Origin of the sequence: Pseudoalteromonas lipolytica (genome assembly GCF_001306915.1) — a bacterium.
Lineage (GTDB): Bacteria > Pseudomonadota > Gammaproteobacteria > Enterobacterales > Alteromonadaceae > Pseudoalteromonas > Pseudoalteromonas simplex.
This window is the reverse complement of sequence record NZ_LJTC01000005.1, coordinates 287593-345263: the sequence shown is the minus strand read 5'-3', so window position 1 is coordinate 345263 and position 57671 is coordinate 287593. Positions and strand designations below refer to the sequence as shown.

53 protein-coding genes (2 of these 53 only partly in view) are annotated in these 57671 nt (G+C 41.1%); 30 read left to right on the top strand and 23 right to left on the bottom strand.

What is annotated here, in order from left to right:
- The 5 genes from AOG27_RS09785 to AOG27_RS09765 form a co-directional block, all read right to left on the bottom strand.
- Window positions 1–211, bottom strand: partial view of a Dam family site-specific DNA-(adenine-N6)-methyltransferase gene (locus tag AOG27_RS09785; protein WP_200909090.1) — the beginning only. 1673 nt of this gene lie to the left of the window's left edge; only the first 211 of its 1884 coding nucleotides appear in the window; it begins with the start codon at window positions 209–211; the stop codon falls past the left edge of the window.
- 140 nt (window positions 212–351) lie between these two features.
- Entirely contained in the window at window positions 352–1620 is a 1269-nt protein-coding gene (locus tag AOG27_RS09780; protein ID WP_054552835.1) for an MAG4270 family putative restriction endonuclease, read from the bottom strand.
- A 243-nt stretch (window positions 1621–1863) separates the two neighbouring features.
- The gene (locus AOG27_RS09775; protein ID WP_082389244.1) at window positions 1864–4221 is read right to left on the bottom strand and encodes a TOTE conflict system archaeo-eukaryotic primase domain-containing protein; all 2358 of its coding nucleotides are present in this window, start codon (window positions 4219–4221) and stop codon (window positions 1864–1866) included.
- Window positions 4222–4226: 5 nt separating this feature from the next.
- Entirely contained in the window at window positions 4227–4517 is a 291-nt protein-coding gene (locus AOG27_RS09770) for a type II toxin-antitoxin system RelE/ParE family toxin (protein ID WP_054552833.1), read from the bottom strand.
- The gene (locus AOG27_RS09765) at window positions 4504–4761 is read right to left on the bottom strand and encodes a ribbon-helix-helix domain-containing protein (RefSeq protein ID WP_054552832.1); all 258 of its coding nucleotides are present in this window, start codon (window positions 4759–4761) and stop codon (window positions 4504–4506) included. The genes AOG27_RS09770 and AOG27_RS09765 overlap by 14 nt, the downstream gene beginning before the upstream one ends.
- A 493-nt stretch (window positions 4762–5254) precedes the next feature.
- Here AOG27_RS09765 and AOG27_RS09760 point away from each other — a divergent pair, with 493 nt between their 5' ends.
- The 3 genes from AOG27_RS09760 to AOG27_RS09750 are packed head-to-tail and all read left to right on the top strand — an operon-like array spanning window position 5255 to window position 7062.
- Entirely contained in the window at window positions 5255–5962 is a 708-nt protein-coding gene (locus AOG27_RS09760) for a hypothetical protein (RefSeq protein WP_054552831.1), read from the top strand.
- A 21-nt stretch (window positions 5963–5983) separates the two neighbouring features.
- Window positions 5984–6487: an RNA polymerase sigma factor gene (locus tag AOG27_RS09755; protein ID WP_054552830.1), complete on the top strand. Its 504-nt coding sequence runs from the start codon at window positions 5984–5986 to the stop codon at window positions 6485–6487.
- A 5-nt stretch (window positions 6488–6492) separates the two neighbouring features.
- Window positions 6493–7062, top strand: a complete 570-nt coding sequence (locus AOG27_RS09750; protein WP_054552829.1) for a hypothetical protein — start codon at window positions 6493–6495, stop codon at window positions 7060–7062.
- On the opposite strand, the gene AOG27_RS09745 is transcribed toward AOG27_RS09750, so the two are convergent.
- On the bottom strand, window positions 7047–7952 hold the full coding sequence (locus AOG27_RS09745; protein ID WP_054552828.1) for a LysR family transcriptional regulator: 906 nt from the start codon (window positions 7950–7952) through the stop codon (window positions 7047–7049). The genes AOG27_RS09750 and AOG27_RS09745 overlap by 16 nt on opposite strands.
- Before the next feature lie 108 nt (window positions 7953–8060).
- Between AOG27_RS09745 and AOG27_RS09740 the strand changes: the two genes are divergently transcribed.
- Window positions 8061–9080, top strand: a complete 1020-nt coding sequence (locus AOG27_RS09740) for an NADP-dependent oxidoreductase (RefSeq protein ID WP_054552827.1) — start codon at window positions 8061–8063, stop codon at window positions 9078–9080.
- Between the two features lie 13 nt (window positions 9081–9093).
- Window positions 9094–9795, top strand: a complete 702-nt coding sequence (locus AOG27_RS09735; protein WP_054552826.1) for a hypothetical protein — start codon at window positions 9094–9096, stop codon at window positions 9793–9795.
- Between the two features lie 45 nt (window positions 9796–9840).
- Here AOG27_RS09735 and galE read toward each other — a convergent pair whose 3' ends face one another.
- Window positions 9841–10854: a UDP-glucose 4-epimerase GalE gene (gene galE, locus AOG27_RS09730; protein WP_054552825.1), complete on the bottom strand. Its 1014-nt coding sequence runs from the start codon at window positions 10852–10854 to the stop codon at window positions 9841–9843.
- 229 nt (window positions 10855–11083) lie between these two features.
- Here galE and AOG27_RS09725 point away from each other — a divergent pair, with 229 nt between their 5' ends.
- The gene (locus tag AOG27_RS09725) at window positions 11084–11587 is read left to right on the top strand and encodes a DUF3016 domain-containing protein (RefSeq protein ID WP_054552824.1); all 504 of its coding nucleotides are present in this window, start codon (window positions 11084–11086) and stop codon (window positions 11585–11587) included.
- A 73-nt stretch (window positions 11588–11660) separates the two neighbouring features.
- On the opposite strand, the gene AOG27_RS09720 is transcribed toward AOG27_RS09725, so the two are convergent.
- Window positions 11661–12710 (bottom strand): formimidoylglutamase, encoded by a 1050-nt coding sequence (locus tag AOG27_RS09720; RefSeq protein ID WP_054552823.1) that lies wholly within the window; start codon window positions 12708–12710, stop codon window positions 11661–11663.
- Window positions 12711–12715: 5 nt separating this feature from the next.
- Window positions 12716–13213, bottom strand: a complete 498-nt coding sequence (rraA, locus tag AOG27_RS09715; protein WP_054552822.1) for a ribonuclease E activity regulator RraA — start codon at window positions 13211–13213, stop codon at window positions 12716–12718.
- Window positions 13214–13425: 212 nt separating this feature from the next.
- Between rraA and AOG27_RS09710 the strand changes: the two genes are divergently transcribed.
- From AOG27_RS09710 to AOG27_RS09700, 3 genes are all read left to right on the top strand, one after another.
- Window positions 13426–13962 (top strand): phosphatase PAP2 family protein, encoded by a 537-nt coding sequence (locus tag AOG27_RS09710; RefSeq protein WP_054552821.1) that lies wholly within the window; start codon window positions 13426–13428, stop codon window positions 13960–13962.
- Window positions 13959–15008, top strand: a complete 1050-nt coding sequence (locus AOG27_RS09705) for an MJ1255/VC2487 family glycosyltransferase (protein WP_054552820.1) — start codon at window positions 13959–13961, stop codon at window positions 15006–15008. Before AOG27_RS09710 ends, AOG27_RS09705 begins: the two co-directional genes overlap by 4 nt.
- 106 nt (window positions 15009–15114) lie before the next feature.
- Window positions 15115–16995 carry a methyl-accepting chemotaxis protein gene (locus tag AOG27_RS09700; RefSeq protein WP_054552819.1) on the top strand — a complete coding sequence of 627 codons (1881 nt, stop codon included), beginning with the start codon at window positions 15115–15117 and terminating at the stop codon, window positions 16993–16995.
- 101 nt (window positions 16996–17096) lie between these two features.
- On the opposite strand, the gene AOG27_RS09695 is transcribed toward AOG27_RS09700, so the two are convergent.
- The 5 genes from AOG27_RS09695 to priA all read right to left on the bottom strand — a co-directional run bounded on the left by AOG27_RS09695 (window position 17097) and on the right by priA (window position 22211).
- Window positions 17097–17471, bottom strand: a complete 375-nt coding sequence (locus AOG27_RS09695; RefSeq protein WP_054552818.1) for a gamma-butyrobetaine hydroxylase-like domain-containing protein — start codon at window positions 17469–17471, stop codon at window positions 17097–17099.
- A 76-nt stretch (window positions 17472–17547) separates the two neighbouring features.
- Window positions 17548–18876, bottom strand: a complete 1329-nt coding sequence (hslU, locus tag AOG27_RS09690) for an HslU--HslV peptidase ATPase subunit (RefSeq protein ID WP_054552817.1) — start codon at window positions 18874–18876, stop codon at window positions 17548–17550.
- An 11-nt stretch (window positions 18877–18887) separates the two neighbouring features.
- Window positions 18888–19406 carry an ATP-dependent protease subunit HslV gene (gene hslV / locus AOG27_RS09685; protein ID WP_054552816.1) on the bottom strand — a complete coding sequence of 173 codons (519 nt, stop codon included), beginning with the start codon at window positions 19404–19406 and terminating at the stop codon, window positions 18888–18890.
- An 80-nt stretch (window positions 19407–19486) separates the two neighbouring features.
- Complete coding sequence (locus AOG27_RS09680; RefSeq protein ID WP_054552815.1) at window positions 19487–20014, bottom strand: SPOR domain-containing protein; 528 nt, start codon at window positions 20012–20014, stop codon at window positions 19487–19489.
- A 16-nt stretch (window positions 20015–20030) separates the two neighbouring features.
- Entirely contained in the window at window positions 20031–22211 is a 2181-nt protein-coding gene (priA, locus tag AOG27_RS09675) for a primosomal protein N' (RefSeq protein ID WP_054552814.1), read from the bottom strand.
- A gap of 233 nt (window positions 22212–22444) precedes the next feature.
- Between priA and rpmE the strand changes: the two genes are divergently transcribed.
- Window positions 22445–22660, top strand: coding sequence for a 50S ribosomal protein L31 (gene rpmE / locus AOG27_RS09670; RefSeq protein ID WP_036973208.1), 216 nt, complete (start codon window positions 22445–22447; stop codon window positions 22658–22660).
- 699 nt (window positions 22661–23359) lie between these two features.
- Window positions 23360–24601 carry a malic enzyme-like NAD(P)-binding protein gene (locus AOG27_RS09665; RefSeq protein ID WP_054552813.1) on the top strand — a complete coding sequence of 414 codons (1242 nt, stop codon included), beginning with the start codon at window positions 23360–23362 and terminating at the stop codon, window positions 24599–24601.
- Between the two features lie 100 nt (window positions 24602–24701).
- Here the strand turns inward: AOG27_RS09665 and metJ are convergent, their stop codons facing one another.
- Window positions 24702–25022: a met regulon transcriptional regulator MetJ gene (metJ, locus tag AOG27_RS09660; RefSeq protein ID WP_036973203.1), complete on the bottom strand. Its 321-nt coding sequence runs from the start codon at window positions 25020–25022 to the stop codon at window positions 24702–24704.
- Between the two features lie 224 nt (window positions 25023–25246).
- Here metJ and metB point away from each other — a divergent pair, with 224 nt between their 5' ends.
- Both metB and metL read left to right on the top strand, forming a co-directional pair.
- Window positions 25247–26506 (top strand): cystathionine gamma-synthase, encoded by a 1260-nt coding sequence (metB, locus tag AOG27_RS09655; RefSeq protein ID WP_054552812.1) that lies wholly within the window; start codon window positions 25247–25249, stop codon window positions 26504–26506.
- Window positions 26507–26510: 4 nt separating this feature from the next.
- The gene (gene metL / locus AOG27_RS09650) at window positions 26511–28856 is read left to right on the top strand and encodes a bifunctional aspartate kinase/homoserine dehydrogenase II (RefSeq protein WP_054552811.1); all 2346 of its coding nucleotides are present in this window, start codon (window positions 26511–26513) and stop codon (window positions 28854–28856) included.
- 79 nt (window positions 28857–28935) lie between these two features.
- Here the strand turns inward: metL and AOG27_RS09645 are convergent, their stop codons facing one another.
- Window positions 28936–31446, bottom strand: coding sequence for a penicillin-binding protein 1A (locus AOG27_RS09645; RefSeq protein ID WP_054552810.1), 2511 nt, complete (start codon window positions 31444–31446; stop codon window positions 28936–28938).
- A gap of 132 nt (window positions 31447–31578) precedes the next feature.
- Here AOG27_RS09645 and AOG27_RS09640 point away from each other — a divergent pair, with 132 nt between their 5' ends.
- The 9 genes from AOG27_RS09640 to AOG27_RS09600 all read left to right on the top strand — a co-directional run bounded on the left by AOG27_RS09640 (window position 31579) and on the right by AOG27_RS09600 (window position 40517).
- Window positions 31579–32658 (top strand): pilus assembly protein PilM, encoded by a 1080-nt coding sequence (locus AOG27_RS09640; protein ID WP_054552809.1) that lies wholly within the window; start codon window positions 31579–31581, stop codon window positions 32656–32658.
- Window positions 32646–33218 carry a PilN domain-containing protein gene (locus tag AOG27_RS09635; protein ID WP_054552808.1) on the top strand — a complete coding sequence of 191 codons (573 nt, stop codon included), beginning with the start codon at window positions 32646–32648 and terminating at the stop codon, window positions 33216–33218. The genes AOG27_RS09640 and AOG27_RS09635 overlap by 13 nt, the downstream gene beginning before the upstream one ends.
- On the top strand, window positions 33208–33813 hold the full coding sequence (locus AOG27_RS09630; RefSeq protein WP_054552807.1) for a type 4a pilus biogenesis protein PilO: 606 nt from the start codon (window positions 33208–33210) through the stop codon (window positions 33811–33813). The genes AOG27_RS09635 and AOG27_RS09630 overlap by 11 nt, the downstream gene beginning before the upstream one ends.
- Entirely contained in the window at window positions 33810–34346 is a 537-nt protein-coding gene (locus AOG27_RS09625) for a pilus assembly protein PilP (RefSeq protein ID WP_054552806.1), read from the top strand. Before AOG27_RS09630 ends, AOG27_RS09625 begins: the two co-directional genes overlap by 4 nt.
- Before the next feature lie 22 nt (window positions 34347–34368).
- Window positions 34369–36426 carry a type IV pilus secretin PilQ gene (locus tag AOG27_RS09620; protein ID WP_419177728.1) on the top strand — a complete coding sequence of 686 codons (2058 nt, stop codon included), beginning with the start codon at window positions 34369–34371 and terminating at the stop codon, window positions 36424–36426.
- A 178-nt stretch (window positions 36427–36604) separates the two neighbouring features.
- Window positions 36605–37123: a shikimate kinase AroK gene (gene aroK / locus AOG27_RS09615; RefSeq protein WP_036973192.1), complete on the top strand. Its 519-nt coding sequence runs from the start codon at window positions 36605–36607 to the stop codon at window positions 37121–37123.
- A 27-nt stretch (window positions 37124–37150) separates the two neighbouring features.
- Entirely contained in the window at window positions 37151–38221 is a 1071-nt protein-coding gene (gene aroB / locus AOG27_RS09610) for a 3-dehydroquinate synthase (RefSeq protein WP_054552805.1), read from the top strand.
- The gene (locus tag AOG27_RS09605) at window positions 38221–39621 is read left to right on the top strand and encodes an AAA family ATPase (protein ID WP_054552804.1); all 1401 of its coding nucleotides are present in this window, start codon (window positions 38221–38223) and stop codon (window positions 39619–39621) included. The genes aroB and AOG27_RS09605 overlap by 1 nt, the downstream gene beginning before the upstream one ends.
- A gap of 53 nt (window positions 39622–39674) precedes the next feature.
- Window positions 39675–40517 carry a Dam family site-specific DNA-(adenine-N6)-methyltransferase gene (locus AOG27_RS09600; RefSeq protein ID WP_054552803.1) on the top strand — a complete coding sequence of 281 codons (843 nt, stop codon included), beginning with the start codon at window positions 39675–39677 and terminating at the stop codon, window positions 40515–40517.
- Here AOG27_RS09600 and AOG27_RS09595 read toward each other — a convergent pair.
- Window positions 40489–40674, bottom strand: coding sequence for a DUF2970 domain-containing protein (locus tag AOG27_RS09595; RefSeq protein WP_054552802.1), 186 nt, complete (start codon window positions 40672–40674; stop codon window positions 40489–40491). The genes AOG27_RS09600 and AOG27_RS09595 overlap by 29 nt on opposite strands.
- Before the next feature lie 5 nt (window positions 40675–40679).
- Entirely contained in the window at window positions 40680–40976 is a 297-nt protein-coding gene (locus tag AOG27_RS09590; RefSeq protein WP_054552801.1) for a hypothetical protein, read from the bottom strand.
- A gap of 333 nt (window positions 40977–41309) precedes the next feature.
- Between AOG27_RS09590 and rpe the strand changes: the two genes are divergently transcribed.
- Genes rpe through trpS form a run of 3 tightly spaced genes read left to right on the top strand, consistent with a single transcriptional unit; the run spans window position 41310 to window position 43713 of the window.
- Entirely contained in the window at window positions 41310–41996 is a 687-nt protein-coding gene (rpe, locus tag AOG27_RS09585; RefSeq protein ID WP_054552800.1) for a ribulose-phosphate 3-epimerase, read from the top strand.
- The gene (locus AOG27_RS09580) at window positions 41993–42658 is read left to right on the top strand and encodes a phosphoglycolate phosphatase (RefSeq protein WP_054552799.1); all 666 of its coding nucleotides are present in this window, start codon (window positions 41993–41995) and stop codon (window positions 42656–42658) included. Before rpe ends, AOG27_RS09580 begins: the two co-directional genes overlap by 4 nt.
- A gap of 50 nt (window positions 42659–42708) precedes the next feature.
- Window positions 42709–43713: a tryptophan--tRNA ligase gene (trpS, locus tag AOG27_RS09575; RefSeq protein ID WP_054552798.1), complete on the top strand. Its 1005-nt coding sequence runs from the start codon at window positions 42709–42711 to the stop codon at window positions 43711–43713.
- Window positions 43714–43845: 132 nt separating this feature from the next.
- Here the strand turns inward: trpS and AOG27_RS09570 are convergent, their stop codons facing one another.
- The 4 genes from AOG27_RS09570 to uvrA form a co-directional block, all read right to left on the bottom strand.
- Window positions 43846–44739: a TraB/GumN family protein gene (locus AOG27_RS09570; RefSeq protein ID WP_054552797.1), complete on the bottom strand. Its 894-nt coding sequence runs from the start codon at window positions 44737–44739 to the stop codon at window positions 43846–43848.
- A 55-nt stretch (window positions 44740–44794) separates the two neighbouring features.
- Window positions 44795–44986 (bottom strand): hypothetical protein, encoded by a 192-nt coding sequence (locus tag AOG27_RS09565; RefSeq protein ID WP_054552796.1) that lies wholly within the window; start codon window positions 44984–44986, stop codon window positions 44795–44797.
- 700 nt (window positions 44987–45686) lie between these two features.
- Complete coding sequence (locus tag AOG27_RS09555) at window positions 45687–46742, bottom strand: hypothetical protein (protein WP_054552794.1); 1056 nt, start codon at window positions 46740–46742, stop codon at window positions 45687–45689.
- A gap of 12 nt (window positions 46743–46754) precedes the next feature.
- On the bottom strand, window positions 46755–49574 hold the full coding sequence (uvrA, locus tag AOG27_RS09550) for an excinuclease ABC subunit UvrA (protein WP_054552793.1): 2820 nt from the start codon (window positions 49572–49574) through the stop codon (window positions 46755–46757).
- 162 nt (window positions 49575–49736) lie between these two features.
- Between uvrA and AOG27_RS09545 the strand changes: the two genes are divergently transcribed.
- The 3 genes from AOG27_RS09545 (at window position 49737) to AOG27_RS09535 (ending at window position 53796) form a co-directional block, all read left to right on the top strand.
- Window positions 49737–51104, top strand: coding sequence for an MFS transporter (locus AOG27_RS09545; RefSeq protein WP_054552792.1), 1368 nt, complete (start codon window positions 49737–49739; stop codon window positions 51102–51104).
- A 20-nt stretch (window positions 51105–51124) separates the two neighbouring features.
- Window positions 51125–51817 (top strand): single-stranded DNA-binding protein, encoded by a 693-nt coding sequence (gene ssb / locus AOG27_RS09540; protein WP_054552791.1) that lies wholly within the window; start codon window positions 51125–51127, stop codon window positions 51815–51817.
- A 326-nt stretch (window positions 51818–52143) separates the two neighbouring features.
- On the top strand, window positions 52144–53796 hold the full coding sequence (locus AOG27_RS09535) for an EAL domain-containing protein (RefSeq protein WP_161804348.1): 1653 nt from the start codon (window positions 52144–52146) through the stop codon (window positions 53794–53796).
- Here AOG27_RS09535 and AOG27_RS09530 read toward each other — a convergent pair.
- Window positions 53793–54659 carry a 1-aminocyclopropane-1-carboxylate deaminase/D-cysteine desulfhydrase gene (locus tag AOG27_RS09530; protein ID WP_419177730.1) on the bottom strand — a complete coding sequence of 289 codons (867 nt, stop codon included), beginning with the start codon at window positions 54657–54659 and terminating at the stop codon, window positions 53793–53795. The two genes, AOG27_RS09535 and AOG27_RS09530, sit on opposite strands and share 4 nt — an antisense overlap.
- A gap of 271 nt (window positions 54660–54930) precedes the next feature.
- Here AOG27_RS09530 and AOG27_RS09525 point away from each other — a divergent pair, with 271 nt between their 5' ends.
- Complete coding sequence (locus tag AOG27_RS09525) at window positions 54931–56958, top strand: SUMF1/EgtB/PvdO family nonheme iron enzyme (RefSeq protein ID WP_054552788.1); 2028 nt, start codon at window positions 54931–54933, stop codon at window positions 56956–56958.
- A gap of 132 nt (window positions 56959–57090) precedes the next feature.
- A protein-coding gene (locus AOG27_RS09520; protein ID WP_054552787.1) for a rod shape-determining protein crosses the window boundary here: on the top strand, window positions 57091–57671 show its 5' portion. It continues 463 nt past the right edge of the window; only the first 581 of its 1044 coding nucleotides appear in the window; its start codon is at window positions 57091–57093; its stop codon lies beyond the right edge, outside the window.

Sequence of the window (57671 nt, the reverse complement as noted above, 5' to 3'; positions counted from 1 at the left end):
AACTGCAAGACTCAGAAACTAAACGCCCCCGAGTATACTCAACACTCCAAGACAAATTGTCGTTTGCGATAATATTAAAAGCACCTTTCAAGGCGTCAGATACGGCTCCCGTGCCACAAAACGCATCAAAAAGCCTTAAATTTTTGTTTACTAATTTTTTTTTATCTAAAAGATTGTATATCTCAGATACGATTAAATCTTTACTGCCCAAGTACCGCATTAGTGTATTTTCTTGTCATGAAGTTAAAAAACGCTTCATATGATACCTCGTACTTAGCTGCTACTCTACCGTCACAACTAAGTACAAGCAAAAAAAAACCTAAGCCATTGATTTAATTTAACCAAAATCAACTATAGATGTCTATAGAGAGTAAGGTCTACATACTCGTATCGTTTTTGAAGGTAGAACCTAAATTCATCGGTCAATATTTCAGCATCAATTTGTCGTTTTGTGATCGTCGCCCTTAACTCATCAATGATTTTTCTACTAATCATTGTGTTATAAATTATGTAACCATTTTCATCGATGAGTAAGGTGTTACTGTCGAAAGGACGGTGGTGTTCCGTACACAACCACAAACCATTGTGCCCGTCTGAAGCAAAATCCCACAAAACTCTATTGTCATCATTCTCAATAGATAATTGCCGCAGTTTGTGAACATCCCAAACATGGGCAGCTTGAATGTCTCGAGGATCGTCATTATCACAGAATGCGCATATTTCTTGACCACAACGTTTTCTTACATTCACTCTATAACGCGGGGTGCGTAAACTAGGAGGAAACATGATAACAGGGGCACGATGTTCATCCATTCCCTTCTCAAGAGAGTAACATTGGACTCTACCTAAACTACATTGCTCTATATGATTTTGTGCCCAAACAGGAAGCCCTGTGAGCTCTCCCTCTTCAAGCTCTCTGATTCTTATTTCTTTATTTTTTTCAATATTTATTGCTGCGAGTGCTAAGAAAAATGACTCATATTTACTAGCTCCGTATGTTTTCAAAAACAAGTAGAACGCATCTTCATTGGAGTCAAAATAAACATATGATGCGTTATTGTTATTCTTAGACAACCTATTTCTTGCTGCAATTAATTGTTCGATATTTTGAAAACGTCTAGGCTCATTTCTTAGTAACTCTTGCCAGTTTCCACCTATGCCTGCAGCATGAAGAACCGAGTACATGAAGTGATGATACAGAGTGAAAACCTTTCCGTAATTTTCCGGTCTCTCGATAGGCAAAGCATAAAACATGAAACTTTTATTATGTGAACTATCTTCCAAAAAACGTCTGTAAGCTGGGCCTACTTGCTGAAAGTACGAGTTTCTACCATCGTTATAGGGGTTAGCAAATGTAATATAGGTAATTTTTCCCTTATACGCTATGGTTACTATATTACCGACATTGTACTTATAACTGTTACCTCCTACGAAAATTGGCTGATCTTCTTCTAACCAAATTAAGGTATATTCTGATTCACCTGTAGCTAAAGTACACATTTCTACGAGGTCTTGCTGTGATATGAAATCAGGCCAAAAAATTCCGTTTTGCCCTATATTAGCAGCTCTTGACTTCTGACTATGGGGGTGGATTGTTATTATTGGCTTGGTGTGTTCCATCTTGCACCTATACTGAATGTGGTTGTAAAGTATAAGTATGCCTTGCTTGGAAAGCCCTGTAAATCCAAAGGGGTAGTTTAGGTCATTAGGTAGGTATTAGGGATTCTGTTAGCTGTTTCGAACACGTTTGCGTAATTTCAATGAAAATACTGCACATACTTGAGTATTTTTTAGTTTATAGCCAAAGCTTGAGCAATTAATTAAAAATTGAGTTGCTGGTTAAATACTCAAGTACGGTTAACGTTAACGGTATGTAATTTCATAACCCAATGCTTTGTATCCCTTTTCTCGTTTTGAAAACATTCGCTTAAGTGTTGGGAAGGTATCGAGGTAATCATAAACCTGAACTGAATTTTTGTTACTCCACTCTCGTCCAATTCGACCTGCATATTGAGCTAATATTCCCTTCCATGCTATGGGTAGGGTGATGAACAGCGTATCTAAGTATGGTAAATCAAATCCTTCGCCAACATATTTACCCGTTGCAAGAATGACCTGTTTATCGTTACTTAGATCTTTGTTTTCTTCAAGCATAGCGATGCGCTCTTGCCGCTGCTTAGCAGATATTCCACCATGTAGCTCTACGACCAGTAGACCTTTTTGCGTTAATAAAGCTGACAGATGTTCGATGTGCTCTTTTCTTTCGGTTAACACCATTACTGCACGTTTGTCATCAATACAACTGAGAATATCGTCGACAATCTTTTGATTTCTACAATCACTATTTACTAAATGCTTATAAATTTGTGAGATATGAGGCTTAGTATCAGGCTCTAGCCACTCTTTAGGAAACGTTGTATCTGTTTCATGTGCTATCACTTGCTGATTAAGCATTGAACCAGATTTAACGCCTTTATAAACAATATCTCCTAGTTGAAACTTCATCAACTTTTCTAAGCCATCTTGGCGTTTTGGTGTTGCAGTAAACCCATGTATGAATTTGGCATGGCTGGACTTGATTAAGCTTTCATAGTTTGATGCTGGTAAATGATGGCATTCATCGACAATAATTTGCCCATATCTTTCAATATACGGCTTTATATCCATACCATTTCGACTGACTAAACTTTGATATGTGGCCACATCTACCTGATACGACAGCTTTTCCTTACCACCAAGTAATGAGCCAACTTCAGTATCTTTTAGAAAAACATTTATACGCTCTAACCACTGCTCAGCCAGTTGCCGACTGTGAACTAATATTAGTGTATTCACCTTGCGTTTAGCAATCAGCGCTAAAGCCGTGACTGTTTTACCAAAGCCAGTAGAAGCTTCAAGTATCCCAACAGATGATTCTAATAGCGCATTAACCGCCTTATTCTGCTGACTTTTCAGCTTTCCTGTAAAGTTCACCTTTGCAAGCTTGTCACCTGAAAAGCGCTTATCATCGAGGTTTATTTCAATTTTTTGTTCGATTAATTGAGCTTCTACAGATGATAAACAACCTCTAGGCAGAATTAAGAAGTGGCCTTCTATATGAGCTGCACAGATATATCTTGGAATCCCAATAGTAGATAACCGAAGGCCTTGCCGTTTATAAAACTCTGGATTAGAAAATACTGCTAACTGTTTTAGTATTGATGTTAATTTGCCGGGAAACTTCTCGATAGGAATATAAATTTGATCGGCAATAACTAAGGTTACTTCTTCAGGGCAATTGGCAATCACATCATTATCAATGGTAGACAGTTTCTTCCAAGGCTTATCTGCCAAGTCATTATTAGCTTTTTCATCGATTAACGTTATTTCGGACAGCAACCCTTCAAGTGCTGTATTATCAACTTTTTGAATGGAAGCCAGCTTAGACCACTGGTCTTTATAAGCTATCCCTGACGAATCTATGAATACACTATTGCCTTGTTTTCTTGGCTCTAGTTGAAGAGGTAATGCTATCAAGTTACCAAAGCCACCTTCTGGCATAACATCTTGATTCGGAAACAAACGATCAAAGCAAGTAAATGAGAGCGCAGGGTACATTTCCATCGCTTTCGTTAATAGCCCATTACCCAACTTTCTAGCTTTGACTGCTTCAATAGCTTGCGAAAAGAAGATCCATATATGTCCACCATTGCCGCTTCTAGAGCGTTCGATAATATGAGGTACTTTATAAAAATCACAGGCTTCAGAAAAAGCTTTAACGGAGTGAATCCAATCGTCTTTATCAAAATCAGCAGCAAGAATGTGGGTTGTATTGTTCTCTAGAAGTGGGTAAATCCCAATCGTTTGATTCCCTTTTAGGTGATCAAATATCGCTTGACCATCATAATGCTTGAATTGTTGATTTGAGCATTCCGTGCAACTAATCCGTGGTTTATTACAAACTTTAGGTTTCCATTCATTCCAACACGCTGGCGAATAACCACTTCGCCCATTTTGCGATTCCCAACGAAACGGGTAAACGTCATTTCGACCTTTAAAATAAGAAATGAATAAATCGACTTTAGCTTCAGGTGAAACGTGTTGGTTAAAGTGTTTGGCTAGCTCGACTTCTTGTTGTGCAAGAATACTATTACGTTCATTTAACAATGACTCTTTTTCTTCAGCGAGTTGCTGAAGTCGATTATCAATTTCTAAGAGCCTATCTGATAACGAACTGGACACATTAATTACTCAAAAGCAGTGTTAAGGTTTTCTGCTCTTAGTATTCGCATGACATCAACGCTGTCATTAGAAACGGCATAGTAAATAGCATGTTTTCCATACACGCTTCGTCTATATCCCTTACGAATGTGATCTACAGCCTGATAATGCAACGGGTTTTCCGCAATGCTTTGAAACTGAACAATCAACCCATCAACGTATGATTTAGCCTGAGCTAACCCAAAGTTATCAATGCCATATTCAAATAGCTGCTCGAAATCCTGATCGGCAGCACTACTTAATCTATACTTCGCCATTAGTTTGTTTTCTAGCAATCACCGCATTAACAATATCTTCAGGAGAACGAGAACTAAAACCGCTTTGCTCAGCTTTGATCAGCTCTTGTCGAATAACTTCAACTTGGCTAGTACGCATTTGCTCTTTTCTGATCAAATCTCGTAATAACTCGCTGTCACTAGCATAATTACCGGTTGCAAGTTGAGCTTGCATCCATTGTTCTTGTTGATCAGTTACTGTGATACTTTTCTTTACCATTGCCATAATTCACCTCCAATGAAAGATATCTCGTAAGGATATAATCCTACTTTATACTACCACAATAAAGTTTAGTTCAGAACTGGTAAGAGTCAATTTGAGTTACACCATACAATTCATAGGTGGTAACAATATCGGTAAGATGGTGGTCATGACCACGTTAAAACACGCACTTATAAAGGGATTACAAACTAGCCAACGGGGCCTCATAATCGTTAGGTCCCCAGTTCAAGTCTGGGAGGGGCCACCATTTTCTTGCTGTAAAAAACCAAAAACCAAAGCTTAAATCTATCTCAAGCAGCTGCGTTCCACTATTGTTCCACCTCTTTTTTATCTTTAAAGTTCAACGAAATAAAATTATTTTTTAATTTTTTAAAAATATTTTGTCAGGTTTTCTGTGTTTGTCTCGTCTATAGCTGCAAATGACACGAAGTTGTTCTATTTGGTGGTAGCGATAGGCAGTGTCTTATGTATCTATTTTTACGAAAAGGACAAACTCATGACGACTACAACATCAACTGTGAATACGCTAAAACTTGATTCAACAAATGCACCATTTAGTGATGCTGCTCTTTGGTTAAAAGAAGGGTGGGGGCTATTTAAAAAAGCACCGTTTAAACTTTTTTCACTTATGACGCTGTTCGCTATTGTGCCAGGTTTAGTGCAGCTATTACCTGCACCTACGGGTTTAACCGTATCAAAGTGGTTAGCGCCTATGTTAATGGCAACGGTGTGGCCACTGTTGTTTAACCTGAATAATCAGCAAGGCTTTTCATTTAAGCACAATGCAACATGGATGAAGTGGGGGCGAGTTGCCGTGTGGTCAGTTGTTGGTATTTTACTGGCGCTGGTGCAATTTGCTGTTGGGAGTACTTTGATTGGTAGTGAGCAGTTATCGGCTTTATTGTCAGGTCAGTTTGTTGATGTTGAGCGCTGGCGCGTAGGGGTCATGTTTGTATCAATTGTTCCTGTAAATATGTTGCTTATGTTTGTGGTACCTCTGTTACTTTTAAACAATGCTTCGCTTAGTGCAGCTGTTAAAGAAGGCATTACAACGGCACTAAAGGTGATTAAACCATTAAGCATGCTTTGTTTGATTAATATGCTCGTTACCTTTGCTGCCCCTTATAGTCTTTTACCTATGTTGTTGGTAGGGCCGGTATTAGCATGTACCTACTTTTGTGCCTATAATCGTTTGTTCAAATAATAATAAAAACATGGAAGTACAGTGAAAGCTGATGTTCAAATAAACACATTGCTGAATGAATACGCGCCGCTGTTGGCGCGTGTTGCTGCAACCTACGAGATCAATCAAGCGCTACAAGATGAGCTAATTCAAGAGATGTCGCTGGCTGTTTGGCGCGCTTTTGAAAGTAATGACTCATCACCCGATGTTGCCTTTCGGGGCGATGCCAGCATAAAAACCTATATTGCCCGAATAGCTCACAATAAAGCGGTTGATCATGTGATAAAAGAGCAAAACCGCAAAGAGGTGGCAAGCTCTGAAAGTATTGATTACACCCAAGCCTTAAGTGCGCATAAGTCACCAGACGACAGTTTAGATTTAATGGCTGCCCTTCGTAAATTAACGCTGAAATATCGGCAGGTGCTTGCTTTACAGCTTGAAGGGTTTAATCAAAGTGAGATAGCTCAAACGCTGGGTCTGTCTGAAGATGCTGTTGCTAAACGTGCCAGTAGAGCAAGACAGCAAATTGCGAGCCTAATGGAGTAAATAAAGTGGATAAATTCGAAGCAGATGATCAATTAGCTAAGTGGCAGCAGGCATTCGTGCAGGCAACGCCGAAAGTGGATAGTGCAGCGTTAATAGCACAAACGCAAAAGTCGCGAACTAAGTTAAAGCTAAAAGGGTTAATCGACTCATTTTTAGGTGTTGTGGTAACCGTATTTTGTATTTACGCCATGTTGTTTGAAGCAAAAAATACCTATGAAACCATTATGTTTGCGCTATTAGTGCCTATTCCTCTAGGTTTTGGAATTTGGTCATACCGTTTAAGGCGAAAGCTGTGGCGAGCAGAAACACTAGACGTTAATGCAATGCTTAATTTTAAAGAGAATCAGCTGAAGCACCAAGTTCATTACTGGCATGTGAGTTTTATTGGCTGCGTTGTGCTTTGGTGCGCTTTGTTAATCGCTGCCTTGTTTAATATGGTTATGTTTAAAACATACAGCCTATGGCTTATCCAGCTTGGTATTAATGGTATTATCGTGCTGGCTGTTTATATACGCTATAAAAAATTAAAAACACAGCTAGCTGTAGCACTTGAGAGCATTCAAGCAATGCGCTGATGTGCCGCTCTCACTTTTGCTGCGAATTTATTTAACCAGCCAGTAGCTAAACTTGGTTTGTAAACCAGCTCGAGGCGCTCTTGGCAAGTGTAGTTACAGTCTAAGACATCGATGACTTTGAGGGCTGGATCGTTTGCAATAAAATCAGGGACGTATGCTAATGCAATCCCTTGTTTGACGAGTGACAGTAAGGTGCTGAAATCGTTGCAACGATAACTTATGGTTCTAGGTACTTTGTCATCTCGCCAACCATCTGAGCCGATCCCCCTAGTTACGCCACAAAAGGGTGAAATACTCGGACAAGCAAAACTAAATTGAAAAAGCTCTCTGTTGGTGAGTGAACCCTTACTAAACTGTTCGAATAATGGATGCGAGTGCGCAGCTACAACCTTAAATGTTGTTGTGCCTAAATATATACGTTCAAAGTCACTTTGCAGTGTGCTTTCATTTAATGCCACTTCGGTAACTAAAGCTAAATGGGCATGGCCGCTGGCAACCTGTTCAATGGCTTGACCTTCCCAACTTGTATCAATATTAAATTGAAAACCTTGCTCATTAAATTGCGATAATAATAAAGGCAGGTAATGCTGTAACAGCAAAGAGGGGCCAGATAAGTTAACAACCGTATTTTTCGTGCTTCCATTAAACTCGCTGATAGCTTGATCAGCCTCATGAACCAAATTAAGCGCATAATGGCGAAATTTTTCACCTTGCTGATTTAGTTTTATATTTCGACCAATTCGCTTAAATAGTTGTGTATTTAGCTTAATTTCGAGCCGTTTTATGACCTTCGAAAGCGCACCAGGTGTGACATTTAATGTTGCAGATGCTTGCTGTAAGTTATTGTGCTTTGCGATGACCAAAAACTTTCGTAAATCTTCTGTATCCAAGTTTGCCTCTAATTCCAATATGGAAACGTATAGATAGTTTTAATAGCTTAATGGTTAATTGTTTAAGTGCAATAATTTCGTTATTAAATTTCATTAAATGAGAGAGCGATGACGTCTTACAATCTTAAGCAGTGGTTTTATGTTAAGCGCCCTGATGGACGTGTCAGTGAGCAGCATTATGCATTGCGAGAATCTGTAATTTCGCCGACATTGGCTAAAAACGAAGTGCTGCTAGAGGCAAAGTATATTTCTGTCGATCCATATATGCGTATTCAACAGGCTGCTAAGCCGAACTGGGAGCAACCTCATGCATTAAATACAGTGCAAGGAGCAGCGGTTGTTGCTCAGGTTTTAAAGTCAAATAGCGAACGATTTAAGCAAGGTGATTGGGTAAGCGCTTATTCAGGTTGGCAAACTCATGCAGTTGTCCATGCCAATGAAATACAAGCCTTAAACCCTAATGATGCCGATGTAAAAACGGCACTAGGTGTTTTAGGTATGCCTGGGCGAACAGCTTGGTTTGGTTTAATGGAAGCAGGTAAACCAAAAGCCGGCGAGACGGTTGTCGTTTCAGGTGCTGCAGGAGCTGTGGGTTCGTTAGTTACTCAGTTTGCGATAAAAAATGGTTGTCGTGTTATTGCCCTAGCTGGATCTGAAGAAAAATGTACTTGGTTAGAAAAGCTCGGGGTCGCTTATGCGCTTAACTATAAGCAATTTGACTCAGCCCAACAGTTGCACGAAAGGTTGATGGAGCTTGGTGGTGTTGATGTTTATTTTGATAATGTTGGCGGGATGAACACTGATGCGGTGTTGAGCAGCTTAAACTTGCGTGCTCGCGTAGTGATTTGCGGGCAAATCTCGCAGTACGATGGCTCGCTTGACAACCCCGAATTAGGCCCTCGCTTTCTCCATCAATTACTTTATAAACGAGCGACAATTCAAGGGATTTTAGCAAGAGACTTTACTCACCGTATGCCTGAAATGATTAATCATATTTTGCCGTGGTTAAAAGCAGGAGAGATCCAATTTAAAACAACCGAAATTAATGGCTTTGAAAATTTACCAAGCGCGCTTGAGGGATTGTTCGAAGGGAAGAATATCGGTAAAGCGATTGTTCGTGTTAAATAAAAGGTATTAAAAAATGAAAGCAAATTTCGCTTTTCTGTTGTTACTTTACTGTTTAATTGTCAGTTTTAAAAGCATAGCAAAAGAGGTTAAGCATTTTCATGCGCATAGCCGAGTTGGCATGCATGGCATGGTGTTGTTCACCGATGGCGTTGAGCTCTATGCCAGCCACCTTCCTTTGTACCACGCCCCGCATGATTATCAATTAATTTATCGTGTAGAAACTCGCTATGAGAAAGAACTAATTCGTTGGCTTACTGTGCAAGAAAGTGATTCAATTCCTCAGTATTTAAATTCGATGATCACTCTATTGCCTGCTAAGTTTGACTTGAATAAGTTAATTGCAGGGCAGACACTGAGTGTGCCCAGCCAGTTATTCTTTGGTCACTTCGAACGAGGCGGTAAAAAATGGCTAAAGGATGAAAACTTTAAGTTTGTTTCTCTTGTATATAAACGAGCACTGTCATCGACTCAGCACGTGTCGCAACCGCGCTGGCGAAGAATAAATAAAGCGACAAATGAACAAGGAATACAAATATTGGTACATCAAATACAGGCCAGCCCGTCATTTGACGCCATTGTTTTAGTAAGAGGGTGTGAAGCTGAGCGTTTGCAGGTAGAAGTAAACGTGCCAACATTTACGCAATTGTCTAATAGTTTTCAAGACTGTGAGTACAGCCAAATAGCCTATTTTGAAACGCAGGATTTTATAAAGTAGCCAGTAAAAAGGCACTTATTTGTAAGTGCCTTTTAATTCTTCTGACTATTTGTAACCGTTCGGGTTATTGCTTTGCCAGCGCCATGTATCTTGCATCATCTCATCGATGCCACGCTCTGCTTGCCAGCCAAGTTCTTTTAATGCTTTTTCTGGTGCTGCGTAACAAGCTGCAATATCACCTGCTCGGCGCGGCGAAATTTGGTATGGGACTGCTTGACCGCTGGCTTTCTCAAAAGCGGTAACCATCTGCAGTACTGAATAACCATTACCTGTGCCTAGGTTAAATACGTGCGCACCTGTATCACTTGCAATTCGGTTCAGTGCTTTTAAGTGACCTAATGCTAAATCGACAACGTGGATATAGTCACGAACACCTGTACCATCTACAGTATCGTAGTCATCTCCAAACACACCAAGCTTTTCTAGTTTACCCACAGCAACTTGCGAAATATAAGGTAATAAGTTGTTAGGAATACCATTAGGGTCTTCACCAATAAGGCCAGACTCATGTGCGCCTACAGGATTAAAGTAACGTAAGATAACAAAGGCAAAGCGTTCATCTGATTTCGCGATATCTTGCAGCATCATCTCTACCATAAGCTTTGATGTGCCATACGGGTTAGTCGTGCCGCCAACTGGGAAGTCTTCGCGAATTGGTAAGCTTGCTGGGTCACCGTATACGGTTGCTGATGAGCTAAATACTAACTTAAACACGCCAGCATCACGCATAGCATCAACCAGAGTCAGTGTACCTTGTACGTTGTTTTGATAATACTCGATAGGTTTTACAACCGATTCACCAACCGCTTTTAAACCAGCGAAGTGAATAACACTATCAATCGTGTGTTCACTGAAGATTTTGTCTAAACAGGCTCTATCTAAAATATCACCTTGATAAAACGTGACGTCTTTGCCGGTGATTTGTTTTACCCGAGCCAATGACTCATTTGATGAATTGCTTAAATTATCAAGTACAACAACGTCTGTGCCTTGTTGTAGTAACTCTAAAACGGTGTGAGAACCGATGTACCCGGCTCCGCCGGTGACTAAAATGGTCATAAAATATCCATGAACTATACCTGGTTGAATTAGCCTTATTTCATCACATTTCGCGTTAAATTACATGAATAAAATGTGATTAATCTTCTTTAATAGAAATATCAGTGTCTTGTTTTTGATTACATTTTGCACCATATTGGTTACATCCAAGCGTTGAGTTATTAAGCTATAGTTAATTGTCAGCTGCTAAATTTTAATCAAAAGCTATTCCTGTTAAGTGGAGATAAAGATGAAAATTGTAAAGAAAATGGCCTTAGCAATGGTTATTGCACTACCTGCTTTTGCTCACGCAGGGGAGGCTAAGGTTAAATGGCATGACTTTAACGATTACCGTGATGTGCGCCCCGGAAATAACTCACCAAAAGGTGCATTTCATAAAAACGTGGCAAAGAGCTTTGAGAAGCACTTTAACAAGCTTGCTGAACAGTTACCTGATGGCTACACCTTCAATGTGGAAGTAACAGAGCTTGACCTTGCTGGTGATGTGCGTTTTGGAACGATGAATGAACTGCGCATTATCAAGCCAATTTATTTCCCACGTATTGACCTTAATTATTCAATTACGGATAAAGACGGTAAAGTGATTAGTGAAGCAAAAGACGTAAAGCTTAAAGATATGGGCTTTATGGACCGCATGAAAATGGGGCGCGATGAAGCTTATTACTACGACAAGCGTTTAATCAGCGATTGGTTTGAAGATGAGCTGTTACCATCGTTAAATCTTGGCGAATAAATCACCTTGTTTGCAGTAAATGTGAATTTATTCGCAAAGTAGACGTTTCAGTAAGAATAGCGCCTAATGCAAGTTAAGAAGACTCTCTGGCTTGCAGGTAGGCGTTTACTAAAGCTGTGATTATTTGGCCTGCATCGTTCATACCTGCTTCTAAACTAACCGGGTGTTGTGATGGTGCGCCTTCACATAAATGTAAGTAGCGGGCTGTTGCTTGGCTGGCAGCTAAATGCACAAAGTGTTCTGCATCACTCACATTAAAACCACAGTTGGTGTATGCGCTAACTGGCATTAACGAAATACTGTCTAAGTCTACTTCTACGCCAAGCGAGGCATTATCAAACTGAGCTAGTGCGTGTTGACATGCTGAAGATAAATCAACTTTACGACGTACTTGAATGTCTTGGTAACTATCAAACGTGAAGTTTGCGTTTGTCAGGGCATCAATAATCGCTTGGTTATTTTTAAATTCGTGTAACCCCATCACGTGATAATCAGCGAGGTGGTTTTCGCTGTAAGCATATCTAAAGCCATTGCCACTATGGCGGCCTTCACACTCTCTGAAATCAGCATGAGGGTCTAAGTTAATAGCATTTACTGGTTTACCATCTTGCTTACTAAGGGCACGTAAAATACCTAAGCAGTTGTTGTGGCCGCCACCGATTACAATTGGCTCAAGACCAGCTGCAAAAATCATCGCAATCACTTGCTCAACGCGGGTGTCTATATCAGCGCATAATTCACGTAGTTTGGCTAAGTCGGCGTCGTTTTTATTATCAAGGTCAGCAGCTTGTTGGTTTAAGTCATCAAGGGCCACTTCGCCGAGTAGCAACACACGCTCGTGGTTTAAAAACTGGTTATGCGTTTGGTTTAAAAAGCGCTTTAAAAATGCTTGCCACGCTTGTCCTGAGCCACCGTTACCTAAGTTAGCGCGAGGGCCAATATCCTCACATACGCCAACTAAAACATAGCGAATACCGAAATGTTTTGCATCGATGAGTGCTTGTGGGGCGTTAACTTGAGTGTCGAGAAGGGCAAGGGCTTGCCAAGCTTTGAGTTCGTTAGCGCGGCGAGCACATAAGTGCTTTACCGCCGCTTCATCATAAATTTTAAGGTAGTTTGTCACCGAGATTAGTCTTCTATTATTTCTAACTCTAATTCTTCAGCAGATAATATAATACCGGTGCTATCAGCGTAAACAAAGTCGTCATCAAAGAAAGAAACGCCTGCGAAGTTAACGCCTATGCCGTCTTCACCTGCACCTTCACTATCGGCAGCAACAGGAATAGAGGCAATTGCTTGAATGCCTAAGTCTAGCTCTTCAAGTTCATCAACATGACGAATAGCACCGTAAACGATAATGCCTTGCCAGTTGTTTTCTAATGCGATTTCAGCCAGCTCAATATCAATTAGGGCACGTCGGGTTGAACCACCACCGTCAATCAATAACACGCTGTCGGTGCCATCGGTTGATAAAATTTCGCGGATCAGCTCGTTATTTTCAAAGCATTTAACGGTTTTTACTCGACCACTAAAGCTTGGGCGTCCACCAAAATTGATAAACATTGGTTCGAGCACATCAACCACATCTGCAAAGTGGTCGCATAAATCAGAAGTGCTGTAATCCATTTTTTCATCCTCTAAAGAGACTGTCTGTTTAGTACTCAGTATACCCTGATACAACTCAATAACAACGACTTAATAGCGGATTATTGGTTTAAATCAAAGGAATTTTGTCACCGCAACATTAGTGTCTCAAAAGCGTCACTTAATTGTTATTTTTAGCGCCTAAGCTGAGGTGAGTATAAAAATTAGACGCAAAGTATGACAAGGAGCTCACCATGGCAAACAACATACTTACAAAATTGGCAAAGGTGGACGAACAGCTGTTCTTAAGTGTGTTTAATGATGCTTCGCCAGTGTGGTTAAGGCGATCAGCCATTGGCTTTTCAAAAAGTGGTGATGGCGGTCTTTATGTTGCACTATTTTTGAGCTTTTGGTGGTTTACGGAGCAAGCGCATTTTCAACAACTTGCAATGAGTCTACTGGTAGGTTTTGTCATTGAGCGACCCATTTATTTTTTAGTTAAAAAGCGAATTGCTCGGGTAAGACCTTGTGATTGCTTAGTACAAGGCGCTTATTTAGTGCCGAGTGATAGGTTTAGTTTGCCATCGGGGCATAGTGCGGGAGCATTTGTAGTGGCGACAATTTTAACTATGTATTTACCTGAATTTGCCGGTTTGTGGTTGGTTTGGGCATCAGGGGTCGCTGCATCTAGAGTGATTATTGGTGTGCATTACCCCGCTGATGTGGTTATTGGTGCAGTAATGGGATCTAGTTGTGCTGTATTAGCTGTGATGGTGGTGGAGTCTATATGAGAATTTTGTACGGTATTCAAGGGACAGGCAATGGGCACATAACGCGAGCACGTGTGATGGCTAGCACTTTTAGGACCTTAGGAGTCGATGTTGACTATGTGTTCTCTGGTCGAAAAGAGCAAGACTACTTTGATATGGATGATTTTGCTGATTACCGAGTTTTTCGAGGTTTGTCGTTTACCAGTAAATCGGGGCAGGTTGATAGCTTTAAAACATTGAAAAATGCACGTCCACTACAACTAATTAAAGATATAAAAGGCCTTGATTTACGTCATTATGATTTGGTATTTAATGACTTTGAGCCAATTACAGCATGGGCTGCTAAACAACAAAATATTCCGGTAATTGGCATGAGTCATCAAGCGGCATTTTTATCTGATAAAGTGCCGATGTTTGGCCGCGCTTTCTTTCGCCGTGCGCTGATCCGTAACTATGCGCCAGCCAGTGTTTATTTAGGCGTACATTGGCAACCTTATGCTGAAAATATCATCCCTCCATTTATTGCTACTCATCATCACGATAACCCAGTGATGGTTGAAAATAAGGTGTTGGTGTATCTGCCATTCGAAAATCTTAACAATGTGGTCGAGTACTTAAAAGATTTTCCTGAAAGAGAGTTTTATTGTTATCACCCGGATGCTAAGGATTGTTCAATTGGTAATATCCATCTGCGAGCACCATCACGCGTTGGGTTTCTAAATGATCTTGCTAATGCGGGTGGCGTGATTGGTAATGCTGGATTCGAACTTGCAAGTGAAGCATTACAACTTGGTAAAAAATTATTGTTAAAACCGCTAGGTAAACAATTTGAGCAAGGTATTAATGCGCAGACTTTATTGTCGATGGGAGCAGCTCATGTCATGAGTTATTTAAACCCCAATGCGATGGATGATTGGCTGCAATCTCCACAGAATAAAAAACTCAACTTCCCAAGCGATCCAGCACCTTTGGTTGAGTGGATAAGAAAAAAGCAATGGGAAAAGGTGGATAAGCTCCATAAATACCTGTGGCAACAGGTTGATTTAGAACAAAAACTAATTGTTTAAACCTTCCTAATATTAGAAAATGTGCGACAAGTTTAATCACTTTTTATTAGCTGCTTTAGATAGTTTAGCTATACTCTTAAATGCATGTTTCTATAGGGCACTTTGAATGAATGTATTACAAAACTTAACTATTAAGCGTCGTTTGCAATTAAACGCGCTCGTTGTTGGTCTTGCAATGATTGTGATGCTGTGTGTAATTATCCTTGAGTCGCGCATGATGCTAAAACTCAATGAAACAATTCAAAATGCGGAGGAACTTGATATTCATGAACTTGCAATGCGCAAGCATGAAAAAAACTTTTTGTTTTATAAAGATGTCGAAAGTCTTGAGCTTTTTGAAAAAGAGTATGCACAGCTTAAAGTTAAAATGGCACGTCTTGACGAGCTAGTTAATGACTTATCAATGGAGTCAGCAAAACTTGATGAATTTAGAAGCTTAGCGAAATTGTATTACGATGACTTTAATGAAGTTGTTGTGTTGCAAAAGAAAATTGGTTTGCATCCTAAAGATGCGTTGTATGGTGAGCTACGTGGAGCCGTGCATCAAGTTGAAACCTTACTCAGTGAACGTGAAAACTATCAGCTATTAACCTTGATGCTGCAGCTTCGTCGCGCAGAGAAAGATTTTATGCTGCGATTTGATTTGAAGTATCTGGCTAAATTTGATGATTTAGTCAGTAATTTTCAGTCTGAAATTAAAAATGCAGGATTTGAAACTGGCTATGAGAAGCAATTACTTAGTAACTTGGCTACTTACCAAGTTAAATTCAAAGCGCTTGTCGATGCACAGGTGACTCTAGGATTAGATCTAGACTCAGGTGCACTAGGTGAAATGAAGCGAAGTGTAGAAAAGAGCGATGCGATTGTTAATCAATTAACAACGGAAACTAAGGCTTTTGTTGAGTCTAGCGCCGAGCGAGCGCAACTCGTTGCGTTGCTTGTTTTCATTGTCGCCAGCGTTTTGGTCATGCTGTTAGTCTATTTTACTAGTCGTTCAATCATTATGCCTATTGAGCGTGTATATCACACGATTAATGAAATACGTCGCAGTAATGATTTAAGTATGTCTATTGAGCAGTCAGGTAAAGATGAAATCACCACGATGACAGTTGACTTTAATAGCTTGATTAGTGACTTTAAAAAGCTAATTTACGAAGTCAATACCGCTCTAGGCACACTCAATGTGGCAACAGAGCATTTATCAGAAACGACAGCGGCAACTAGCTCTGGTATGCAAGAGCAACTTCATGAAGCTGATATGGTTGCTACTGCTGCAACAGAAATGCAGGCGACGATTCAAGATATCTCTCACAATACTGAAGCAGCAGCGAAAAAAGCAGAGTCGACTAACTTAAGTGCGCAGCAAGGTCGTTCTGAGGTTGAATCAACGGTAGTGCAAATTAATCACTTATCAGACTCACTCGGTAATGCGTCAAGTGTGGTGTCGCAATTAGAAAAAGACGCTGAAACGATTGGCTCTGTACTGGATGTTATTCGTGGCATTGCTGAGCAAACAAACTTATTGGCACTCAATGCGGCTATTGAAGCGGCGCGTGCTGGTGAACAAGGCCGTGGCTTTGCGGTAGTAGCAGATGAAGTTCGCTCACTTGCACAGCGTACTCAAGATTCAACACAAGAGATCGAGAGCATCATTTCGACCTTACAAGGGCGTACGCAAGAAGTGGTGAGCATTATGCAGCAATGTCGTACGCAAGGTGGCGAAAGTGCAGCACAGGCAAGTAAAGCCGGTGAGTTACTTCGTTCTATCACCGAAGATGTACAAACCATTATGGATATGAGCACTCACATTGCCACAGCGATTGATGAGCAAAGCCAAGTGGCTTCTGAGGTGAATAAAAACGTGGTTCGTATTCGTGATATCGCCCAAGAGGCATCGGGTCACGCGGCGACTAATGCACAAACCAGCGAAGAAGTATCAGAGCAAGCGCGTGTGCTTTATCAAGCAATCGATAAGTTTAAAGTTTAATAATTACTTGATACTTTATATATAGACAAAGGCGCGGTGACGGTGTCGTCATCGCGCTTTTTTGTTTTTAGGTGTGCTTTATCGAGGCATTTTGATAGGTATTAAGGCACAAACTTGATAGGCACGCTGTCTTTACTTGCTTCGTGCTCAGAGACTCTCGTTTGGTATTTCTGCCAAAGCTCATCATGGTTAGCTTGCAGCTCACTTAAATAGTGCCAGCTGAATAAACCGCTATTATGATTATCGCTAAACACCAGTCGAATCGCATAATGACCAACCGGCTCAATCTTGTTAATTCCTACTTGTTGCTTACCAAGTACGAGTTTCATTGGTTCATTGCCATGACCTTGTACTTCAGCAGAAGGTGAGTGAACACGCAAAAATTCAGCACTAAATTGAGCAATAGTATGATCATCAAAATGAACATCTAATACTTTGCTAACGCTGTGATAATGCACTTTAGTGACTTCTTTCATGTCAGCCTCGAATCTACGATTTATAAACTAAAAAGCCTCCAACTGGAGGCTTTTAATTATAACGCTAATTTGTTGATTAAAGAATGAAGCGACTTAAGTCTTCATCTTCAACAAGTGCACCTAAATGCTGCTCAACGTAATTAGCATCAATTGTTAGTGTTGAACCTGCTTTTTCTGAAGCATCAAATGAAATTTCTTCCATTAGTTTTTCCATCACTGTGTGCAAGCGACGGGCACCGATGTTTTCGGTTTTCTCATTTACTTGCCAAGCCGCTTTCGCGATACGTTCAATGGCATCATCAGTAAACTCAACGTCAACTTGCTCTGTTTTTAACAGCTCACGTTGTTGCTCAGTTAATGAAGCATGAGGCTCAGTTAAGATACGTTTAAAGTCATCAGCACTTAGTGCTTCAAGCTCAACGCGAATTGGTAAACGACCTTGTAGCTCTGGGATCATGTCTGATGGTTTAGCCATTTGGAATGCACCAGATGCGATAAACAACATGTGGTCAGTTTTAACCATACCGTGCTTAGTGCTTACTGTTGAACCTTCGATCAATGGTAGTAAGTCGCGTTGTACACCTTCACGGCTAACATCTGGGCCAGATGCTTCACCACGTTTACAGATTTTATCGATCTCATCGATAAACACGATACCGTTTTGCTCTACTGCGAAGATAGCTTGCTCTTTTAACTCTTCAGGGTTAACAAGCTTTGCTGCTTCTTCTTCAACTAATAGCTTAAATGCTTCTTTGATTTTTAGCTTACGCTTGCTGCGCTTATCGCCACCCATGTTTTGGAACATGCTCTGAAGCTGGTTGGTCATTTCTTCCATACCAGGAGGAGCCATGATCTCAACATTAGGTTGAGCTTGTGCAACATCGATATCAATTTCTTTATCGTCTAACTGACCTTCACGTAATTTTTTACGGAAAGATTGACGAGTAGAAGAGTTCTCTTCTGTTTTTGACTCACCAAAGGTATCGCGTGCTGGTGGTAAAAGAGCATCTAAAATACGCTCTTCTGCCGCTTCTTCAGCGCGATGTTTGAATTTTTTGGTTTGCTGTTCACGCGTCATTTTAATTGAGATATCAACTAAATCGCGGATGATCGTTTCAACTTCTTTACCAACATAGCCCACTTCGGTGAACTTTGTTGCTTCAACTTTAATAAAAGGCGCATTAGCAAGTTTAGCTAGGCGGCGAGCAATTTCAGTTTTACCCACACCAGTAGGGCCAATCATTAAAATGTTTTTAGGCGTTACTTCTGCGCGTAAATCATCGCTCAGTTGCATACGGCGCCAGCGGTTACGTAGCGCGATTGAAACTGCTTTTTTAGCTTTAGCTTGGCCAATAATATGTTGATCAAGCTCGTGAACGATTTCTCTTGGCGTCATCTCAGACATGGCAGTTCCTATTACAATTCTTCAATAGTTTGGAAATTATTCGTGAATACGCAGATGTTGCCTGCAATCGTTAGGCTCTTCTCCACAATGTCACGTGCACTTAGGTCGGTGTTTTCTAGTAGCGCTGTGGCTGCTGATTGTGCGAAGTTACCACCACTGCCAATCGCAATTAGGTCGTTTTCTGGCTGCACAACATCACCGTTACCTGTGATAATTAATGAAGCAGTTTCGTCTGCGACTGCTAATAGTGCTTCGAGCTTTCTAAGTGCACGATCACTACGCCAATCTTTGGCCATTTCAACGGCAGCCTTGGTTAAGTTGCCTTGGTGCATTTCTAATTTGCTTTCAAATCGTTCGAAAAGCGTGAAGGCATCAGCAGTACCGCCAGCGAAACCAGCGATTACTTTGCCATTATAAAGACGTCGAACTTTGCGGGCGTTGCCCTTCATTACGGTGTTACCAAGTGAAACTTGGCCGTCGCCACCAATAACGACCTTGTCGTCGCGGCGTACACTTACAATAGTGGTCATGATTATTCCTCATCATCGAGCGGCAAGGCCGCTCGTTAAAAGCGATTGATGAGGTGTTTATATGGGTGAATGAACTAAAATCAAGTCCAAAGCCAAATTCCGCAGCCCATTATTTTGATGCGTTTAAGTTTATTCTTGTCACTTTCGGCTAAACGTTTGGTTTCGTATGGGCCTAAGCGCACTTTATACCAAATACCATTGCTGCCTTGTGTTTTCTTCACTTCGGCCACTAAGCCGGCAAAAGCAATTTTAGCTTTTAATGTTTGTGCTTGCTCTAATGTTCTAAAAGAGCCGCATTGCATTACATATGGGCCTTTTTGTTCAATCTCTTTTACTTCAACCTGAACTTCGTGCTCTTTAATCTCTTTGATAAATTCAGGTGTCTTAGGTGGTGGAATAACTACTTCTTCTTTTTTAGTAGGGTTTGCTTGCTGCTCTACTAACTCAGGATCAGCATTATGTTTGATATACCATAGGCCGTAACCAAACCCGCCTACTAAGATAAGCGCAATTAAAACAAGAATAATAGGGAAAGGCTTTTTCGCCGGGGCTTGTTTTTTATTATTTCGATTTGCTGGTTTTTTATTTATGTAATCGTGCTGTGCCATGACTCTTAATTGGCCTTTAAATCATATCTATAGGATCAACATCTAAGCTCCAACGCACCTTTTGCGCTAATTTACTGGTACTTATATAGTCGACCATTTGCGCTAAATATTGGTGTAAGTGGGAGCGTTCCTGCGCCTGAATATGTAACTGAAAGCGATATTTACCTGCCACACGTTCTAGTGGTGCGGGTATCGGACCGAGCAATTGTATACCAGATACGTTCTGGACAGGAACCAAATCAGTTAAAAAATCCATCACTTGATTTATGTTATGTCCTTCGGCACGCACCATAGCCATATTTGTGATTGGTGGAAGTTGCGCGTCTACTCGTTCTGTCAGTGCGTAACGGGCAAAATCTTGGTAACCATTATTAACTAAGTCTTGCAGTAGCGGGTGCTCAGGAAAGTGAGTTTGTAATAATACTTGCCCAGGTTCACCACTGCGACCTGCACGGCCTGCCACTTGCGTAACAAGTTGCGCTAAATGTTCAGTGGCGCGAAAGTCACACGAATATAATCCACTGTCGACATCTAGGATTAAAACAAGGCTAACATCGGCAAAGTGGTGGCCTTTTGCCAACATTTGCGTGCCAACTAAGATGCGCGAACCGCCTTGGTTAATATCATCAAGGGCTTTTTCTAAGCTGCCTTTACGACGAGTTGAATCTCGGTCAATACGACTAATTGGAATATCAGGGAAGGTTTGTGTTAAAAACTCTTCGATTTGTTCAGTGCCTTTGCCATTTGGAAAAATCTGCGTGCTGCCGCAATCAGGGCATTGATGAGGCACCTGATGTTGCTCACCACAGTGGTGACAAATCATCTGGCTAATGGCCTTATGAAAGGTTGCACTGGTGCTACAACGTGAGCACTCACTTAGCCATCCGCACTCATGGCATATGAGGGTAGGCGAAAAACCACGACGGTTTAAAAATACCATCACTTGCTTACCACGTTCTAAATGCTGGCGCATATAGGCAAGGCTGGCATGGGCAATCCCTGCTTGCTCAGGCTGGCCTTTCATGTCCATTAATTGAAACTGGTTATCGGTGCTGGTTTGAGCGCGCTCAGTAAGGCTCAACAGCTGATATTTGTTATTAATTGCTTTATGTAAGGTCTCAAGTGCTGGTGTGGCACTGCCTAGAACGAGCGGAATATTATGTTGGTATGCTCTATAAGCGGCTAGGTCTCTAGCATGGTAGCGCAATGTATCTTGTTGCTTAAACGAACTGTCGTGCTCTTCATCAACTATGATCATGCCAAGTGATAAAAAAGGTAAGAAAATACTCGAACGTGTGCCGATCACTATAGCGCAGCTGCCTTTTTCACAAAAACGCCAGGTCTGTAAGCGTTCGTTATCTGTTAGGGCTGAGTGCCATAGCATAATTGGTGTATCAGGAAAGCGACGACGAAAACGGTTGACTGTTTGTGGTGTTAAGCCAATTTCAGGCACTAATACTAAGGCTTGCTGACCTTTTTTCAGTACTTCTTCTAGGCATTGCAAATACACTTCGGTTTTACCACTTCCGGTAACCCCTTCAAGCAAAAAGCTGGTAAAGCCACGAGCTTGGTTAATGCTGGTGCAGGCAACAGCTTGCTCTTTATTAAGCACCGGCTTGCTACCGACAGTCGGCGCGCGTTGCTGCCATTGGTTATCATGCTCAATAAACTGGGTGATCAGTTCTTTATCAAGCAGACTGTCGATGGTTTTTTTTGTAAATCCGAGCGCTTTTAATTCTGTGACCGATGACTTGCCCGACTCGGCTAGCTGTTTTAATAAACTTAACTGAGTTTTTGCTTTTAATGACGGCAGTTTTGCACCTTTATCGGTCAGCTCAACCATATTAATACTGGTTTTATCTGGGCATTCGCCTTGCCTTAATGCAGCCGGAAGTGCCGTATGAATGGTCTCGCCCAATGGGTAACAGTAGTAGCGTGCTGTGAATTTTAGTAATGCTAAATGTTGCTCAGATAACACTGGCGTGTCGTCTATAACATCAATAATCGGCTTGATTTTGTCAGCGGGAACATCGGTTGATGTTTTAAGAGCCAGTACCACGGCAACCTTTTTTTGACTACCAAATGGCACGCGAACCCGCATACCTGGCTTTAACTCAGGGCTATGCAGCAGCTGTTCAACTTTATAATCGAAGGTACGCTGTAAAGGGACTTTTATGGCAACTTCTACAAAGTGCATAACAACTCAACTGAAACAAAGATAGAAAGATAATGTACTAAAATTGCAGTTAAAAACCTACCAACAAATACTGAACAACAGACCACTTGGTTATTTTTTTAGCGAAAGATGTATTTAAAGCTTGTCGTAAGGCTTCTTGAGCTATAAAATACGCGGCCTATTAATTGTATTAACTGCGTATGGTGCCAGACTTCGGGTTTGGAGAGCGATACGGCCTTAACTAGAGGTTCCCTATGAAAGAAGGTATTCACCCTAAGTACGAAGCTATCACTGCAACTTGTTCATGTGGTAACAAATTCGAAACAAGCTCAACTCTTTGTAAAGACATCCACTTAGACGTATGTTCTGAGTGTCACCCGTTTTACACTGGTAAGCAAAAGATTTTAGACACTGGCGGCCGTGTTGATCGTTTCAACAAGCGCTTCGGTGCACTTAGCAGCAAGAAGTAATCTCTGCTGTTTAGTTAAAAAAAGCACCTTAGGGTGCTTTTTTTATGCCTAAAATTCACAAAACTCATTTTTAACGCTGCCACTTACTTATCACCTTCACTTATGTATCTTGCATAACTATTTCTGGCTGTTATGCCCATTATGTCGCTATTTTTGCAGACAAATTGCCACCCCTTGGCTATATTCTTTTTTGTATAAATGAGTATACCAATCCGCAATAATACTTAATCATTTTGAGGGATTAAACCTGTCGCTACCTGCGTTAAAAATTTCTGATTTAGAACACAACTAAATAACGAAATTTTTGCCTTGCTATCAACAAGGTTTCATTGTCTCAAAATAGACTACTTAATTAAGCGTATTGGTATCTAAAAGTTATTAGAAATAATAAATTTAAATAACTTTGTTAGCAAATGCTGTGAACTTCGTTGAAATGGCTGTTTTGGGCTAATTTCGGCTAATTGCAGTGTACGTGCGTATAAAATACAACAACACGTGCTTAAAAGGTCATAAATAGATGAATTTTTATGTCTGGTTAATCGCAACTATGCACAGAAATTGTTGGGAAATCCTTTAAAATTAAGCGATATAGCATATAACAGGATAGACCTGATAATACTTGGAATTTTTATACATTACAGGTATCGTACTGATGCAAGCTCTCTCACTTTTTAACTTTTTGCAGGATACTATCGCGTTATGTCAGATTTTCGTGAACAAGCATTACATTACCACGCTCACCCCGTTCCAGGTAAAATTAGTGTTGAACTAACCAAGCCAGCCGAAACGGTTAACGATCTCGCTTTAGCTTATAGCCCAGGTGTGGCTGAACCAGTCCGTGAAATTGCTGCTGATCCAGCAAACGCCTATAAATACACAGGCAAAGGCAATATGGTTGCAGTTATTTCAAACGGTACCGCAATTTTAGGTTTAGGTAACTTAGGTCCGCTTGCATCAAAACCTGTAATGGAAGGTAAAGCCTTACTATTCAAACGTTTTGCTGGCCTTGACTCAATTGATATTGAAGTTAAACACCGCACAACAGAAGATTTCATTAATACGGTTGCTAACATCGCTGATACGTTTGGTGGTATCAACCTAGAAGATATTAAAGCACCAGAATGTTTTGAAATCGAAAAAGCGCTTATCGAGCGCTGTGATATTCCCGTTTTCCACGATGACCAACATGGTACCGCTATTGTTACAGCTGCTGGTATGCTTAACGCCCTTGAAGTGCAAGGCAAAGATATCGAAGATGCTATCATCGTATGTTTAGGTGCTGGTGCTGCTGCTGTTGCTTGTATGGAGCTTTTAATTAAGTGTGGCGCACTGCGTGAACACATTTATATGCTTGACCGTAAAGGTGTGATCCATACTCGTCGTGATGACTTAAACGAGTATAAGCAATTATTTGCTAACAATACCGATAAGCGTACATTACAAGATGTTATTGCTGATGCTGATGTATTCGTTGGTGTATCAGGTCCTAACCTGTTAACTGCAGACGATCTTAAGCTGATGGCAGACAAGCCAGTTGTGTTTGCATGTTCAAACCCAGATCCTGAGATTGCTCCAGAAGTTGCACACAGCGCGCGTAACGATTTAATTATGGCAACGGGTCGTTCAGATTTCCCTAACCAAGTAAATAACGTGCTTTGTTTCCCATTCATTTTCCGTGGCGCGTTAGATGTTCGTGCAACGGCAATTAATGATGAAATGAAAATTGCTGCAGTTCATGCTATTCGTGGCATCGCGAAAGAGCCTGTACCAAGTGAAGTATTAAAAGCGGCTGGCGTTGAGTCACTTGAGTTTGGTGCCGAGTACATCATTCCTAAGCCTATGGATCCGCGTTTATTACCACGTATTGCACGTGCTGTTGCTGAAGCGGCAGTAGAGTCGGGTGTGGCGCAAATCGATATGCCAGAAGATTACATGCGTTAAACTTAATTAGCCTTAGGTATAACGCTCAATAAAAAAACTCAGCCTAGGCTGAGTTTTTTTATATCTGCGATTATCGGCGGTGATCCGATGGCCGAAATACTTATTCTGAATCAAGCACTGGGATATCTAATCCCATTTCTTGCATAATTCTTTTAACTTCTTCAGGTACCTTTTCAGGGTTGTCTTTACGTAGGTCGTCATCATTTGGTAATGGTTGACCTGTAAAAGCATGTAAGAAAGCTTCACACAATAACTCACTGTTCGTCGCATGACGCAGGTTATTGATCTGGCGGCGTGTACGCTCGTCAGTTAATACTTTTAATACGTTAAGTGGGATTGATACGGTAATCTTTTTTACTTGTTCTGATTTTTTACCGTGTTCTGCATATGGGTGAATGTATTCACCGTTCCATTTAGCCATAAGTTGTTTCGTTGCCTCGGTTGTCAGTGATTTACGCCTTATTCACAGCGCAAGATGCGGAAATTCTATCTCTTTAAAAAAGATAGTCAAATACTAGTTATTTAGCCATCTAGTGGTGTAAATGTATAAACTTCTATGCGTAAGCGATAAATGCTTTGACTTCTCATATTTGATCATCTAACCTTTTAGACGTCTAAACATCCAATTAAAGAATAGGTGATGAAATGAGCGAAAAAAATAAAGCGACGATTGCTGTTCGTCACGGCATAGAAGCCGATAAACATCATGGTGCGGTTGTGCCTCCTTTATACTTATCAACCACCTATTCGTTTGCTGATTTTGATACTAAGCGCCAGTATGACTATGGTCGCAGCGGTAATCCAAATCGCGATATCTTAGCTGAAACCTTAGCTGAACTTGAAGGTGGTGCTAAAGGTATTATCACTGCAACAGGTATGTCTGCTGTGCATTTAGCCACTCAGCTATTAAACAGTGACGACACGTTAGTGATCCCACATGACTGTTATGGCGGTAGTTATCGTTTATTCACCTCGCTTGAAAAGCGTGGCCTGTTAAAACTAAAAGTTTTGGATTTAACTAAATCTGAAAATCTCCAAGAAATTTTAGCGATTAAACCTAAGTTGATTTGGATTGAAACGCCAAGTAACCCAATCTTGCGTTTAACAGATATTAAAGCAATCACTAGTATTGCTAAGCAGTGTGGTGCTTTGGTTGCGGCTGATAACACCTTCTTATCACCTGCATTACAAAACCCAATTGAGTTTGGTGTTGATATTGTTGTGCACTCAACCACTAAATACATCAATGGTCACTCTGATGTAGTGGGCGGTGCAGTGATTGCTGCAACGCAAGAGCTAGGCGACGAGCTTGCTTGGTGGGCGAATAATATCGGTATTACTGGTGCACCATTTGACAGCTACTTAACGCTTCGTGGTTTACGTACTTTAAATGTACGCCTAAAGCAGCACCAAGAAAATGCCTTTGCCATTGCTGAGTATTTAGAAAGCTCTCCTTATGTGAGCCAAGTTTATTACCCTGGCCTTGCTTCTCACCCACAACATGAGCTTGCTAAAGCACAGCAACGCGGTTTTGGTGGCATGGTGAGCTTTGATATTAAAGGCGACATCAACGATGCTGCTGCGTTTTTAACAAGCCTTAAAGACTTTAGCCTTGCTGAGTCGTTAGGTGGGGTAGAAAGTTTGATTTGTCACCCTGCAACAATGACCCACGCAGGCATGGAGCCTAAAGCGCGTCTTGAAGCTGGTGTGGGCGATACCTTGATCCGTATTTCTGTAGGCATTGAAGACGTAAAAGATCTCATTGCTGATTTAGACCGTGTTTTCAATTTAGTTAAGCCAGGTCAAGGACTGCAAGTTACAAAAGCTGAAGCTAAGCAAGCACAGCAAGATACACAACAAAACGCGTCATTTAAGTTAACGCCAGCACATACGGCATTGTGGTAGAAAAATGGTAAATATTGTTCATAAATTTGGTGGCTCAAGCTTAAGCTCGGCAGATCGTTATCATGCGGTAGCGAACATCGTTCTTGCTAATACTGAGCAGGGCGATTGCGTCGTTGTGTCGGCATCGGGTAAAACAACCGATACCCTGGTAAAGCTTTGGCAAAGTTACCAGCAGCAAGATAGCCAAGCTGTTAGCGATATTCTATTGCTTATTGATAACAATCAACGTGCGCTTATTGAGCAGCTACTTATAGGGCAGAATAAACAACAGGCGTTGGCACAGTTAAAAGATGAACTTGCTGCATTAAATGAATTAATTAGTCAGCAGCAGTTACTTGAAGCCCCTTTACTTGCTCATGGTGAAGTGTGGTCGGCGCGGTTATTGGCTGCTTATCTAAATCAGTTAGGTGTCGATTCGCAAGATGTTGATGCAAGACAGCTATTTACTCTAAATGGTGGCCAGCTTTTACATCAAAAAAACCAACAGCAATGCAGTGATGCGATTAGCAGAACACATATCAACGTAGTAACGGGTTTTATAGCTGCAGATTGCCAAGGTAATACGGTGACATTAGGCCGTAATGGCAGTGATTACAGTGCCACTTTGTTAGCGAGTTATACTTTTGCCAAGCAAGTGTCTATCTGGACAGATACACAAGGGGTATTTAGTACTGACCCTCGTAAAGTTAAAAATGCGGTTAAGTACGCCAAAGTATGCCGCGAGCAAGCTAACTTACTAGCGCGTTTAGGTAACCCAGTATTGCATGCAAAAACCTTGTCGCCGTTAAAAGACTCAGAAATTAAATTAGTGGTAAGAAGTAGTTTTGATTGTGATGCAACGCCAACCGAGGTAGTAAAAGAAGGTTATAGTAAAGCAAAACGTTTTATTACGACCTTAGATAACATCGATTTATTACGGGTTGATAAACTAAGCAGTGGTGAAGTCGGTGAGCTTAGTCAGTTAATTCAACACAGCCTGCATCACTTTACTAAAGAGGGCGATACTTACTTATTAGTGCCAGGTCAAAGCACTCACCAAGTTGTCAGCCACTTAGCGGGCCGTGCAAATATTGTCGAGTCAAATTTAAGTGGTTGTGCAGTAGTTGCCCCAACAGTTGATGTATCTGCGCTAACAGAGCAAGCCACAGCGCTTTTAAAAGAGCAAAGTATTCATCCTCGTTTTGTACAACAAGACGATAACTATGTGTTGATCTTAAACGATCAGGCAATTGATAGTGATGTTTTAACTCTTCTACATGACAAGCTGGTAAACAAAGGTCAAGAGTTGGCCATTATCGTTGCTGGACTTGGTAATGTAGGCGAAGTGTTCTTATCGCAACTACAAGCTCAGTTTGCGCGTTTATCTGCTCAGTACAAAGTAAAAGTAGTTGCTCTTTTACGCTCTAAACAAATGCTTTTTAGTGCCAGTGGTTTAAATACCGAAACATGGCAAGAGCAGTGGCATAATGAAGCGCAAAGCTACGACAAAGCTGAATTATTAGCACGTATCAATGAACTAGATTATGAGCACAAAGTGGTGATTGATATCACTGCCAGTGAGGCGTTCAGTCAGTTATACCCTGACTTTGTTGAACTTAACTGTCACTTGATCAGTGCAAACAAATACGCGGGCACTGCAGAAAATAGCTGGTATCAAAACCTACGCACTAATTTGGCTGAGCGAAATCTGTTATGGCGTTATAACACCAGTGTGGGTGCAGGTTTACCGATTAACTTTGCTTTAGCTGATTTGCAAAATAGCGGAGACAGCATTAACCGCATTGAAGGGGTATTCTCGGGTACTTTATCTTGGTTATGTAGCAGTAATGATGGCAGTGTGCCGTTTTCAGATTTAGTGCTTCAAGCTCAGCAAATGGGCTATACAGAGCCAGATCCTCGTGAAGATTTATCTGGCCGTGATATGCAGCGCAAACTGCTAATTTTAGCGCGTGACTTAGGCCTTGATTTAGAGCTTGATGATATTGCTTTAACACCTCTGATGCCTGAACAGCTTGCATCAGGAAGCTGGCAAGATTTCCTTGCAAACAAACAGCTACTTGATGAATTCATGACAGAAAAAGCAGCCCAAGCTGCGGTGGAAGATAAAGTGGTGCGCTACACCGGTGCTATAACACTCGTAGATGGTAAGGTTCAGGCTCAAGTTGGTTTAGTCAATGTTGGCAAAGATGATGTACTAGCAAGCCTTAAACCGGGCGATAACATCTTTGTGATCAATTCACAGTGGTATACAGATAATGCATTGGTGATCCAAGGCCCAGGAGCGGGTAAAGAAGTCACTGCCGCTGGGGTGCACTCAGACCTATATTGGCTGGTAAATAACCTAAAGTAATTTTGCTGATCTTAGTTTAAATAGCTAAGCAAAAAGCGCCCCAAGGGCGCTTTTTTATGTCTTATAGCAACTTAGTTATTTAGAACAACTCTTCCTCTGTGCTGAGCTTTTCTTCAAATACGTCTGTTGGTTGATCGAGTACGTACTTAGTTGGTGCAGTGCCTTTAATGAAGTATTCAAAACGACTGGTGTAATCATTTTTGTGACTCAATAGACCTGTTGCTAAGTCGATTCGAACCGATACTAAACCTTCAGGAAGCTCAATAGGTGCTTCTGGCATACCATCAAGGGCTGCACGCATAAAGTCGACCCATGCAGGTTGCGCGGTTTTAGCGCCGGATTCTGCACCTGATATTTGCGATTTATCGAGGTTACTATTGTAAGTCGAGCGGCCTAGGGCTTTTCCAGGGTTATCAAAACCAACCCAGACCGAAGTCATTACATTGCGATTAAAGCCGCTAAACCAAGTATCTACCGAATCATTAGTGGTACCTGTTTTACCAGCTAAATCACGACGATCAAGTGCTTGTGCACGCCAGCCTGTGCCACTCCAGCCTGTTTTATGGGTCCAACTACCGCCCCCCCAAATTGCACTGTGCATAGCTTGCGAAATTAAAAATGCATTTTGTTTAGAAATGATACGAGGCGCACAGCGAGGTGTTTTCGTTATCTCCGCTTCAGTAAAACTCTGTTGATTCTGGTTAAGAGATGCAAACTCAGGGGTTACAGTTTGCTTAGGCGCATCACAAGCAAGTTCAGGCTCTGTTTTAAATAAAACAGTACCCGCCGAATCCTGAATCTCAGAGATAAAGTAAGGGGTTATCAAATGACCGCCATTGGCGAATGTACTCATACCGCGGGCTAGTTCAAGTGGAGTGATTGAAGCGCTACCGAGTGCGAGTGATTCACTGCGGTTAATATCGTTATTCAAAAAGCCAAACTTAAGCAAATGATCGGCTGTACGCTCAAGGCCAACACCACGTAATAGGCGCACCGAGATTACGTTCTTCGATTGTGCGAGTGCTCTGCGAATACGTATAGGACCATTATAAACCGCTGGGCTGTTCTTAGGGCGCCATGCCACACCTTGGCTTTTATCCCATTGATTAATTGGCGCATCATTCAAAATAGAAGCAAGCGTATAGCCATTCTCAAGTGCCGCTGAATAAATAAATGGCTTAATGTTTGAGCCTACTTGGCGTTTTGCTTGAACTGCGCGATTGTATTGGCTTTGTTCAAAGCTATAACCACCGACAATCGCTTTAATACGACCATCTTGCGGATCAAGTGAAACAAGTGCGCTCGATGCTTCTGGTACTTGGCTAAGGATATAGCTTTCATCTGCATTTTTACGCAGCCAAATTTGCGCTCCCGCTGATAAAATTTCGGTAGCTGTTTTTGGTGCAAAGCTTTGACGGTAACGCGTAATATATTTACGCGCCCATTTTAGACCATCCCACTCAACAGTGACTTGTTCACCGCTTTTTAATAGCACATCAATTGATTGTTCAGCGACGTTGGTGACAACACCTGCTAATAGCGGACCAAATTCTTTGACATCTTTTAATTTAGATAAGATCTCTTCTTGGCTAAGAGGGCTTTCATTTTCGCTGTCCCATAACTGAGCCGCAGCACCACGGAAGCCATGACGCATATCGTAAGCGTGTAGGTTATCAACAATCGCATCTTGAGCAGCCTGTTGAATGTTAGAGTCAACGCTGGTGTAAACTTTAAAACCAGTATTATAGGCGCGCTCGTGACCATAACGAGCTACCATTTCAGCACGAACCATCTCTGAAATATACGGGGCATAGACTTCAATTTCTGCGCCGTGAAATTTTGCAGTAATAGGTGCGTTAATAGCCTCTTCATATTCGCTTCGAGTGATGTACTTTTCGGTGTACATACGACCTAATACGACATTTCGACGAGCCTTTGCGCGAACTGGGTTACGAATAGGGTTAAGTGCAGAAGGTGCTTTAGGTAGGCCTGCAATCATCGCCATTTGCGCTAAAGTTAACTCGTTTAAATCTTTGCCATAGTAAACTTGCGCAGCTGCACCAATACCAAAGGCGCGATTACCCAATTCGATTTTGTTTAAGTATAATTCGAGAATTTCGTCCTTAGTTAAAATACTTTCAATGTGAAGAGCTATGAAGATCTCTTTAACTTTACGGATATATGCTTTTTCTCGGGTTAAGAAGAAGTTACGGGCAAGCTGCATGGTTATCGTACTTGCGCCTTGTTTCTTTTCACCGGTAGATATGAGTACAATGGCTGAGCGAACTATACCAATTGGATCAATGCCAATATGTTCATAAAAGCGATTATCTTCTGTTGCTAATATTGCATCGATTAATGGTTGGGGTATTTGATCTATTGTTACTGGAATGCGGCGTTTTTCACCAAATTGATTGATCAATAAGCCATCTCGTGAGAAAACTTGCATAGGTGTCTGTAACTGAACGTCTTTTAAAACCTGAACGCTAGGAATGTCGGGTTTAACGTAATAGTATAGACCAACTAAAGTGATTAGTCCTAAGAATGAGCAGATGATAATAAATTGTAAAGTTCGCTTTAATAAAATCACTTATATTTTCCCTAAATGGACTCCCAATTAGAATCGGAGACTGCTAGTATATATTGATTAAAAAATGAATAATATTTTTTCAGATAAAAATTATAACTTGTTTATTATTAAAACAAAGGCCAAGTTGCAAACATGCTAAGTCAGCTATTTAAAAAGCCTTCATCTATGATGGTAGGGATCGACATCGGATCACACTGTATAAAGGCAGTGTTATTGCAGGAGACAGACGCTGGTTTGCGGCTTGAAGCACTAGCTATTGAACCTATGCCTAAAGGCGCTATGTCTGAACGTTCTATTCAAGACATAGAAGCAATAGGTAATGTTATCGCGAAATTAAAAAGAAAAATACCTAAATCCGTACAACGCGCTGCTGTTGCAGTGTCTGGGCAAACCGTGATCACAAAAGTAATTTTTATGGATGTATCATTAACTGATGCTGAACTTGAGTCACAAATTGCTATTGAAGCAGACAGCTTAATTCCTTACCCCCTCGACGAAGTTAATATCGATTTTGAAAAACTGGCTATCAATGAAGCGGATCCAAGTAAAGTTAATGTACTTCTTTCGGCAGCGCGAACTGAAAGTGTGCAAGCTCGTGTAGGTGCTCTTGAAACAGCCAACTTAAAAGCGGCAGTGGTCGATGTAGAAAGTTATGCCCTCAGCCGAGCAATGGATGTTTACTATCAACAGTTGCCAAGCGATGCTTACAATAAGTGTGTCGCTGTGGTTGATATTGGTGCTGTTCTGATGTTGGTTAGTGTGGTGCAAGAGGGTGAAACAATTTATACCCGTGACCAAGTATTTGGCGGCGATCAATACACTAATAGTATCGTTGCTTATTATAATAAAAGCTTTGATGAAGCTGAAATAGGTAAAACAACAGGGGATTTACCACCAAATTATACTTTTGAGGTGTTAGCGCCATTCCAAACATCACTATTGCAGCAAGTAAGACGCGCAGTACAAATGTTCTTAACAACCAGTGGTAAAGAGCAAGTTGACTATATTGTTCTAACGGGTGGCACAGCTATGATTGATGGCCTTGACAGGCTTTTAATTGAAGAACTGGGAATCCATACGGTGGTTGCTGAGCCATTTGCAAACATTGAAATCTCCGCAAAAGTGGATCGGAATATGCTGCAGCGTCACCGAACTCAGTTTGCAATAGCCACAGGACTGGCATTAAGGAGCTTTTCATCATGCCACATATAAATTTACTGCCCTGGCGAGAACAGCAAAGAAAAGACTCACAGAATAAATTTATAACTGTGCTTTTTTCTGTTGTTGTTGTCAGCTTTATCAGTATGTATCTATTGAGCTCTTTTTACAGCGGCCTTCGTCAAGGCCAAGATGCAAAGAATAACTTTTTAAATACTGAGATCGCTCTTTTGAATCAACGTATTAGGGAAATTAATGAGCTTGATAAAAAGAAAGAAAACTTACAGCAACGAATGCGTTTAATTGAAGAGCTGCAAAGTAGTCGTAACTTAGGTACACAAATCATGGATGAAGTTGCGAAAATAGTCCCTGCAGGTGTCTATTTGACTAAGTTGGAGCGCCGTGGTGACCAAATTCATGTAACAGGTCGTAGCGAATCGAATAACCGCTTATCGACCATGCTACGTCAAGTTCAAAGTTCTTATTTACTAGAGCGCCCAGTAATGCAAGGCATTGTTGCAGGTGAGCAGACATCAAGACTATTAAGTGACTTTAATATGGATTTTTATGTTAAACCGTTTGATCAGATAGGTGAGGCGCGTAATGAACCTTGATATCAAATCGTTAACTGAAATAGATTGGAATGAAATAGAGCTCGAAAACATGGGTGATTGGCCCATTGCTGTAAAAGCGTTATGTTGTGCTTTTGTAGCTGCAATCGTGTTGTATTTTAGTTATAGCTTATTGGTGTCTGATGAGATTGCCAGCTATCACAGTGCCGTAGCAAAAGAAACTGAGTTGCGTAACACTTACAAGCAAAAATATGCTTTAGCGAGCAACTTAGAACTGTATCGCCAACAAATGGTAGAAATGGAAGAGAAATTTTCTCAACTATTGAAGCGCTTACCTACCTCGAATGAAACACCTGGGTTGCTTGATGATTTATCTTATGTTGGAACGACAAGTGGTTTAACCTTCTTAAAAATTGGTTGGTTACCTGAAATTGAAAAAGAATTTTATACAGAGCTACCGATAAAAATTGAGGTGGTGGGTACTTACCATGAATTCGGTGAATTCGTCGGCAAAGTAGCACAATTACCGCGTATTGTTAGTTTGCATGATTTTACAATTCAAACTTTAGGTAATGGCGAGCTTACTTTTAGTGTTGTAGCCAAAACATATCGTTACGAGGGGGGCACTAAAAAATGAAGAAGCTTTCCTTAGTTATATTAATGAGCTTTGCGTTAGCCGCTTGTAATGATGATACTGCTGAGCAAAAAGAGTTTATCGATCAGGTAAAAGCTAGCACAACGCCGAAAGTTGAACCGATCCCACAGATAGCGCAATTTGAATATTTTGAATACAGTGCAGGCAGACTTCGCAGCCCATTTGTTGCTCCGAAGCCTGAGATTATTCAAAATAACCTTGTGCAGGTGAAGAACTGTCTTCATCCTGATCCAAATCGAGTTCGCCAACCTCTTGAGAAATACCCATTAGATAATTTGCTTATGAAAGGTACCATAGGCCGAGCTGGCAATACTTGGGCACTCATCAAAGCGGCAGATGAAACGCTTTATCGCGTAACCGTAGGTAATTACATTGGTTTGTATCATGGTGAAATAAAAGAAGTGCACGACAATTACATAGAATTATTAGAATTAATCCCTGATGGGGCTGGTTGTTGGAAAGAGCGTCTGACAAAGCTAGAAATGTTAGAGGCGGATACAAATGGTGCAAGTTAATCTTATGAAAGGTAAAAAAAATATGCATAAAGGAATGGCTTGGTTTAAAAACATGCATAAGTTCATGTTAGCTGCACTTGCTTTTTTAATAGCGCAGTCAGCAGTTGCGGCACCTTTACTATATGATGTGCGTTATAACCCATTAATGAAAGGCGAAACACAACTACAGCTAGTGTTTGATGAGGTACTGACATTCGAACCAAAAGTCCAGGTGTATAACTCACCAGCACGCATCGAAATGTTATTCAGTAATGTAGGTGTTGATAATGAAATGCGTGATGTACCTGTGAACCAAGCAGGTATTCAGCATGTAACAAGCACCATGACCGCTGATGGTTTGAAGGTCGTTGTATCGTTAGATAAATTAAAAATCTATAAAACGTTCGCTAAAGATAACATCCTAACGCTGCATGTTTCTGATAACCCAATTAGTGGAGACGAAATAGCGGATCCACTCTCAGCAGCCAATAATTATATAAATACAGTTCAGTCGATAGATTTTCGCCGTGGTGAAAAAGGCGAAGCAAGGCTGTTAGTATTTTTACAAGATACGCAAGCAGCTATAGATGTTCACGAAAGTGGTGGCAAAATTATTGCTGAGTTCCACCATACTGATATTCTCGATGATCTACTTTATCAGCTTGATGTGATGGACTTTGGCACAGTCGTTAGCAATATTGAGACGTTTAAAGAAGGCAATATGACACGTATCGTGGTTGAGCCAAACGCTGCATTTAAATTCACTCATCAGCAAATTGAGAATATTTTTACTTTAACTGTCGAAAAAGATGATACGCAACGCGCTTACCTTGAAGGGGGAATTGAGTATCAAGGACGTCCAATGACGTTAAACTTCCAAGATATTCCCGTGCGTTCAGTACTGCAAATAATCGCAGGTTACAATGAATTTAACTTAGTAACGAGTGATTCTGTTACAGGCAATATTACTTTACGACTAGAAGGAGTCCCTTGGGATCAAGCGCTTGACGTAGTATTGAAAGTGAAAGGCTTAGATAAGCGCATGGATGGCTCTATTTTAATGGTCGCCCCTTCTGAAGAGTTGGCTGCCCGAGAAGCTAAAGAACTTAAAGCTAAGCAGCAAGTTGAAGACTTAGAACCGCTTTATAGCGAATATATTCGCCTTAACTATGCAAAAGCTGAAGAGTTTGCAGACCTATTGAAAACAGACACAAATAGCATTATCTCAGCGCGAGGAAGTGTTTCTGTTGATAAACGAACGAACACTTTGCTGATCAAAGACACTGCAAAAAGTATTGAAAGTGTGCGTCGTATGGTTGAGACCCTAGACATTCCTGTTAAGCAAGTCGTGATTGAATCACGTATGGTGACAGTGAATGATAATGTGCAAGAAGACTTGGGTGTTCGTTGGGGTATTAGTGACGTAGGAAGCGATGGTGCTATTTCTGGCTCTTTAGAAGGCGCTGGCGGCATGTTTGGTGCGGGCTCTTACGATAATATTCCAAGTATTTCTGATCGCTTAAATGTCAATTTACCGGTTTCAAGCCCTGCGGGTAGTATTGGTGTGCAAGTCGCTAAGCTAGCCAATGGCACTATTTTAGATTTAGAGTTAAGTGCGCTTGAAGAAGAAAATCGCGGCGAAATTATCGCAAGCCCACGCATCACGACGGCTAATCAACAAAAAGCACGAATTGAGCAAGGTACAGAAATTCCATACGTTGAAGCTGCATCTAGTGGCGCAACGACAGTAACATTCAAAAAAGCGGTATTGAGCTTAGAAGTAACGCCTCATATTACACCTGACAACAAGGTGATTTTAGACTTAGTAATTACACAAGATACTCGTGGTGATACGGTACAAACGCCAACAGGCTCTGCTGTGGCGATCAATACCCAAGAAATCCAAACCCAAGTATTAGTAGAAAATGGTCAAACAGTGGTGCTTGGTGGTATTTTTCAACAACAAATTGTTAATTCAACTAAGAAAGTACCATTGTTAGGTGATATTCCTTATTTGGGTGTGCTGTTTAAAAGCACGAGTGAATTTAACGAGAAGAAAGAGTTGTTAATCTTCGTAACCCCTAAAATTCAAATTGATTAAGTGATTTTTTCTTAAGCAACGAGCAATTAGCATTTTAATTGCTCGTAATCTGGCTTTTTATGCTAATTGACTTGAAATACCCAAGCAATTACTGAGATAATCCCCTCCTTAATTTTGGGGCCAGGTCGTTAGGCGGGGTTTTATTTCAAATTTTAGAGTTCGTTTGTACTAAAAAGATATGGCTGAGAAACGTAATATATTTCTAGTGGGCCCTATGGGGGCTGGCAAAAGCACAATTGGTCGTCACATTGCTGACCAATTACACCTTGAATTTTTCGATTCAGATCAAGAGATCGAGCGTCGTACTGGAGCAGACATTGCTTGGGTATTCGATCTTGAGGGTGAAGAGGGCTTTCGACTTCGTGAAGAAACTGTAATTTCAGACCTAACTGAGATGCAAGGTATCGTTCTTGCAACAGGTGGTGGTTCTGTGATCAGTAAAGAAGTACGTAACAAGCTTTCTGCTCGTGGTATTGTTGTATACCTTGAGACACCAATCGAAAAGCAAGTTGCACGCACACAGCGCGACAAGCGTCGCCCATTATTGCAAACAGAAGAAGCACCGCGTGATGTACTAGAGCGCTTAGCTGAAGAACGCGAACCGTTATACAAAGAAGTTGCTGATTTTGTTGTCCGCACTGATGAGCAAAGCGCGAAAGTTGTTGCTAATCAAATCATCGAGAAATTAGATTTTTAAAAACCAATAATAAAAAGGAAACTAGCTATGCTTGAATTAACAGTTAATTTGGACGAGCGAAGTTATCCTATTTATATTGGTCAATCTGCTCTTCAAGAGACTGGTCGGCTGCGCGAGCACATCGGCGACTGTCGACCTATCATTATCACCAACGACACCATTGCACCTTTATATCTAGATGATGTAATGACGTCGTTGGCTGATCTTAACCCGTTATCTTTTACCATCCCTGATGGCGAACAATATAAATCACTTGAGTGGTTTGAAAAGATTTCGGCGTTCTTACTTGAACATAACTGTGGCCGCGATACTTGCCTTATTGCCTTAGGTGGCGGTGTGGTGGGTGATCTCACTGGTTTTGTTGCTGCATGTTATCAACGTGGCGTGCCTTTTATTCAAGTGCCAACGACTTTGCTTTCGCAAGTCGATTCATCGGTTGGCGGTAAAACGGCAGTAAACCACCCACTTGGTAAAAACATGATTGGTGCGTTTTACCAACCACAAGCAGTATTTATCGATACGCAATCGCTACATACTTTGCCTGAGCGTGAATTCGCAGCGGGCATGGCTGAAGTGATTAAATATGGCCTTATTTACGACACTGAGTTATTTGCTTACCTTGAGCAAAATATCACTAAACTTAAGTCTCTTGATGAACAAACTTTACAGCATGTGATTTATCGCTGTTGTGAAATCAAAGCCTTGATTGTTGCACAAGATGAAAAAGAAGCCGGTTTACGTGCATTACTAAACTTAGGGCACACCTTTGGCCACGCAATTGAAGCGCAAATGGGTTATGGTAATTGGCTACATGGCGAAGCCGTTGCGGCAGGTATGGTACTGGCAGCACGCCTTGCACATACCCGTGATGACTTAAACGCAGCAGAAGTTGAACGCATTATTAAATTGATTGCTGAGTATGATTTACCCGTCGATATTCCGGCAGAAATGACCAGCGAGCAGTTTTTAACGCACATGCGTAAAGATAAGAAAAATAAAAAAGGCACGATTCGCTTTATTCTACCTACCCAATTTGGTCAATGTGCGCTGGTAAGTGATGTTACTGATCAGCAGGTTTGTGATTTAATAGCGCGCTAATGCAATCGCAAATATTGCCTAGCCGTGCTGCGCTAGTTGATCGAATCGCTCTGCAGTTTGAATATGGGCAAAACCTAATTTGTTTACTCGGTCCTTCTGGCCTTGGTAAAAGCTATTTATTAGAAACCTTCATCACGGATAAATACCTCGACTTTAATAAAGCGTTTGTTCAGTTGTCGGGAAAAATGACCGACCAACAGTTTATGACTGAACTGTTAGAACAAAGCTTTAGCAACCCACTAATTGATCACGCTTTAAGTTTGTCTGAAAACTTCTATCAACTTTATAAACAACAGCCTTGTGGTGATTGTTTATGGGTCATTGATGGAGGGCGTCATTTATCTGAAGAGTTAATTCAGCAATTAGAAGTCCTTGCCAAGCAAAGCCCGAGCACGTTATACATACTGATTGCATCACAATCGGCAGGGCAGTTTAGTCAAGCAGTTGAAATCCACTTAGAGTCGCTAAATTTAAGTGAAAGTAAGCAACTGATGCGTTGGTTTTTCGATAACCTCCCTGTTGAAGAAGACCCAGTTTTTCGCACCTTTTTACAAGAAGCGCATGGTAACCCAGCTTTATTACTTGCTTGGCAGCCTGAACAACAAACTGCAGACATTCGCGCACCAGAAAAAAGCTATAAACTGCTTTATTTAATTTTGCTCTTAATCACGACCATGGTGCTGATCATTGGCTTTTTATATAAAGCTGATATGACTGAGTGGTGGAAAGCGCATTACCAGCAGGATACAACGAACTCTGTGGCAACAGCACTGCCTGCAGAAGCAGTAATCAATGGTCGAGTAGAAAGCAAAGAGCTAGTTCTAGAACAAGCTCAAGACGATCTTCAAGCCGAGCAGCAAGTTGCTACTAATGATGAGGACAACACAACTCAGGCAGCTAAGGTGCCAGTTGATAACTCTGCGATAGAAAACCGTGAGAATGAAAGTCATAACAATAACGTGGCTGCGATTGTTGATAGCCTTTTGCCAGCAGAGCGAATAACACAAGAGACTGAGCAACCAACGACAGATGAAGTTATAGCTGCCGTCATCAACGATGCTGAGCAAACCGAGTCTGCCATTGAGCCAGAGCTGCCATTAGTAGGAAATGCGTGGTATTTATCTCAGCCAGATGACAATTTTGTAATCCAATTACTTGCGGTGACTAAAAAAGAGATTAGCGATAAGTTTATTACTGAAAATGGCTTGCAAGGGCAAGTAAATACTTACCAAAGCTTACGGAGTGGTAAGCCGTGGTGGATTGTAACTTATGGTAGTTACACCACACTGAATGATGCTAAGAAGGGCGTAACAACACTTTCTGATAATGTGCGTAAAAATCAGCCGTTTTATAAAAAAATAAGTAAAATTAAACAAGAAATCGCTTCACTAAATCAGTAAATTAAAGCTGATTAGTGTAAAATCGCGCAACACCGAATTGAAGTTAAGAGCAGATGCAGCAAAAGACCAGAGCCTTCCTTAAATGGGCAGGTGGAAAATACAGCCTAGTTGAAGATATTCGTACCCGCTTGAAGCAAGCGAGTATGGATGCTGACACCTTAGTTGAACCTTTCGTTGGTGCTGGCTCTGTATTCCTTAATACTGATTTTAAGCATTATATTTTAAATGATATAAATGCGGATCTGATCAATCTTTACACTGAGCTTAAGCGCACGCCCGATGAGTTTATTAGCGACGCTAAAAAGTTGTTTGTAGAGCTTAATAACCACCCCGAAGCCTATTACGAATATCGTGTTCAGTTTAATCAAAGCAGTGATGTGTATGAGCGTGCGATTTTATTTTTATACATGAATCGCCATGGCTATAACGGGTTGTGTCGCTATAATCTAAAAGGTATTTTTAATGTTCCTTTTGGTAAATATAAGCGCCCGTATTTCCCTGAAAAAGAAATGCATTTCTTTGCTGAAAAAGCTCAGCAAGCAACCTTTACTTGCTTAGGTTATGACAAGGTATTTAAGCTTATTCCTAATAATGCGGTTGTATATTGCGATCCACCTTATGTGCCTTTGAGTAAAACAGCTTCATTTACTTCTTACGCTAAAGGCGGTTTCAATTTAGATGACCAAGCAAACTTGGCGAATTTAGCTGAGCAAGCCGCATTCGAAAATAACACGCCGGTACTTATTTCTAACCACGATACAGTGTGGACGCGTAAAATCTACAGCCAAGCATCATTAGATGAGATTCAGGTAAAACGCACGATTAGCCCCAAGGGCGGTTCACGCAATAAAGTGAACGAGCTAATGGCTATGTATTTAGCACCAAAGAAACGGTGAAATAAATCGCTGCTACAAATAGACTGAAAAAAATCAGGGCAATGACGATGATAGTACTGAGCGAGTGCTCTTTGAAGTCAGCTTGACGCTTATTTTCTGATTGCACACCAAAAAATGCCGCAAAGACACTTTGTAATGCACTCATGAATTTGTTCATACGATTTAGAACTTAGAACCTAAACCGCTAACTTTCTTTGACTCTTCACTACTTGTTAATAACTCAAGTAAATCAAGATAATGGAACTGAGCACTGCGGCTATCACCCGTTAACCAAGAAAACCATCCTGTTTCTTGTTCTGCTTTCATACATTGAGCAGAAGATGATGATGCGTTAAGCGTGTTGCATGAGCAACCAGACGCCGCTGCTAAAAAGTCGTCTTCATCAGCAGATGAAAAAGATACAAACGCAGCAACCGTAAGTGCGGACGCGATTAAGATCCCTATTTTAAAAGCACGCATGAGAATAACCCTTGTTTGTGTTACTTAAACAAGCATACATAACAATTGCTCAAATAACAAACTTAATTATCGCTGAATTAAATAAAAATTTAATAAAATTAGCTCTTTAAAGTAAATTTAATGTTTATTATTTGTTTCATTTTATTGTGTTGTAGATGGCTTTTTAATAGAGTTATTGCTCAAATTTTGACTAAAATAACACTAATTCAATAGGCTAAAAGGATTAGCTTAAAGCAATCGCCCTTTAACAATCAGCTGCGGTGTTTAAATCAGCAGTCGATTGGGTTACATTATGCGCTCTTCTTGCAGTCGCAAATTTTAATGGAATCTCTCATGTTGGAAACATTACAAAAGTATTTAATTGCCCCTTCTATTTTATCAGCCGACTTTGCCCGTTTAGGTGAAGATGTTGATCGTGTACTAGCAAGTGGAGCAGATGTTGTACATTTTGATGTGATGGATAACCATTATGTGCCAAACCTAACTTTTGGTCCGATGATTTGTAAAGCACTGCGCGATTACGGCATTACAGCCCCGATTGATGTGCACCTTATGGTAAAGCCTGTCGATCGTCTAATTCCCGACTTCGCTGAAGCGGGCGCTTCTATCATCAGCTTTCACCCAGAAGCCAGTGAGCATATTGACCGTACCTTGCAACTCATAAAAGACAGTGGTTGCCAAGCAGGGCTTGTATTTAATCCTGCAACCAGCCTTAGCTACCTTGAGCATGTGCTCGATAAAGTTGATGTGGTGCTATTAATGTCGGTTAACCCTGGTTTTGGCGGCCAAAGCTTTATTCCTCATACCCTCGAAAAGCTTCGCCAAGCGCGTAAAATGATTGATGATTCAGGTCGCAAAATTCGTTTAGAAGTTGATGGTGGCGTTGGCGTTGATAACATTGCTGAAATTGCCGAAGCGGGCGCTGATATGTTTGTTTCAGGCTCGGCGATTTTCAATCAACCAGATTACAAAGCGGTTATCGATGCGATGCGTAACGAGCTTGCAAAGGTTGAGCCATGAAATACGATGCGGCATTTTTCGATTTAGATGGCACCTTAGTCGACAGTGTTTATGATTTATACATTGCGATGAACCTGACCCTAACTGATCTAGCATTTCCGATTGTGACACAAAAGCTAGTTGAAAGCTGGGTAGGTAATGGCATAGAAACGCTTGTAAAGCGTGGTTTGAGTGGCGATATGCAAATCAGTGAGCATTTAGATGAAGCCCTTGCTGAGCGTGCAATTAATTTGTTTTATCAGCACTATGACCAAGTTGTAGGCGATTACAGTGCGCTTTATCAACATGTAGAAACGGGGCTTGCTGCCCTTGCTGGTATTCCTAAAGTGGTGATCACCAATAAGGCTCGTCGTTTTACCGAAAAGCTACTTGATAAACTGTCACTGACTAGTCATTTTCAGTTGATTGTATGTGGTGATGATATGGCAAAGAAACCATCACCTGAGCCTTTACTATTTGCTTGTCAGCAATTAGATGTCAGCCCAGCCAAAGCGGTTATGATAGGCGACTCTAAAAGTGATATTTTGGCTGCCAAAGCGGCTAAGGTGGATGTTGTTGCGCTTAGTTATGGCTATAACCAAGGTGAAAACCTTGTTGATTTCAATCCAGAGTACCTCTGCGAGAATTTCTTAGATATAATACCCGTTCTTACCCAAAGGTAAGTGCATTTTAAATTCGTCTTTTTAGTTTAGTAAAAATATAAAGGAACATCATGAGTAAACCAGTAGTGTTAAGTGGCATTCAGCCAACCGGTGGTATGACAATAGGCAACTATGTTGGCGCTATTAACCAGTGGCTTAAGCTACAGGAAGACCACGAAAGTTTCTTTATGTTAGTTGATTTACACGCTATTACTGTACGCCAAGATCCTGAGCAACTACGCTCGCGCGTGCTTGACGGTATTGCGCTGTATGCTGCATGTGGTATCGACCCAGAAAAAGCGGCGTTATTTGTACAATCTCAAGTGCCAGAACATGCACAGCTTAGTTGGGTTTTAAACTGTTACGCTCAAATGGGTGAGCTTAACCGTATGACGCAGTTTAAAGATAAGTCTTCTAAGCATGCTAATAACGTTAATGTGGGTTTATTCTCTTACCCAGTGCTGCAAGCAGCTGATATCTTGCTATACCAAGCGGATCAAGTGCCAGTGGGTGAAGATCAAAAACAACACCTTGAGTTAACTCGTGATATTGCAACACGTTTCAATAACCTATACGGTGACGTGTTCAAACTACCAGAGCCATACATTCCTGAGTTCGGCGCACGTGTAATGAGTTTACAAGATCCGCTCAAGAAAATGTCTAAATCAGATGAAAATCCAAACGGTTACATTATGTTATTAGATGAGCCGAAGAAGATTGAAAAGAAACTGAAAAAAGCAGTAACCGATTCAGACGAGCAAGCTCGTATCTACTTTGATCGTGAAGAAAAACCAGGTGTATCAAACCTACTTACTTTATTATCAGTGGCCACTAAGCGCTCTATTGAAGATTTAGTTCCAGAATACGAGGACAAGATGTATGGCCATCTGAAAAAAGACACTGCAGCAGCGGTTGTTAATATGATTGAGCCAATTCAAGCACGCTTTAAGGAAATTCGCGAAGATCAGTCATTACTTGATAGCATTATGAAATCAGGTGCTGAAAAAGCGAGTATCCGCGCTGAAAAAACATTAAAAGCAGTCTACGATGCGGTAGGTTTTATCCCTCGCCCGTAAGCTTGTGATAAATTATTGAAATAAAAATACCGCTTGATAGCGGTATTTTTTTAGCTATTAAAAGCTAAGCGCCATTAATACTGTAAATAAACAGATAAGTGCAGCAGCGGTTTTGTCTGTTTTTTCCATTTTTTATTTCTCACCTGTATTCAATTGTTTAATTACATAACCTTTATTTTTTAATAAGCCTAACAAGCTATCTTCACCAGCTAAGTGGGCTGTGCCAACGAGCAGTAACTCTTTTTGCGAATTAGTAAAATAATTTTCAATATGACCAAGCCAAGTTAGATTTCGTTGCTTGATCAACATTTGGTAAGTATTAGGGTCATGTTCTTGTAAAGGCATAAGAGTAAGTTCATCTATTGCTTGCATATCGCCATTTTTCCATGCATCAAGCATTGCGATGTACAGTGCTTGGTAACTAGAAATTTGCGTTAATAGTGACTCAATAAAGGCATTTTCGTCTTGGCTACCTATTTGTTTAAACAGATCTAATTGAAAAGCCACGGTCTCTAGATAAGCGATTTCTTTTTTATCTCGCTTAGCCAATTTCGCGAAGTAACTATCAACACCTTCACCCATAAGTTGTTGCTTTTGAAGTTCTAGCGACATGATTAGCACGCTTAACATAAAGGGGCGAAAGCTATCGAGTTCGCTGAGTTTCATATCATACTGGGCAAGTTGTTCTTCTAGTTGCTGTTTCACCTTTGCTGATAACTTGCTACTCAGTGTTTCGCCAGCTTGATAACTAAGAGTTTTAAGCATAGTGAGTTGTGCTGAGCTATCGCTTGGTGCGGGCACATCAGTTTCAAGTACTAAGATATCAGCCTGTTTATACGCTTGATTAAATTCATCAGGAAGGGGGAGTTCCTTGGGCGGCAAAACGTGGATTGAACCAGCAACATATATAAATTCATCACCTTTACTAACTTTCCATACGGCACTTTTTGCTGCACCAAAACCACTTATTAATAGGCCTGTCGCAGCAATTGATGAGATTAGCAAGTGTCGAGTTAGTGTTTTCATTATTTAAGCCTATTAATTTAAAGAAGCTTGCTCAGCATGCTGAGCAAGCCAAGTATTACTTATTCAGTTGTTGCTCAATTTGCTGATCAATCTTATTGTTCATTTGCTCAATAGATGCTTCGATAGAGGTCTCTAATTTCTTGTTTAGCTTTTGAGTACCTTGAGCATTAAGTAAGGTATTCGTTGATGTAATAATGATTGCAGTGACCGCTAAAAGTGACATCATTTTTAAGACTGAGTTAGCCATAATTTAATTCCTTTAATTGGTTGATTAGTTTTATCAGCGAAGCAAAATTGGTTGGTAGCCCGTTGATGCAAACTACAATAGCGAGGAAAGCTGCTAGAGTCGCTTATCTAGTTCTAAGCAATTTATATATAAGGTTTGAAAATATTAATTTTAATATTTTCAATGGTTTAAGTTTAATTCTTATGAAAGGAAATAAGGTTTTAAATCATTTGATTTTTGCGGTTTTGTCTTTTGATGATAGTTTGGATGCAGCAAATAGGAACTTGGAGGTTTTGATATGGGTTTTAAAGTAAAACATTATGCGGCTAAAACTGTACCTGCGAATAGCTCATTAGAATGGGAGCTAATACCAATCCGCAATAATACTTAATCATTTTGAGGGATTAAACCTGTCGCTATCTGCGTTAAAAATTTCTGATTTAGAACAACTAAATAACGAAATTTTTGCCTTGCTATCAACGAGGCTTTCTTGCCTCAAAATAGATCACTTAATTAAGCGAATTGGTATAATCTTAACTGAGCTTATCATTGGTAGCCTTTGTGCTGCATTCGCAAAGATCGGCTATGATGCCGCTATGTTACTTATTTTTATACCTAATTTAGTAATCGCCTTAGTTTGCTTTGGCTTTATTGGGCTTTCGATATTTCACTTCATAAGAGAAAAACGCAGTAAGCCAAGTGAGTAGTATAGATTGCTGCGCTATTTTTCTACTGGGGTAACGCCTGGCGAGTCGCACGCAATGACTTCAAATCGATAGCCATACTCAGCATGGTGATCAGGGGTTACTTGCACAATCTCATAATCATTCAGCTCAACGGATTTACTGTTTTCTGCTTTTAAACAGCGTGAATAACTATCGGCTTCAAAGCTGTAAGCAAACATGGCAATTAAACGTTTGCTACGTTCAAAGTAACCTTTGGTATCTAGAAACTGACGAAGGTTTTCGGCGGTTTCGCCGTCAACTTCTACATCTACGTCTTGGCTTGGGGCTGAGCTTTGTGTATTTTCAGGAAGTTGTTGCTCGAGCTTTTTACCAAGTTCTTCGACTGCTTTTTGCTGTTCTTCACCTGATTCCTTGGCAATGACTTTACTATCCACAAAGGTGCTGACCATATTGTCGAGCACTTCTTCAGGTGGCTTATCATCAAGAAATGAAATTAAGTTAATAAAGACTACCGACGCTAAAACAAAGCGTACAATGGCGGTTAATAATGGTGAGTAGCTTTGACTAATAAACTTAACTCGCTCAGAGCCAAATGGCTTTATCAGCAATAAAACAAAAATATAAAAAGGTAAAAAAAGTTGAAATAACAATAAAGTACCTAGGGTTATTCCCATTGCCCAAGGTGGTAAATATAACAGGGTGGCAAAGTTATGTGTGTAGTTAAAGTGACTAGCTGAGACATGAGTTACATCATTAACTATGCCGCTTGCACCAGCCAACACAAAATTAGCGATACTGGCATAGAAGATTAAAATCAGTGCTTTGCCGGCAAGCGAGTGCCAAAGTTGGTTAAACTTGGGCCAAAACTCAATAACAAGCGCAATAATGGTGATGGTGGCACTTAACCAGCCCGATTGCAGAACAATCAGGCTGCTTAATGCTAAAAGATAGAGCTTTTGCGCGGTACTTAAGTTAAACCAAATGGCTTTTAACTGTTCAACCAGCCTCGTTTTATGAGGCTGCCAGCTACGTTGCTGTTGTTGAAACTGTTTATTAGCGCGCCATTTTGCAATTTTTAAATACCTACGCACGCAATATCCTTTTTATAGTAATGGTTTTAAGTACCTTCCTGTGTGTGAACGCTCACAATCGGCAACGTCTTCAGGTGTACCAGAAATTAAAATTTCACCACCGCCTGAGCCGCCTTCAGGGCCTAAATCGACAATCCAGTCTGCGGTTTTGATCACATCAAGGTTATGCTCGATAACAACAATGGTATTACCGTGATCGCGTAAGCGGTGAAGCACGACTAATAATTGCTGAATATCAGCAAAGTGTAAACCCGTAGTTGGTTCATCAAGGATATATAAGGTTTTACCTGTATCGCGTTTTGAAAGTTCGCGAGCTAGTTTTACACGCTGTGCTTCACCACCTGAGAGGGTAGTAGCAGCTTGACCTAAGCGAATATACGACAAGCCTACATCCATTAGGGTTTGCAGTTTACGTGCAATAGCCGGAATTTTATCAAAATAGTCACGGGCATCTTCTACGGTCATTTCGAGTACTTGGTGAATGTTTTTACCTTTGTACTGTACTTCGAGGGTTTCACGGTTGTAGCGCTGACCTTTACATACATCACAAGGTACATACACATCAGGTAAAAAGTGCATTTCTACCTTGATCACACCATCGCCTTGGCAAGCCTCACAACGGCCACCTTTAACGTTAAAGCTAAAACGGCCCACTTTATAGCCACGTGAACGGGCTTCTTGAGTACCCGCAAATAGCTCTCGAATACCGGTGAAAATACCGGTGTAAGTTGCTGGGTTTGAGCGCGGAGTACGGCCAATTGGGCTTTGGTCAATATCAATCACTTTATCAAAATGCTCTAGACCCTTGATTGACTTATACGGTGCCGCCTCTGCGGTCGTTGCGCCATTTAACTCGGTATGAGCCAGTTTAAATAAAGTGTCGTTGATAAGTGTCGATTTACCTGAGCCTGATACACCTGTGATACAGGTCATTAAGCCAAATGGAATACGTAAATCAACGTTCTTTAAGTTGTTACCTGTGGCACCAAATAACTCAAGCCATTTGTCGGTAGTTTGATGGCGAGCCGCCGGTACTTCGATTTTCTTTTCGCCAGAGAGGTACTGACCCGTGATTGAATCTTTGCTAGCTAGAATATCGTCATGGGTACCTTGTGCAATAACATGGCCGCCATGAACACCGGCACCCGGGCCGATATCGATAATATGATCCGCAGCGCGAATGGCATCTTCGTCATGTTCAACCACAATAACGGTGTTGCCTAAATCGCGTAAGTGAATAAGGGTTTTTAGTAGGCGGTCGTTATCGCGTTGGTGCAAACCAATTGATGGTTCATCCAGTACGTACATAACACCAACAAGGCCTGCACCAATTTGGCTTGCCAAACGAATACGCTGAGCCTCACCACCAGAAAGGGTATCGGCACTTCGCTCAAGTGATAAATAATTAAGGCCGACATTGATTAAGAAAGATAAACGGTCGCGAATTTCTTTGAGAATTTTTTCGGCAATTTGCGCGCGCTGACCAGTTAAATTCAAGCCATCAAAAAATGCCATGCTTTCACCAATACTCATTGTGGTGATAGCTGGCAAGTTTGTTTGACCTATAAATACATGGCGAGCTTCTTCACGTAGTCGCGAGCCATGACAGCTCGGACACGCTTGGCTTGTTTGGTATTTAGCAAGCTCTTCGCGCACTGAGTTTGACTCGGTTTCACGGTAGCGGCGATTCATATTATTTAAAACGCCTTCAAACTCATGGTTACGCGTAATTAAGTCGCCACGGTCGTTACGATAGTTAAAGGCAATTTTAGTTTTGCCAGAACCTTCAAGAATTACCTTTTTGGCCTCTTTACTAAGCTCTTGGAAAGGCACTTCTAGGTCAAACTTATAATGCTCTGCGACAGCTTGCAGCATTTGAAAGTAATAAAAGCTGCGTTTGTCCCAGCCTTTAATTGCACCGCCCGATAAACTTAGCTCTGGATTTTGTACAACACGGTTTGGATCAAAATACTGACGCACACCTAAACCATCACAGCTTTGACACGCACCTGCCGGGTTATTAAACGAGAATAAACGCGGCTCAAGTTCACTCATAGCGTAGCCACACGTTGGGCAGGCAAAATTAGCAGAAAACAGCATGTCTTCACTGAGTGAATCGTCCATTGCCGCTACATGGGCAATACCACCTGATAGCTCAAGGGCTGTTTCGAATGATTCAGCTAAACGCTGTTGTTGGCCATCTTTAACTTTAAAACGGTCAACCACGACCTCGATAGTATGCTTTTTATGAAGCTCAAGGGTCGGTGGATCTGATAAGTCACAGACTTCGCCATCGATACGGGCGCGAATGAAGCCTTGACTTGCGAGTTGCTCAAGCAGCTTAACGTGCTCACCTTTACGATCTTTTACTACTGGCGCTAATAGCATTAGCTTACTTCCTTCAGGAAGCGCTAAAACCGTATCGACCATTTGGCTGATCGTTTGTGCTGCAAGCGGTAAATCGTGAGTAGGGCAGCGAGGCTCACCTACACGGGCAAATAATAAACGTAGGTAATCGTAAATCTCGGTAATCGTACCGACCGTTGAACGCGGGTTATGCGACGTTGATTTCTGTTCGATAGAGATAGCCGGCGATAAGCCTTCGATGTGATCAACATCGGGTTTTTCCATTAGTGATAAGAACTGTCGTGCATACGCTGACAGTGACTCAACATAACGACGTTGCCCTTCTGCATACAAAGTATCAAACGCTAAAGACGATTTCCCTGAACCAGATAGGCCAGTGATAACTATCAGCTTATCACGGGGAATGGTTAGGCTGATGTCTTTTAAATTGTGCGTACGGGCGCCTCGGACTTCAATGTTTTCCATGCTATCTCGTTTTATTACCTAATTATTTTTTCAGTATCTCATAATACGCGATAAGATTAATCCTTGATCAAAGAAAAAATCATCACTTACAGGTGATTATTTAGTTTTCGCTTGTGGTAGAATCCACGCTCAAATTTTAATAGACAGCAAGATCAGTAATTCATGACAGCATCTTCACTCAACTCTCGAGAAAAACGCGCAGCCGTTTCGTTGGCGAGCGTCTTTGCATTCCGTATGCTTGGCCTATTTATGCTGATGCCAGTATTGGCTATCTATGGGCAGCAATTAGAAGGGTTTTCGCCGCTTTGGATTGGCTTTGCTATTGGTGCTTATGGTTTAACGCAAGCCGTGCTGCAAATCCCTATGGGTTGGTTGTCTGATAAAATTGGTCGTAAAAAAGTGATTATTGGTGGCCTTTGTGTGTTTGCACTTGGCTCTGTAATTGCGGCAACCGCTGAGTCTGTGCAAATGGTTACGCTTGGGCGTGCACTTCAAGGCATGGGGGCGATTGCCAGTGCCTTATTGGCGCTTGCTTCTGATTTAAGCCGTGATGAACAACGTCCGAAAGTTATGGCCGTGATTGGTATGTGTATTGGTATGAGCTTTGCCGTTGCTATGCTACTAGGGCCTATTGTTGCTGCATCGTGGGGAGTTGCTGGGGTATTTTGGCTTACCGCAGGACTGGCCATTTTAGGTATTTTAATTGTGTTGTTTTTGGTGCCTAATGCTGTCAATAAGGCGCCAAAAGGTGACACACTTGCTACGCTTGATGATATTAAGCAACTGATTAAACACCCACAATTAGCACGCCTCGATTTTGGCGTAATGCTGCTTCATCTTACATTAACTACCGTATTTGTAGCCTTACCAGGCCAACTGATAAAAGACGGCTTAGTCGCAGACCATCATTGGTATTTATATATCCCTGTGCTGTTTTTAGCGTTTTTCTTGATGGCACCAATGATGATTGTGGCGATCCGTAAAGAAAAAGAAAAACAAGCCTTTATTGGCTCAATCGCACTGCTTGTTTTAAGTATGCTCGCGATGTCGTTATGGGTTGATTCGGTGATTGGCATCGGTATTTGTATGTTGGTTTACTTTATTGCTTTTAATTTTTTAGAAGCAACCATGCCTGCACTTGTTTCGCGTATTGCCCCAGCAAACCAGAAAGGTTCTGCGATGGGGGTATTTTCATCTACGCAGTTTTTTGGTGCCTTTTTAGGTGGTTTATTAGGGGGTTACGTTGCTCAAGCATTAAGTGCGCAAGCAGTGTTTGCGGCGGCGGCACTTGTTGGGGTAATATGGCTTATCCTTGCTTGGAATATGCAAGTCCCACCAAGAAGTAAAATAATTAGCTTAATGACTGAATTAAGTTCAGAGCAGCAGGCACAAGCGCTTGCTTCTCGTCTTGTTGCTTTACCGGGCGTAATTGAAGCAACGGTTGTCTGTGATGAAAATCGCAGCTATTTAAAGATTAATGATAAAGAATTTGACCTAGACCAAGCACGCAAAGTGGCTGGTTTAATCTAACGTTTTATAGGAGAAGTTCCATGGCACGCGGTGTGAACAAAGTTATCTTGGTTGGTAATTTAGGCCAAGATCCAGAAGTACGTTATATGCCTAATGGCAATGGCGTAGCGAATATCAGCATTGCTACGACAGATAGCTGGAAAGATAAAAACACAGGGCAAATGCAAGAGCGTACTGAATGGCACCGTGTCGTGTTATTTGGCAAACTAGCAGAAGTTGCTGGTGAATACCTTCGTAAAGGTTCACAAGTGTACATTGAAGGTCGTTTACAAACGCGTAAATGGACTGATCAATCAGGCCAAGAAAAATACACTACAGAAATCGTGGTAGACATGGGCGGTCAAATGCAAATGTTAGGCGGTCGTGGTGAGCAGCAAGGTGGTGGCGGTGGCTATCAAGGTGGTCAATCACAAGGCGGTTACCAAGGTGGTCAGCAACAAGGTGGCGGTTACGGCGGTGGTGCACAGCAATCACAAAGCAATAACAGCTATGCTCCACAGCAACAGTCTGCGCCAGCACAGCAGCAACAGCGTCCACAACAGCAGTCTGCGCCGCAGCAGAGCAATAACCAATATGGTGGCGGTTATGGTCAGCAGCAAAACAATGCACCTCAACAAGGTGGTTTTGCTCCTAAGCCTCAAAATGCCCCACAAGGCGGCGCATCAAATCCAATGGAACCACCAATCGACTTTGATGACGATATCCCGTTCTAATTCACAATATGATTAGATTGTAGAGTTAATTTTTAAAACCCAGCTTAGTTGCTGGGTTTTTTATTTACGCAATACTTCGTAATCACTACTTTTGTTTGGGTTGTGTTGATTACAAAATAATTCTCATTAACTCTTTTTGCTAGGTGTTTAAAATTACAAAACTTTTGACAGCGCTGGTTATAGGATATTTCTGATATTGCTTTAAATCGCCCCACAGCCTTGTATTTATAGGGTTCTTGAACAACACTTTGTGTATGTTTAAGCAACTAACCTGTGAAATGAAACGAGACTTAACTTCACGAATAAAGCAACCGGAGGCCATCTACGTGGCGGCCGCATTTTTGCTGTTAGTTGTTTTTAATATTTTTTTAAGTGATGTGTTACACGACAAAGTGCACCGAACAGGCACTGAACTAGCCAAACAGGTGTATGAGCTGAACCTTGATCCGGTTGTGTCGCAAGATATCATTGCCACATTAGTTAAAAGCCAAGGCTTTGCAATGAATGCTAGCGACGTTCCGCAAAACTTTGCGAATTTCATCGATCTTGAGCAGGAGGTTTTTAGCTATAAGACTGTTAATTTACGCTTATTTCATTGGCCTTCATGGTTAGTTGAAAGTCACTTATTTATATTTTTAAATTTAATATTGCTTGGCACTGGGTATTGGGGTTTCCGTTGGTGGAAAAAAATGTTCAAGCAATTAGAAACCTTAGAGCAGCCACAAATACAAAGCCAAGAGCAGCAAGTGGTTGAGGCACCGCCAAAGCAGTTAACATCTCCAAAACCATTAGCGCACCAAGATTTGAATATCTTATATGGTGTGCCAACTAATTATAATCATTTGTTTGCACTATTTTTTTGGAAAAGCCCGTTTCCTGCTAACCTTGATATCGATAACTACTTTAAATTAGTGATTGCCAAAGGCTTTGGTGAGCTTGTAAATCGCTCTGTTAAATTACTGCCTTCTGGCGGTATCGCTGTCACCTTAAATAATGTACCTGCCACTGAAATTGATAAATACACAAAGCGACTACATCAAGTTATCTATCAAGCTTGTCTAAATTACCGTAGTGATTTGTCTCGCGCTGATATAAAAATTGGTGTGTGTAATTACCGCACAGGGGCTGATCAGGCAGTGGTTTATCAGCTTACTAAATCGGCATTAGCACTGGCGAAACAAAGCGCTTGGCAGCATATTCATCGCTTACCTTTTGGTCACACGCAGTCAAACATGCTGGCTGATAGCAAAGAACATCTTTTTGAGTATATAAAGAAAAAACACTTTATGTTGTTTTTTCAGCCGTTATTTGACTTGCAAACGGGCGATATTTTGCAGCATGAGGCATTGATCCGTATTCGACACAAAAGCTTAGGTTTGCTTGCTGCTAGGCACTTTATTCCACACATGAGTAGTAAAAAAGATGTTTTACTGTTAGATAAAACCGTAATTTTACAAGTAAAAAAGATGTTGTTGAATGAGTCTGGTAGCTTAAAGGTAAGTATTAACTTGCATGCGATGAACTGGTTCAATGATGAGTTTTGGGATTGGTTAAATCAGCAGACAGATGACTTTAAGTGTATCGACAGGTTGCAATTTGAACTCAGCGAAGATGATTATTTAAAACAGCATAAAAAGCTTAGTACACAGTTCGAGTGTTTAGAAAAACTCTCGGCAGGTATAGTTATTGATAATGTACGCAGCAGTGAGCACCTAGCGACCTACAAAGGCATTAATAACATTTGTAGTATTAAGCTAGCTTTAGAGCTAATTCATAATATAGACACAAGTGCTCAGCAACAAAGAATTGTTAAGCAAATAATTACTAAAGGGGCAGAGCTAAACTTTCCTGTCTATGCAGTTGGAGTAGAAACACAGAACGAACTTGCGACCTTAAAAAACTTAGGTGTTATTGCCGCGCAAGGCTTTTACTTTGCCGAGCCATTACAAAAGCTGGCGGATATTACGCCCTATAGTTAGTCAATGAGTCCTCGGTACTTGAGGCCATTTAACCCTTGTAGCCCACCTGTATGGACTGCAATGATGTGCGAACCTTTAGCAAAGTAGCCTTGCTCTATAAGTTGCCATACAGCAAAGAGCATTTTACCGCTGTAAATTGGCTCAAGCGGAATAGTGTGTTGCTTGCTAAAAGTTTGGCAAAATTGCCACAAGTTATCGCTAAACTTTCCGTAGCCACCATCATGAAAGTCGCAAAGCAGCTGCCAGTTTTGTTGCTGATTTGCTTTATTACTTAGCTGCTTTATCTCATCAATTAAGTAGTGCGCTTGTTTCAGTACTGCGACACCTAACAGCTTTGTGTGCTGCGGTGCGCCTTCAATTAACCCCGCCAATGTACCGCCACTGCCAGTAGGGCAAACAATCACATCAGAACTTGGTAGGCTCAGTGCTAACTCTTTGCAACCTAAAAGCGCAGCTGCGTTGGTGCCGCCTTCTGGCAATATGTAGGCATTCGGAAACTGTGCTTGTAACTGTGCTAAGTAAGTGTGGTCGTGCCTTAACCGGTAAGTAATTCGATTTACTGGGTGTAAGCTCATACCGCATTGCTTTGCGTAGTTAAGTGTTGGATTTGCTTCGTCTAGTTCAGGGCCGCGAATAATGCCGTGTGTTTTAAAACCAAATAGTTTACCCGCAGTTGCTGTGGCATGAATATGGTTTGAAAATGCACCACCAAAAGTGAGTAGTTCAGATTTCTTCTGTTGCTGCATGGCTTGCAAGTTAAATTTTAGCTTACGCCATTTGTTGCCACTAATTTGCGGGTGAATAAGATCATCACGCTTGATGCTGAGCTGAACTTTACGTGCCGCTAATAAGGGGTGATGAATTGTTTGTACTGGTGATTCAAAAGAACTATTCACGGTATCATTTTTTAGTAAATAAACACGCCCAATTGTAGCAAAGTCGTCTTAGAGATAGAAATTAGTCAATTAAACCAAAATGATTTTGTTATTTACTGGCATCAACTAAGGTAATAGAGGTAAACTGAGATAATAATTGAACAAAGCTTGTGTTTTGCCTTGCAAGTACATAGCATAAGAGTTTAATTATAAAAAATAATAATGACCAAATAATTGCCGCTTTTTGGGAATGGAATATATGCGAATTGCTCCTTTATCTCTGTTAATTTCAGTTAGTTTGCTAGCGACAAGTGCATTTGCACAAGATACAGCTACGGTAACTGGCATTGAATCAGAGATCAGTAAAAAACAAGCCGAATACGATAACTCGACCCTAATCCTCGAAAAACACCTAAAAGAAGAAAGTCAGTTACAAAAACAACTCGAATTATTGCGCGCCCGCTCAACTGAGCTAGATAAAGAAAAAAACCAAGCGCTAGATGCAATGAACGAGATGTACCGCCGACTTATTGATGACCCAACTCTTGATATCAGCAATGCGCAGTCGCGCTATCAAAAAGCTGTGGTTGATCACAAACAAAACAAAGATGATATTTCGATGCAATTGGCGGCAATTGCTTCACATAGAAAAGACATTGAGCAAATTCGTGTATCAAAGCACACCCAGTTAAACACCTTAGAAAGTTTAAAAGAGCAGTTAGCAACAGCACGTGTTGAGCGTTTACGTAACGAGTTTACACGTGAAGGCACGCTAGAAGTTAATCATACGATTAACTGTAAGCGTACCGAAACGCTTGCTGCCTGTGAGCAGCGCGGCCAACAAATGGGTTTACAAAAAGCCACTAAACGTTTTGTAGACCAGATTTTTGCTAACTTAACAGAAGAGCGTTTAGTTGAACCGAAACGTAACCTTGCCGGTGCACAGGTTAAGATTTTAAGTAGCCATGTCGTGAACAGTGCTTTTAGTGGTCAAGGTAACTACAACGTTAATTTAAGCGTGACCATGCGCGGTGATGTAAACAGCAGTCGTTTATGTAGCCTACTTAATTTAGACAATCGTTTTTGTGCAGATTATGGCACGCCTTTGGCCGGTAATTATCAAGCAAATTACGACGCAACGTATTCAGATAGTCAGTTAACATTCAGTAACTCTCAGGATAATAATCAAGTGGTCTCTGTATCACGTTTTAATGAGCAACCTGTAAGCGATTATTCTGTAAAAAAGCCAATTAAGGTTGAACCATTACCTGATCAAAATAAATCTAAAATGGTTGAATTAACACTGCGTTCAAATGTTTATGATGATGAAGTGTTTATTGATGGCGTGAGCTATGGTGCAACTAGGTTAACAACGTCATTACCAAAGGGCTTTCACAATATTGAAATTCGCAAACGTGGCTACAAAAGCTACAAAGCGCGAATTGATCTGCGTAAAGCACAAACCATTAATGCAAACCTAGTTAAAGTGCCTGAGCCAGTTGTTGCTGAAGTGACTGCAGCACCAGAGCAACCTGTAACAGCACCTGTTGCAAGTATTGTTAATAAAACCAGTTCTGCCAGCATTGTAGTTATTCCCGCTGGTAAATTTAAGATGGGTGACATTAACGGCAATGGGTTAGCGAATGAGCGTCCAGTGGTAGAAAAAACTATTGCTAATTCATTTGCAATGCAAAGCAAAGAAGTAAGCGTTGGTGAGTATGAGCAATTCGTTGCGAATACCGGCTATAAAACAGAAGCAGAAAAAGATCGCGGCTGTGCATATTACTTAAATGGTGAACCAGTTTGGGAAGCTACTCTAAACTGGCGCAATCCGGGTTTTGATCAAGAAAGCGATTTCCCGGCGGTTTGTTTAACTTACAACGATGCCAAAGCGTATGCAGATTGGTTATCGGGTCAAACAGGCCAGTTATTTCGTTTACCAAACGAGGTTGAGTGGGAATACGCTGCACGTGCAGGTAAAGAAACTGAATACCCTTGGGGTAACGAAATTGGTAAAAATTTAGCGAACTGTGGCTGGTGTGGAAGCGAATGGTCAAACAGGAGCGCAGCACCAACAGGGTCGTTTTCTCCTAACGCATTCGGCCTATACGATACAGTAGGTAATGTGTGGGAATGGACAAACAAAAAGTCAGGGCAGTCTGATGTGGCTGTTCGAGGCGGTGCATGGAATTTTGCTCCAAGCCTAGCACGCGTTTCAACGCGCTTAATCTTAGCGCCAGATTTTCGTGCAAACTATATCGGTTTCCGTTTAGTACGCGAACGATAAGAATTTAAAAAGGAAGCAATGGATGCTTCCTTTTTTAGCAATTTAATTAAAGCAGTTGCGCTTTTTCATGATTAGCATGATAGAGTGAGAGCAGCTAGTATAAGAACGAATTTTCAAAGGTCATCCAGCCTCATGTTTAAAAAACTCCGTGGTATTTTTTCAAACGATCTATCGATCGACTTGGGTACAGCCAATACCCTAATTTACGTAAAAGAAGAAGGTATTGTATTAAACGAGCCTTCAGTTGTTGCTATTCGTCAAGAGCGTGCTGGTGGCCCTAAGAGCGTAGCATCTGTAGGTACCGAAGCTAAGCAAATGTTAGGTCGTACACCGGGTAACATTAAAGCAATTCGTCCAATGAAAGACGGTGTCATTGCTGACTTCTACGTGACCGAAAAAATGCTACAACACTTTATCAAGCAAGTGCATAACAACAACTTTATGCGCCCAAGCCCGCGTGTTCTTATCTGTGTGCCTTGTGGTGCAACACAAGTAGAAAAACGTGCGATTCGTGAGTCGGCTATGGGTGCCGGTGCTCGTGAAGTTTATCTAATCGAAGAGCCAATGGCTGCGGCTATCGGTGCTGGCCTACCAGTGTCTGAAGCAACCGGTTCAATGGTTGTTGATATCGGTGGTGGTACAACTGAAGTTGCCATTATTTCTTTAAATGGTGTGGTTTACTCTTCATCTGTACGCATCGGTGGTGACAAGTT

Bases quoted from the DNA above. Each gene is read 5' to 3' on its own strand.
- AOG27_RS09780 (WP_054552835.1), bottom strand. From the start codon at position 1,620: ATGGAACACACCAAGCCAATAATAACAATCCACCCCCATAGTCAGAAG.
- AOG27_RS09770 (WP_054552833.1), bottom strand. From the start codon at position 4,517: ATGGCGAAGTATAGATTAAGTAGTGCTGCCGATCAGGATTTCGAGCAG.
- AOG27_RS09765 (WP_054552832.1), bottom strand. From the start codon at position 4,761: ATGGCAATGGTAAAGAAAAGTATCACAGTAACTGATCAACAAGAACAA.
- AOG27_RS09760 (WP_054552831.1), top strand. From the start codon at position 5,255: ATGACGACTACAACATCAACTGTGAATACGCTAAAACTTGATTCAACA.
- AOG27_RS09740 (WP_054552827.1), top strand. From the start codon at position 8,061: ATGACGTCTTACAATCTTAAGCAGTGGTTTTATGTTAAGCGCCCTGAT.
- AOG27_RS09735 (WP_054552826.1), top strand. From the start codon at position 9,094: ATGAAAGCAAATTTCGCTTTTCTGTTGTTACTTTACTGTTTAATTGTC.
- galE (WP_054552825.1), bottom strand. From the start codon at position 10,854: ATGACCATTTTAGTCACCGGCGGAGCCGGGTACATCGGTTCTCACACC.
- AOG27_RS09725 (WP_054552824.1), top strand. From the start codon at position 11,084: ATGAAAATTGTAAAGAAAATGGCCTTAGCAATGGTTATTGCACTACCT.
- rraA (WP_054552822.1), bottom strand. From the start codon at position 13,213: ATGGATTACAGCACTTCTGATTTATGCGACCACTTTGCAGATGTGGTT.
- AOG27_RS09710 (WP_054552821.1), top strand. From the start codon at position 13,426: ATGGCAAACAACATACTTACAAAATTGGCAAAGGTGGACGAACAGCTG.
- AOG27_RS09705 (WP_054552820.1), top strand. From the start codon at position 13,959: ATGAGAATTTTGTACGGTATTCAAGGGACAGGCAATGGGCACATAACG.
- AOG27_RS09700 (WP_054552819.1), top strand. From the start codon at position 15,115: ATGAATGTATTACAAAACTTAACTATTAAGCGTCGTTTGCAATTAAAC.
- AOG27_RS09695 (WP_054552818.1), bottom strand. From the start codon at position 17,471: ATGAAAGAAGTCACTAAAGTGCATTATCACAGCGTTAGCAAAGTATTA.
- hslU (WP_054552817.1), bottom strand. From the start codon at position 18,876: ATGTCTGAGATGACGCCAAGAGAAATCGTTCACGAGCTTGATCAACAT.
- hslV (WP_054552816.1), bottom strand. From the start codon at position 19,406: ATGACCACTATTGTAAGTGTACGCCGCGACGACAAGGTCGTTATTGGT.
- AOG27_RS09680 (WP_054552815.1), bottom strand. From the start codon at position 20,014: ATGGCACAGCACGATTACATAAATAAAAAACCAGCAAATCGAAATAAT.
- priA (WP_054552814.1), bottom strand. From the start codon at position 22,211: ATGCACTTTGTAGAAGTTGCCATAAAAGTCCCTTTACAGCGTACCTTC.
- rpmE (WP_036973208.1), top strand. From the start codon at position 22,445: ATGAAAGAAGGTATTCACCCTAAGTACGAAGCTATCACTGCAACTTGT.
- AOG27_RS09665 (WP_054552813.1), top strand. From the start codon at position 23,360: ATGTCAGATTTTCGTGAACAAGCATTACATTACCACGCTCACCCCGTT.
- metJ (WP_036973203.1), bottom strand. From the start codon at position 25,022: ATGGCTAAATGGAACGGTGAATACATTCACCCATATGCAGAACACGGT.
- metB (WP_054552812.1), top strand. From the start codon at position 25,247: ATGAGCGAAAAAAATAAAGCGACGATTGCTGTTCGTCACGGCATAGAA.
- metL (WP_054552811.1), top strand. From the start codon at position 26,511: ATGGTAAATATTGTTCATAAATTTGGTGGCTCAAGCTTAAGCTCGGCA.
- AOG27_RS09640 (WP_054552809.1), top strand. From the start codon at position 31,579: ATGCTAAGTCAGCTATTTAAAAAGCCTTCATCTATGATGGTAGGGATC.
- AOG27_RS09635 (WP_054552808.1), top strand. From the start codon at position 32,646: ATGCCACATATAAATTTACTGCCCTGGCGAGAACAGCAAAGAAAAGAC.
- AOG27_RS09630 (WP_054552807.1), top strand. From the start codon at position 33,208: ATGAACCTTGATATCAAATCGTTAACTGAAATAGATTGGAATGAAATA.
- AOG27_RS09625 (WP_054552806.1), top strand. From the start codon at position 33,810: ATGAAGAAGCTTTCCTTAGTTATATTAATGAGCTTTGCGTTAGCCGCT.
- AOG27_RS09620 (WP_419177728.1), top strand. From the start codon at position 34,369: ATGCATAAAGGAATGGCTTGGTTTAAAAACATGCATAAGTTCATGTTA.
- aroK (WP_036973192.1), top strand. From the start codon at position 36,605: ATGGCTGAGAAACGTAATATATTTCTAGTGGGCCCTATGGGGGCTGGC.
- aroB (WP_054552805.1), top strand. From the start codon at position 37,151: ATGCTTGAATTAACAGTTAATTTGGACGAGCGAAGTTATCCTATTTAT.
- AOG27_RS09605 (WP_054552804.1), top strand. From the start codon at position 38,221: ATGCAATCGCAAATATTGCCTAGCCGTGCTGCGCTAGTTGATCGAATC.
- AOG27_RS09600 (WP_054552803.1), top strand. From the start codon at position 39,675: ATGCAGCAAAAGACCAGAGCCTTCCTTAAATGGGCAGGTGGAAAATAC.
- AOG27_RS09595 (WP_054552802.1), bottom strand. From the start codon at position 40,674: ATGAACAAATTCATGAGTGCATTACAAAGTGTCTTTGCGGCATTTTTT.
- AOG27_RS09590 (WP_054552801.1), bottom strand. From the start codon at position 40,976: ATGCGTGCTTTTAAAATAGGGATCTTAATCGCGTCCGCACTTACGGTT.
- rpe (WP_054552800.1), top strand. From the start codon at position 41,310: ATGTTGGAAACATTACAAAAGTATTTAATTGCCCCTTCTATTTTATCA.
- AOG27_RS09580 (WP_054552799.1), top strand. From the start codon at position 41,993: ATGAAATACGATGCGGCATTTTTCGATTTAGATGGCACCTTAGTCGAC.
- trpS (WP_054552798.1), top strand. From the start codon at position 42,709: ATGAGTAAACCAGTAGTGTTAAGTGGCATTCAGCCAACCGGTGGTATG.
- AOG27_RS09570 (WP_054552797.1), bottom strand. From the start codon at position 44,739: ATGAAAACACTAACTCGACACTTGCTAATCTCATCAATTGCTGCGACA.
- AOG27_RS09565 (WP_054552796.1), bottom strand. From the start codon at position 44,986: ATGGCTAACTCAGTCTTAAAAATGATGTCACTTTTAGCGGTCACTGCA.
- uvrA (WP_054552793.1), bottom strand. From the start codon at position 49,574: ATGGAAAACATTGAAGTCCGAGGCGCCCGTACGCACAATTTAAAAGAC.
- AOG27_RS09545 (WP_054552792.1), top strand. From the start codon at position 49,737: ATGACAGCATCTTCACTCAACTCTCGAGAAAAACGCGCAGCCGTTTCG.
- ssb (WP_054552791.1), top strand. From the start codon at position 51,125: ATGGCACGCGGTGTGAACAAAGTTATCTTGGTTGGTAATTTAGGCCAA.
- AOG27_RS09525 (WP_054552788.1), top strand. From the start codon at position 54,931: ATGCGAATTGCTCCTTTATCTCTGTTAATTTCAGTTAGTTTGCTAGCG.